The 57,671-nt window shown below is 61.6% G+C and carries 52 protein-coding genes (1 of these 52 only partly in view); 25 read left to right on the plus strand and 27 right to left on the minus strand.

Annotation, left to right across the window (positions count from 1 at the left end):
* Window positions 1-208 precede the first annotated feature (208 nt).
* Together GOQ25_RS13775 and GOQ25_RS13780 are read left to right on the plus strand one after the other, a co-directional pair.
* The gene (locus tag GOQ25_RS13775; protein WP_160351055.1) at window positions 209-718 is read left to right on the plus strand and encodes a winged helix DNA-binding protein; all 510 of its coding nucleotides are present in this window, start codon (window positions 209-211) and stop codon (window positions 716-718) included.
* Window positions 719-802: 84 nt separating this feature from the next.
* Entirely contained in the window at window positions 803-4,426 is a 3,624-nt protein-coding gene (locus GOQ25_RS13780; protein WP_160351056.1) for a hydantoinase B/oxoprolinase family protein, read from the plus strand.
* Between the two features lie 199 nt (window positions 4,427-4,625).
* On the opposite strand, the gene GOQ25_RS13785 is transcribed toward GOQ25_RS13780, so the two are convergent.
* From GOQ25_RS13785 to GOQ25_RS13805, 5 genes are all read right to left on the minus strand, one after another.
* A complete protein-coding gene (locus tag GOQ25_RS13785; RefSeq protein WP_160351057.1) occupies window positions 4,626-5,654 on the minus strand; it encodes an alpha/beta fold hydrolase in 1,029 nt (342 codons plus the stop codon).
* 7 nt (window positions 5,655-5,661) lie between these two features.
* Window positions 5,662-6,414 carry an SDR family NAD(P)-dependent oxidoreductase gene (locus GOQ25_RS13790; RefSeq protein WP_202109468.1) on the minus strand — a complete coding sequence of 251 codons (753 nt, stop codon included), beginning with the start codon at window positions 6,412-6,414 and terminating at the stop codon, window positions 5,662-5,664.
* A 22-nt stretch (window positions 6,415-6,436) separates the two neighbouring features.
* A complete protein-coding gene (locus GOQ25_RS13795) occupies window positions 6,437-7,738 on the minus strand; it encodes a TRAP transporter large permease (RefSeq protein WP_160351058.1) in 1,302 nt (433 codons plus the stop codon).
* A gap of 9 nt (window positions 7,739-7,747) precedes the next feature.
* Window positions 7,748-8,263, minus strand: a complete 516-nt coding sequence (locus tag GOQ25_RS13800; RefSeq protein WP_160351059.1) for a TRAP transporter small permease subunit — start codon at window positions 8,261-8,263, stop codon at window positions 7,748-7,750.
* Window positions 8,264-8,354: 91 nt separating this feature from the next.
* Window positions 8,355-9,365, minus strand: a complete 1,011-nt coding sequence (locus GOQ25_RS13805) for a TRAP transporter substrate-binding protein (protein ID WP_160351060.1) — start codon at window positions 9,363-9,365, stop codon at window positions 8,355-8,357.
* 197 nt (window positions 9,366-9,562) lie between these two features.
* Here GOQ25_RS13805 and GOQ25_RS13810 point away from each other — a divergent pair, with 197 nt between their 5' ends.
* The gene (locus GOQ25_RS13810; RefSeq protein ID WP_160351061.1) at window positions 9,563-10,495 is read left to right on the plus strand and encodes a LysR family transcriptional regulator; all 933 of its coding nucleotides are present in this window, start codon (window positions 9,563-9,565) and stop codon (window positions 10,493-10,495) included.
* A gap of 100 nt (window positions 10,496-10,595) precedes the next feature.
* Here the strand turns inward: GOQ25_RS13810 and glmS are convergent, their stop codons facing one another.
* Entirely contained in the window at window positions 10,596-12,428 is a 1,833-nt protein-coding gene (gene glmS / locus GOQ25_RS13815; protein ID WP_160351062.1) for a glutamine--fructose-6-phosphate transaminase (isomerizing), read from the minus strand.
* A 153-nt stretch (window positions 12,429-12,581) separates the two neighbouring features.
* On the opposite strand from glmS, the gene GOQ25_RS13820 reads away from it, so the two are divergent.
* Window positions 12,582-13,067 (plus strand): Lrp/AsnC family transcriptional regulator, encoded by a 486-nt coding sequence (locus GOQ25_RS13820; RefSeq protein ID WP_160351063.1) that lies wholly within the window; start codon window positions 12,582-12,584, stop codon window positions 13,065-13,067.
* Window positions 13,068-13,077: 10 nt separating this feature from the next.
* Here the strand turns inward: GOQ25_RS13820 and GOQ25_RS13825 are convergent, their stop codons facing one another.
* From GOQ25_RS13825 to GOQ25_RS13840, 4 genes are all read right to left on the minus strand, one after another.
* Window positions 13,078-14,139: a glycosyltransferase family 4 protein gene (locus GOQ25_RS13825; RefSeq protein ID WP_160351124.1), complete on the minus strand. Its 1,062-nt coding sequence runs from the start codon at window positions 14,137-14,139 to the stop codon at window positions 13,078-13,080.
* Entirely contained in the window at window positions 14,139-15,539 is a 1,401-nt protein-coding gene (locus GOQ25_RS13830; protein ID WP_370519953.1) for an MFS transporter, read from the minus strand. Before GOQ25_RS13830 ends, GOQ25_RS13825 begins: the two co-directional genes overlap by 1 nt.
* The gene (gene glmU, locus GOQ25_RS13835) at window positions 15,536-16,906 is read right to left on the minus strand and encodes a bifunctional UDP-N-acetylglucosamine diphosphorylase/glucosamine-1-phosphate N-acetyltransferase GlmU (protein ID WP_160351064.1); all 1,371 of its coding nucleotides are present in this window, start codon (window positions 16,904-16,906) and stop codon (window positions 15,536-15,538) included. The genes GOQ25_RS13830 and glmU overlap by 4 nt, the downstream gene beginning before the upstream one ends.
* A gap of 63 nt (window positions 16,907-16,969) precedes the next feature.
* Entirely contained in the window at window positions 16,970-17,662 is a 693-nt protein-coding gene (locus GOQ25_RS13840) for a PhaM family polyhydroxyalkanoate granule multifunctional regulatory protein (RefSeq protein WP_160351065.1), read from the minus strand.
* Between the two features lie 245 nt (window positions 17,663-17,907).
* Here GOQ25_RS13840 and GOQ25_RS13845 point away from each other — a divergent pair, with 245 nt between their 5' ends.
* Complete coding sequence (locus tag GOQ25_RS13845; RefSeq protein WP_160351066.1) at window positions 17,908-18,141, plus strand: DUF3717 domain-containing protein; 234 nt, start codon at window positions 17,908-17,910, stop codon at window positions 18,139-18,141.
* Window positions 18,142-18,187: 46 nt separating this feature from the next.
* Here GOQ25_RS13845 and GOQ25_RS13850 read toward each other — a convergent pair whose 3' ends face one another.
* From GOQ25_RS13850 to GOQ25_RS13870, 5 genes are all read right to left on the minus strand, one after another.
* Window positions 18,188-18,796, minus strand: coding sequence for an SCO family protein (locus GOQ25_RS13850; RefSeq protein WP_160351067.1), 609 nt, complete (start codon window positions 18,794-18,796; stop codon window positions 18,188-18,190).
* 17 nt (window positions 18,797-18,813) lie between these two features.
* A complete protein-coding gene (gene cyoE, locus GOQ25_RS13855) occupies window positions 18,814-19,707 on the minus strand; it encodes a heme o synthase (RefSeq protein ID WP_160351068.1) in 894 nt (297 codons plus the stop codon).
* A gap of 10 nt (window positions 19,708-19,717) precedes the next feature.
* Complete coding sequence (locus tag GOQ25_RS13860; RefSeq protein ID WP_160351069.1) at window positions 19,718-20,743, minus strand: heme A synthase; 1,026 nt, start codon at window positions 20,741-20,743, stop codon at window positions 19,718-19,720.
* 13 nt (window positions 20,744-20,756) lie between these two features.
* Entirely contained in the window at window positions 20,757-21,461 is a 705-nt protein-coding gene (locus GOQ25_RS13865; protein ID WP_160351070.1) for a hypothetical protein, read from the minus strand.
* Window positions 21,462-21,542: 81 nt separating this feature from the next.
* Window positions 21,543-22,307 carry an SURF1 family protein gene (locus tag GOQ25_RS13870; RefSeq protein WP_160351071.1) on the minus strand — a complete coding sequence of 255 codons (765 nt, stop codon included), beginning with the start codon at window positions 22,305-22,307 and terminating at the stop codon, window positions 21,543-21,545.
* 35 nt (window positions 22,308-22,342) lie between these two features.
* On the opposite strand from GOQ25_RS13870, the gene GOQ25_RS13875 reads away from it, so the two are divergent.
* A complete protein-coding gene (locus tag GOQ25_RS13875; RefSeq protein ID WP_160351072.1) occupies window positions 22,343-22,543 on the plus strand; it encodes a twin transmembrane helix small protein in 201 nt (66 codons plus the stop codon).
* Between the two features lie 100 nt (window positions 22,544-22,643).
* On the opposite strand, the gene GOQ25_RS13880 is transcribed toward GOQ25_RS13875, so the two are convergent.
* The 5 genes from GOQ25_RS13880 to coxB form a co-directional block, all read right to left on the minus strand.
* Entirely contained in the window at window positions 22,644-23,519 is an 876-nt protein-coding gene (locus GOQ25_RS13880) for a cytochrome c oxidase subunit 3 (RefSeq protein ID WP_160351073.1), read from the minus strand.
* A 10-nt stretch (window positions 23,520-23,529) separates the two neighbouring features.
* The gene (locus GOQ25_RS13885) at window positions 23,530-23,754 is read right to left on the minus strand and encodes a DUF2970 domain-containing protein (protein WP_160351074.1); all 225 of its coding nucleotides are present in this window, start codon (window positions 23,752-23,754) and stop codon (window positions 23,530-23,532) included.
* A gap of 8 nt (window positions 23,755-23,762) precedes the next feature.
* Window positions 23,763-23,876, minus strand: a complete 114-nt coding sequence (locus GOQ25_RS19550) for a cytochrome oxidase small assembly protein (RefSeq protein ID WP_236844245.1) — start codon at window positions 23,874-23,876, stop codon at window positions 23,763-23,765.
* A gap of 18 nt (window positions 23,877-23,894) precedes the next feature.
* Window positions 23,895-25,517, minus strand: coding sequence for a cytochrome c oxidase subunit I (gene ctaD, locus GOQ25_RS13890; RefSeq protein WP_160351075.1), 1,623 nt, complete (start codon window positions 25,515-25,517; stop codon window positions 23,895-23,897).
* An 89-nt stretch (window positions 25,518-25,606) separates the two neighbouring features.
* Window positions 25,607-26,767 carry a cytochrome c oxidase subunit II gene (gene coxB / locus GOQ25_RS13895; protein ID WP_160351076.1) on the minus strand — a complete coding sequence of 387 codons (1,161 nt, stop codon included), beginning with the start codon at window positions 26,765-26,767 and terminating at the stop codon, window positions 25,607-25,609.
* A gap of 236 nt (window positions 26,768-27,003) precedes the next feature.
* Here coxB and GOQ25_RS13900 point away from each other — a divergent pair, with 236 nt between their 5' ends.
* On the plus strand, window positions 27,004-27,831 hold the full coding sequence (locus GOQ25_RS13900; RefSeq protein WP_160351077.1) for an NUDIX hydrolase family protein: 828 nt from the start codon (window positions 27,004-27,006) through the stop codon (window positions 27,829-27,831).
* A 1-nt stretch (window position 27,832) separates the two neighbouring features.
* Here the strand turns inward: GOQ25_RS13900 and GOQ25_RS13905 are convergent, their stop codons facing one another.
* Complete coding sequence (locus GOQ25_RS13905) at window positions 27,833-30,403, minus strand: cation:proton antiporter (RefSeq protein ID WP_160351078.1); 2,571 nt, start codon at window positions 30,401-30,403, stop codon at window positions 27,833-27,835.
* 183 nt (window positions 30,404-30,586) lie between these two features.
* Here GOQ25_RS13905 and GOQ25_RS13910 point away from each other — a divergent pair, with 183 nt between their 5' ends.
* On the plus strand, window positions 30,587-31,402 hold the full coding sequence (locus tag GOQ25_RS13910; protein ID WP_160351079.1) for a phosphodiesterase: 816 nt from the start codon (window positions 30,587-30,589) through the stop codon (window positions 31,400-31,402).
* Between the two features lie 363 nt (window positions 31,403-31,765).
* Here the strand turns inward: GOQ25_RS13910 and rpoH are convergent, their stop codons facing one another.
* The 3 genes from rpoH to fghA all read right to left on the minus strand — a co-directional run bounded on the left by rpoH (window position 31,766) and on the right by fghA (window position 34,437).
* Complete coding sequence (gene rpoH, locus GOQ25_RS13915; protein ID WP_160351080.1) at window positions 31,766-32,650, minus strand: RNA polymerase sigma factor RpoH; 885 nt, start codon at window positions 32,648-32,650, stop codon at window positions 31,766-31,768.
* 163 nt (window positions 32,651-32,813) lie between these two features.
* Window positions 32,814-33,503, minus strand: coding sequence for a hypothetical protein (locus GOQ25_RS13920; protein ID WP_160351126.1), 690 nt, complete (start codon window positions 33,501-33,503; stop codon window positions 32,814-32,816).
* Between the two features lie 79 nt (window positions 33,504-33,582).
* Window positions 33,583-34,437, minus strand: a complete 855-nt coding sequence (fghA, locus tag GOQ25_RS13925; RefSeq protein WP_202109470.1) for an S-formylglutathione hydrolase — start codon at window positions 34,435-34,437, stop codon at window positions 33,583-33,585.
* A gap of 179 nt (window positions 34,438-34,616) precedes the next feature.
* Between fghA and GOQ25_RS13930 the strand changes: the two genes are divergently transcribed.
* The 3 genes from GOQ25_RS13930 to GOQ25_RS13940 all read left to right on the plus strand — a co-directional run bounded on the left by GOQ25_RS13930 (window position 34,617) and on the right by GOQ25_RS13940 (window position 41,925).
* Window positions 34,617-35,330: a hypothetical protein gene (locus GOQ25_RS13930; protein WP_160351081.1), complete on the plus strand. Its 714-nt coding sequence runs from the start codon at window positions 34,617-34,619 to the stop codon at window positions 35,328-35,330.
* Window positions 35,331-35,704: 374 nt separating this feature from the next.
* A complete protein-coding gene (locus GOQ25_RS13935; protein WP_160351082.1) occupies window positions 35,705-40,441 on the plus strand; it encodes a glutamate synthase-related protein in 4,737 nt (1,578 codons plus the stop codon).
* Window positions 40,442-40,458: 17 nt separating this feature from the next.
* Complete coding sequence (locus GOQ25_RS13940; protein WP_160351083.1) at window positions 40,459-41,925, plus strand: glutamate synthase subunit beta; 1,467 nt, start codon at window positions 40,459-40,461, stop codon at window positions 41,923-41,925.
* Between the two features lie 17 nt (window positions 41,926-41,942).
* On the opposite strand, the gene GOQ25_RS13945 is transcribed toward GOQ25_RS13940, so the two are convergent.
* From GOQ25_RS13945 to GOQ25_RS13955, 3 genes are all read right to left on the minus strand, one after another.
* Window positions 41,943-42,698, minus strand: a complete 756-nt coding sequence (locus tag GOQ25_RS13945; protein WP_160351084.1) for an aspartate/glutamate racemase family protein — start codon at window positions 42,696-42,698, stop codon at window positions 41,943-41,945.
* 99 nt (window positions 42,699-42,797) lie between these two features.
* The gene (locus tag GOQ25_RS13950; RefSeq protein WP_160351085.1) at window positions 42,798-44,240 is read right to left on the minus strand and encodes an amidohydrolase family protein; all 1,443 of its coding nucleotides are present in this window, start codon (window positions 44,238-44,240) and stop codon (window positions 42,798-42,800) included.
* 22 nt (window positions 44,241-44,262) lie between these two features.
* Window positions 44,263-45,246 (minus strand): tripartite tricarboxylate transporter substrate binding protein, encoded by a 984-nt coding sequence (locus GOQ25_RS13955; protein ID WP_160351086.1) that lies wholly within the window; start codon window positions 45,244-45,246, stop codon window positions 44,263-44,265.
* Window positions 45,247-45,372: 126 nt separating this feature from the next.
* Between GOQ25_RS13955 and GOQ25_RS13960 the strand changes: the two genes are divergently transcribed.
* From GOQ25_RS13960 to hisD, 14 genes are all read left to right on the plus strand, one after another.
* Window positions 45,373-46,314, plus strand: a complete 942-nt coding sequence (locus GOQ25_RS13960; RefSeq protein WP_160351087.1) for a LysR family transcriptional regulator — start codon at window positions 45,373-45,375, stop codon at window positions 46,312-46,314.
* A gap of 213 nt (window positions 46,315-46,527) precedes the next feature.
* Entirely contained in the window at window positions 46,528-47,487 is a 960-nt protein-coding gene (locus GOQ25_RS13965; RefSeq protein WP_160351088.1) for an N-carbamoyl-D-amino-acid hydrolase, read from the plus strand.
* Between the two features lie 68 nt (window positions 47,488-47,555).
* On the plus strand, window positions 47,556-48,542 hold the full coding sequence (locus GOQ25_RS13970; RefSeq protein ID WP_160351089.1) for a tripartite tricarboxylate transporter substrate binding protein: 987 nt from the start codon (window positions 47,556-47,558) through the stop codon (window positions 48,540-48,542).
* Between the two features lie 181 nt (window positions 48,543-48,723).
* Window positions 48,724-49,560 carry an ABC transporter ATP-binding protein gene (locus GOQ25_RS13975; protein ID WP_160351090.1) on the plus strand — a complete coding sequence of 279 codons (837 nt, stop codon included), beginning with the start codon at window positions 48,724-48,726 and terminating at the stop codon, window positions 49,558-49,560.
* Window positions 49,557-50,345, plus strand: coding sequence for a lipid asymmetry maintenance ABC transporter permease subunit MlaE (mlaE, locus tag GOQ25_RS13980; RefSeq protein WP_160351091.1), 789 nt, complete (start codon window positions 49,557-49,559; stop codon window positions 50,343-50,345). Before GOQ25_RS13975 ends, mlaE begins: the two co-directional genes overlap by 4 nt.
* Window positions 50,346-50,359: 14 nt before the next feature.
* Window positions 50,360-50,863 carry an outer membrane lipid asymmetry maintenance protein MlaD gene (mlaD, locus tag GOQ25_RS13985; RefSeq protein WP_160351092.1) on the plus strand — a complete coding sequence of 168 codons (504 nt, stop codon included), beginning with the start codon at window positions 50,360-50,362 and terminating at the stop codon, window positions 50,861-50,863.
* An 85-nt stretch (window positions 50,864-50,948) separates the two neighbouring features.
* Window positions 50,949-51,773 (plus strand): VacJ family lipoprotein, encoded by an 825-nt coding sequence (locus GOQ25_RS13990; protein WP_160351093.1) that lies wholly within the window; start codon window positions 50,949-50,951, stop codon window positions 51,771-51,773.
* Between the two features lie 29 nt (window positions 51,774-51,802).
* Window positions 51,803-52,435, plus strand: a complete 633-nt coding sequence (locus GOQ25_RS13995) for a phospholipid-binding protein MlaC (RefSeq protein ID WP_160351094.1) — start codon at window positions 51,803-51,805, stop codon at window positions 52,433-52,435.
* 93 nt (window positions 52,436-52,528) lie between these two features.
* Window positions 52,529-53,338 (plus strand): ABC transporter ATP-binding protein, encoded by an 810-nt coding sequence (locus GOQ25_RS14000; RefSeq protein ID WP_160351095.1) that lies wholly within the window; start codon window positions 52,529-52,531, stop codon window positions 53,336-53,338.
* Window positions 53,335-54,147, plus strand: coding sequence for an ABC transporter permease (locus GOQ25_RS14005; protein WP_160351096.1), 813 nt, complete (start codon window positions 53,335-53,337; stop codon window positions 54,145-54,147). The genes GOQ25_RS14000 and GOQ25_RS14005 overlap by 4 nt, the downstream gene beginning before the upstream one ends.
* Window positions 54,148-54,152: 5 nt before the next feature.
* Window positions 54,153-54,398, plus strand: coding sequence for a BolA family protein (locus GOQ25_RS14010; RefSeq protein WP_160351097.1), 246 nt, complete (start codon window positions 54,153-54,155; stop codon window positions 54,396-54,398).
* The gene (gene murA, locus GOQ25_RS14015; protein WP_160351098.1) at window positions 54,398-55,666 is read left to right on the plus strand and encodes a UDP-N-acetylglucosamine 1-carboxyvinyltransferase; all 1,269 of its coding nucleotides are present in this window, start codon (window positions 54,398-54,400) and stop codon (window positions 55,664-55,666) included. The genes GOQ25_RS14010 and murA overlap by 1 nt, the downstream gene beginning before the upstream one ends.
* Entirely contained in the window at window positions 55,663-56,343 is a 681-nt protein-coding gene (hisG, locus tag GOQ25_RS14020) for an ATP phosphoribosyltransferase (RefSeq protein ID WP_160351099.1), read from the plus strand. Before murA ends, hisG begins: the two co-directional genes overlap by 4 nt.
* Window positions 56,344-56,436: 93 nt before the next feature.
* Window positions 56,437-57,671, plus strand: partial view of a histidinol dehydrogenase gene (hisD, locus tag GOQ25_RS14025; RefSeq protein WP_160351100.1) — the 5' portion only. 70 nt of this gene lie beyond the right edge of the window; 1,235 of the gene's 1,305 nt are visible here — the first part of the coding sequence; its start codon is at window positions 56,437-56,439; its stop codon lies beyond the right edge, outside the window.

The following is a 57,671-nucleotide window of genomic DNA, read 5'->3' on the forward strand; positions in this document are numbered from 1 at the left end:
AATCGGGGGTGAAGGTCGCAAGGCCTTTACCCCCGATTTCGTTTCTGGAAGCGAAAGACACTTCGCGCAGTCAAGCCTGCGGGTTGGCAAAGACGACGCGTCTGCTCGAGCGACAAAGCTCGACCAAACCGTTCATTCACTTTTTATTGATGAATTATCGACAAATTGATAGTATTCGTACACCTGTAGTTCGTCCTTCCTCTTACTCATGCCGCCGCCCCTCATCGCTTCGTCGGCCCATCTTGCCGACGGCAGTGCCCCCGATCTTTCCGAAGTCGAATTCGGCCTCATGATCGCCAGCCATGCGTTCGACCGCTGGATCGTTCGCTGCATGGCCGCGGCCGGATTGCCGGACCTGACGCCAACCGACGTCATGGTGTTCCACCACGTCTACCATCGCCAGCGGGCGAAGAAGCTCGCCGATATCTGCTTCACGCTGAATATCGAAGACACCCATATCGTCAACTATGCGCTCAAGAAACTCGACCGCATGGGCATGGTGCGTGGCGAGCGCAACGGCAAGGAAGTCTTCTATAGCGTGACGCCCGAAGGCGCGGCCATCATCAAACGGTATGGGGAGATCCGCGAGCAGTGCCTGACCACGGGCTTGACCGCGCCAAATGGCGGCGAACTCGAATTCAGCCGCCAACTGGCGCATACGCTGCGCGCGCTATCCGGCTTGTACGACCAGGCGGCGCGAGCGGCGACCTCTCTTTGATTCAAACACGCGGGTATTGCCCCGCCAGCAACAACCGACCGGTGCGACATACGCCCCGGCGGCCTCTAGTAGTCGAGGTTATTTATGAAATGGCAATTCTGGATTGATCGTGGGGGTACGTTTACCGACATCGTGGCGCGACGCCCCGATGGGACCACCACCACCGCGAAAATGCTGTCGGAAAACCCCGAGCAGTATCGCGATGCGGCCGTTGCCGGGATCCGTAAACTGCTGGGCATCGCGCCCGGACAGCCCGTACCCGCCGATCAAGTCGAATGCGTGAAGATGGGCACCACGGTCGCGACCAATGCGCTGTTGGAGCGTAAAGGCGAGCGTACCGTTCTGGTGACCACCAAGGGTTTCCGCGACGGGCTGCGCATCGCGTATCAGAACCGTCCGCGCCTCTTTGATCGCAACATCGTCTTGCCCGAATTGCTGTACGAGTCCGTGGTCGAAGCCGATGAGCGCATGGACGCCAAAGGCGAAGTGGTACGTCCATTGGACGAAGCCGCTCTGCGCGAGAATCTGCAGCGTGTCTATGACGATGGCGTGCGTTCGGTCGCCGTCGTGTTCTTGCACGCTTGGTACGCGCCTGCACATGAAAAACGCGCCGCCGACATCGCGCGCGAGATCGGGTTCACGCAGGTATCGGCCTCGCACGAAGTCAGTCCGTTGATCAAGTATGTCTCGCGTGGCGACACCACGGTGGTCGATGCGTATCTGTCGCCCATCTTGAAGCGCTATGTCGATCAGGTGGCGAGCGAATTGCCCGGCATCCGCCTGATGTTCATGCAATCCAGCGGTGGCTTGACCGATGCGCATCGCTTCCGCGGCAAGGACGCCATTCTGTCCGGCCCGGCGGGCGGCATTGTAGGCATGGTGCGCACCAGCGAGCTGGCTGGCTTTAATCGCATCATCGGATTCGATATGGGTGGCACGTCCACCGATGTGTCGCACTATGCGGGTGAATTCGAGCGCGAGTTCGATACGCAAGTCGCTGGCGTGCGCATGCGTGCGCCGATGATGAGCATCCATACCGTTGCCGCGGGTGGTGGATCGATTCTGCATTTCGATGGGGCGCGTCTGCGCGTGGGCCCGGATTCGGCTGGCGCCAACCCCGGCCCGGCGTGCTATCGCCGTGGCGGCCCGTTGGCCGTGACGGACTGCAACGTCTTGCTTGGCAAGATTCAGCCAGATTACTTCCCGCGTGTCTTTGGCCCGCAGGCCGATCAGCCGCTGGATGCCGACGTCGTACGCGAACGCTTTACCGCGATGTCTGACGAAATCCGCACGGCTACGGGCCGCGAGATGACGCCTGAGCAACTGGCTGAAGGCTTCCTCGAAATCGCCGTGGGCAATATGGCCGAAGCCATCAAGCGCATCTCTGTGCAGCGCGGCCACGATGTCACCGAATACGCGTTGACCGTGTTCGGTGGCGCGGGCGGTCAACACGCTTGCTTGGTTGCCGACGCGTTGGGCATGACGACGGTTTTCGCGCACCCCTTGGGCGGCGTGCTGTCGGCCTATGGTATGGGCTTGGCCGATCAGACGGATATGCGTCAAAAGAGCGTGGAGAAAGTGCTCGACGCTGCGTTGATGTCTGAACTGCAAACCGAGCTCGACGAGCTGGCCGCACAAGCTCAAGGCGAGCTGGAACGTCAGCATGTGCCGCAAGATCAGATCCGTGTATTGCGTCGTCTGCACCTGAAATACCGGGGCACCGACACCGCGCTGGAAGTCGCGTTCGCGGACATCGAGCAAGTTCAAAAGGACTTCGAGGCCGCGTATCGTCAGCGCTACTCGTTCCTGATGCCCGGTCGTGAACTCGTGGTCGAGACCATTTCCGTCGAGGCGACTGGCGGTGGTGAACCGGCGACGGAGCAACCAGAAACGCGCACCCGCGACACCGCACTCGCCGCGCGCGAAACCGTGCAGATGTACGGGCAGGGCGCATGGCGCGACACGCCGCTGTATGTACGCGCGGATCTGATTCCGGGTGATGTCATCCCAGGACCCGCGATCATCTCCGAGCCGAACCAGACGACCATCGTTGAACCTGGCTGGCAGGCAGAACTGACGCAGCTCGATCACATCGTGCTCAAGCGTGTCGTGGCACGCCCGGAACGTCGTGCCGTGGGCACTCAGGCCGATCCGGTCATGCTGGAGGTGTTTAACAACCTCTTCATGTCCATCGCCGAGCAGATGGGCTATCGCCTGCAGAATACCGCTTACTCGGTCAACATCAAGGAACGCCTGGACTTCTCTTGCGCGATCTTTGACGCCGAAGGCAATCTGATTGCCAACGCACCGCACATGCCGGTGCACCTGGGATCGATGGGCGAGTCGATCAAAACCATCATGAACGCCAACGCTGGCCGCATGCAGCCGGGCGACGCGTATGTGGTGAATGATCCCTATCACGGTGGCACCCACTTGCCCGATGTCACCGTCATTACGCCGGTGTTCGATCGCGAAGGCAAAGAGATCCTGTTCTTTGTCGGATCGCGTGGCCACCACGCCGATATCGGCGGCACCACGCCGGGCTCGATGCCGCCGGACTCCAAGACTGTGGAAGACGAAGGCGTGTTGTTCACCAATTTCCAATTGGTGCGTAATGGTGAGTTCCGCGATGCCGCGGCACGCGAGATCCTGGCCTCGGGCCGCTGGCCCGCGCGTAACCCGGATCAGAACATCGCCGACCTGCACGCGCAGATTGCTGCCAACGAGAAGGGCGTGCAGGAACTGCTGCGCATGTGCGATCACTTCGGTCTGGATGTCGTGCGCGCCTATATGGGCCACGTGCAAGACAATGCCGAAGAAGCCGTGCGTCGCGTGATCTCGGTGTTGAAGGACGGCAAGTTCGAGTACCCCTTGGATAACGGCGCGGTCATTCGCGTCGCCGTCAGCGTGAACCGCGAAGCGCGTACGGCCGTGGTCGATTTCACGGGCACGTCCGCACAGCTGGATAACAACTTCAACGCGCCTGGCGCGATTGCGGTTGCCGCCGTGCTGTATGTGTTCCGCACCATGGTCGATGACGACATCCCGTTGAACGCGGGGTGCTTGAAGCCCATCGAGATCATCATCCCCGAGGGTTCGATGCTGCGCCCGAATCCGCCGGCCTCGGTCGTAGCGGGTAACGTCGAAACGTCGATGTGTATCGTCAACGCGCTGTATGGCGCGCTGGGCGTGCTGGCCGCCAGTCAGGGCACGATGAACAACTTCACCTTCGGGAACGCGCGTTATCAGTACTACGAGACCATCTCGGGCGGTACGGGCGCGGGTCCGATGCGCATCGATGCCGCGGGTCCCCATGACGAAGGTTTCGCCGGTACGTCGGTGGTTCAGGCTCATATGACGAACTCTCGTCTGACCGACCCTGAAGTGCTGGAGCTGCGCTTCCCCGTGCGTCTCGAGTCGTACGAGATCCGTCACGGTTCGGGCGGCGCGGGCCGTTATCGCGGCGGCGACGGTGGCATTCGCCGCATGCGCTTCCTCGAGGACATGACGGCGGCCATTCTGTCGAACAATCGCGTGTATGCGCCGTTCGGCTTGGCTGGCGGTAGCCCGGCGATGGTCGGCCGCAACTACATCGAGCGTGCGGACGGAACGGTCGAAGAGCTGGCAGCGCAGGATAGTGCGCAGCTGCGTGCTGGTGATGTGTTTGTCGTGGAAACGCCGGGAGGTGGTGGATACGGCGCGGTATAAGCGTTGCGCCAGAATGTCCGACTGACGCTGATGGCGGGGTCGGACATCCCCCACGTGATGCCCCGTGCATAAGATTCAGGGCCTGTATCCCTAATCGTAGGGATACAGGCCCTGAACGTTATGAGGGCAGCAACTCTGCCCGGTGATAGGCACAGCGTTCACGGTAGCGTCGATACCGATTGCGCGAGCTGCGCCCCGCTCACACAGCCGCAAGCAATTCGCGGATACGATCCTGCACAAAATCCGCGTCGCGAGGATTCTGCTTGGGATTATTCACACGATGGCCCCAATCGGTCTCGATGACTTGCATCCTGGCATCGGGAATCATGCTCGCCTCGGCCTCGATATCGGGCACGGTGAAATACAAATCCGTACGGCTCGGCATGATCAAGCTCTTGGCCTGGATCGAACCGAGCGCGCGGGGCAGATCTTTACCGTATAGGGGATTGTCGCTGATGTCTGTGCGTTGCCATGTGTGCAGCATGGCCAGCAGGTCATTGGCATCATGACGACCGAAAAAACGTTCCCAGTCGTTGACGATGAACTCCTCCGGGTTGGCGTATCCGATGCCTTTATACAGCTCGTGCCGATAAAAGGCCTGCGACAGTCCCCATCCCGCATACACGCGTGCCATCGCCTTCAGACCGCGTTCGGCACGGCCAACGAATTGCTCGCCATTCCATGTCGGATCGCCTGTCAGCGCGGCTTTGACACCTTCGAGGAACACAACGTTGTGACGCGTGGTACGCGCCGTACCGCAAATCGCTGCCAGACGCACCACTTTCTCGGGATAGGCCGCGGCCCATTGATACGCTTGCTGCGCACCCATGGAAAAGCCCACGGCCAAGGCCAATCGTTGCACGCCTAGCTGCTCGAACAACAACTCGTGCTGAAGCACCACGTTATCCAGCACCGACACGGCCGGAAAATACGCCGCGTCGGTATTACTCGGCGAGCTGGACAAGCCATTGCCGAGCATGTTCGGAATGACCACGTAATAGTGGTCGGTATCCAGCGCGCGCCCCGGGCCGACCATCCACTCGATATCGGTATGGCGCGTTGCATACGAGGTGGGATAAACGATCGCGTTATCGCCTCGCGCATTGAGCCGACCGGCAGTCTTGAACGCGATGCGCGCATCCGGTAGAACCTCGCCTGATTGCAGACGAAAGTCGCCTGCCCGGAAGATTTCATAATCGCCGGACGTCGTATCCAATCGCAGCCCCATACGTACCCTACTGTGCCGTCAGACCGCTATCGATCGAAAAGATCTGACCGGTGGTACGCGCCGATTCGTCAGCGCCGAGGTACACCGCCGTGTGCGCGATGTCTTCGGGTTCCAGCAGACCCAGCAAGTGCTGGCCTTTCAGAACGCCCAGGGCAGGGATCGTATCGACCAGTTTGCGCGAGCGCTCGGTCAGCGTCGTGCCAGGAGCAATACCGTTGACCCGGATGTTCTTCGGCGCGTAGTCGACCGCCATGGTGCGCGTGAGCGCAATCACGCCGCCTTTCGCCGTGGAGTATGCCGAACGCGAGGGCGAGCCCACCAAGCCATAGAACGACACGATGTTGATCACCGATCCGCCACCGGCAGCGACGATTTCCGGCACGGCATAACGGCAGCACAGCCACGTCCCGAACAGATCGAGATTGATCGTCTTCCAGAAGGTGTCGTTGTCGACCTCGGTCACCGGGCCATCCTGCGGCAGCGAACCGCCGGCGTTGTTGACCAGGATATCCAGCTTGCCAAACGTACGAACCGTTTCCGCCACCGCGTGAGCGACTTGCTTTTCGTCGGTCACGTCCGTTTCGATAAACAGCGCACGGCCACCGGCTGCGTTGATTGCGTCGGCGGTTTTGCGGCCGTTTTCCGCGTTTTTCTCAATGACGGCGACGGCCGCGCCTTGTTGCGCGTATTGTTGCACGATCGCCTGACCGATACCACTACCCGCGCCAGTGACGAAGGCAACTTTGTCTTGTAATCTCATGATCAATACTTCCAGAATCGGTTTACATGGAGCGCGTGAGCCACAGCGCGATCTCGGGGAAGATCGTGATCAGGACTCCGCTTAAAAGCATAATGAGGAAGAACGGAAATGCCGCGCGGGCCACATAGCCCAGGCTCTTGTCGGTCAAGCCCTGCAGGATAAAGAGGTTGAAACCCACCGGCGGCGTAATAGTCGCCATCTCCACTGCGATCACCAGGAACACGCCGAACCACACGGGATCAAAGCCCGCCTGCACGACCAAGGGCAACGTGATTGGCAAGGTCATGACCGTAATGGAAACGCCTTCCAAAAACAGCCCCAGCAGCGTGAAGAACAGCGCGAGCACCAGGATCAGCACGTACGGGTTCAACTCCAGCGACGCAATGCCATTGGCAATGCTGGCCGGAACGTTCAGATATCCCATCGCGGTCGAGAGAAAGTTCGCCGCAATGATGATGGCGCACAGCATGGACGAAATGTTGACCGTGGAGGCAAGCGACTCGCGCATCAGGCGAATGCTGAACTGGCCCGACAGCAGGATGTAGAGCAAGCTCACCGCAACGGAAGCCGCGCCCGCTTCCGAAGGGGACACCACACCGCTATACAAGCCACCCATGATGAGCGCGACGAGCGCGACAATCGGGGAAATGTCATAAAGCCCGCGAATTCGGTCGCGCCAAGAATACTTCGGTGCCGGCGGCACGGCATTCTTGCCGGTTGACGAGACGATCATGACGTATATGACATAGAACGCCGCCGTCATCAGCCCCGGCAGCACGCCCGCCATGAACAACTTCGAGATCGAGACTTCGCCCACGACCCCAAAAATAATCAGCACGACAGAGGGCGGGATAAGCAGTCCCAGGCTGCCCGCGCCGGCCAGCGATCCGATTGCAAGCTTCTCGGAATAACCGCGTTCCTTCAGGTTCTTGATGGTGATCTTGCCGACAGTCGCCGTGGTCGCACTACTAGAGCCGCTGATGGCGGCAAACAGCGTGCAACCCAACACGTTAACGTGCAGCAGACGGCCAGGCAGCATCGACACCAACGGTGCGAGGCCCCGGAACAAGCGTTCGGATATATCGGTGCGATACATCAGCTCGCCCATCCAGATGAACATGGGCAATGCCGCCAACTCCCAACGCGTGGAGCTGGACCACACGATGGTCTGCAGGCTAAATCCGATGCGCGTGAGCGAGAAATCGGCCACGAAATACAGGGCGGTCGCCGATACCAGGATCAGCCCCATGAAGATCCACATCCCGAGCCCGAGATATAGCACCAGCAACAGCAGCATGATGCCGCCGGTTAGCAATTCATTCATCTGCGGCTCCTACAGCACTTCTGCATGACTGGGTTCCTCAATCGAGGCATCGCCGCTGATCATTCGCAATAGATAGGCGATAAGCTGCAAGCCGAAAATGATCAGGCCGACCATGATGATCGTATTGGGAATCCAAAGCGGCACCGCGATTACCGAATTGCTCAGTGTTCCGCGTGCGAGAAAACGCGTGATGGCCAGGTAAAAGTAGTAGCACAGGAAGCCGACAGCCAACAGGCTGAGAAAGGCGCCCAACGCTTCGACGGCCCGGCGCGCACGTCCGCGCAGCTTCGAGAGCAGAATATCCACGCGGATGAGCGCACCTTGTCTGAGCGCCTGTCCCAAGCCCAAGAAAACCATGGCCGCCAGCTCGTATCCCACGAGTTCATCGAGCACATGGGTGGACATACCAACGGTACGCAGCGCGATTTCGAGTACCGTGTGCGCGACCATTAGAACCAATAACACGGACGCGAGCCCAGCGGCGAGCGCGGAGGCTCGATCCGCGATCGTCAGGATGAATTTCATCGGAGTCGCTTGAAGGAAAGAAAAATCGGGATGCCCGTGCTGCCCATGCACCGGGATATCCCGTGCATGGACACACAACATCAATGAGGCGTTACTTCGCTGCGGCTTTCCGCGCGTTGAAGTCGTTGAGGATCTTCTGGCCGCGCTCGCCCGTTTCCTTCAACCAGCTTTCCTGAATCGTCTTGCTGGTGTCGCGCAATGCGCTCATGAAGGCGGGATCGATTTCCGTGGCGATCGTCACGTTGTTCTTGCGCATGAGTTCGTAGGTCGCCACTTCGCGTGCCTTCAACTCGTTCCAACCGAAGTCCTCGGTATCTTTCGCGGCCTGCATGACGGCCTTGCGATCGGCTTCCGACAGATCGTCGAACGCGTCTTTGTTGATCGCGGCGATCTGCAAGGACATGGCGTAGTTGATGGCGGTGTAATGGGGAAGCTGTTCCCAGAACTTCAGCACCGCGCCGCCTTCGGCCGCCGTCAACACACCGTCGAGCGCGTTGGTCGCCAGCATGGGCATCACATCGCCGATCGGGGTTTGCAACGGGGCCGCGCCGATGGCACGCAGCGCTACGATTCCGTTCGGATCGTACGTGCGAATACGCAGGTTGGCCAGATCGGCTTGGTTGTTGATCGGCTTACGCGTCCACAGACCCGACGGAGCCCATGGGATCACGTAGAGCAGGTATTGATTACGCTCGAGCAGCGCCTTCTCGTAATAAGGACGCGCCACATCGTAGAGAATACGAGCTTCTTCATACGTCGACACGACAAACGGCATGCTGGTCAGCTTGAACAGCGGATCCAGGCCGCCCCAGAACGAGCTGGACGAGTCGGCGATCTGAACCGCGCCGGTTTCCACGGCATCCAGCGCGTCGGCCGACTTATAGCCCAGCGATCCGCCGAGGTGAACGTTGACCGTCACGCGCCCGTCGGTCAGCTCGTTGACCTTCTTCGCAAACATTTGGTCCATCTGACCGGAAAGCGAAGAGGCTTGGTAGTCGTTGGTCAGATCCCACTTTACCTTGGCCGCCGACACCGTTTGGGAGGCGAACAACATGCTGCAGGCGACGCCGCAGAACGCGGCCAGACGAGATATCTTTTTCATAGCATTCCCCTAATCGGAAGGCGCATTTTCACATTGCGTCGAGATGTCAACAAACTTTTTTTTTCGATCTGTGCGATAAGAAAAAGTTAATGAAACCTGTAATGACGTAGCAATGACGGGCGTCAACGATAACTAAAAGTTGGAATAAACTACCCCCGGAAATGCTTGATGCCTCACTTCGGGGCGGGAAAAACGCCGTGAATGTACGATTCCTGGAGACCTTTATTTGGGTGGCGCAGCTGCGCAGCTTCAAAGCCGCAGCGGCGAAATGCAATCTGACGCAAGCCGCCATCTCGGGACGCATCGCCGCGCTGGAGGAGGAGTTCAACCAGCCGCTGTTCGAGCGCAAGGCCCGCTCGGTACAGTTGACCCACGCGGGACGCATGCTGCTGCCCTACGCTCAGCAAATGGTGGAGGCATCCAAATCCATGCTTCATCTCATGCGCGACGCACTACCGCTGCGGCGCCGTCTGCGTTTGGGGGTCATTGAATCCATCACCCATTCCTGGTTTCCCGAACTGGTACGCGGACTCGAACGCGAACTGCCCGAGGCGCAGATCGAGCTCACTACCGAGTCCGCGCGTCGACTGCATCAGCTCATGCGTAATGGCGAAGTCGATATCGCCTTGCAAGCGGACCCTATTGTCGAAGAGAACATGTACAACCGCGAAATAGGCGCGATGAAGATGGGCTGGATTTGCCTGGCCGAGTCGGATGTTCCACAGCGCATGAGCTTGAGCGAACTGACGAGCTGGCCGATCATCACGTTCCCGCGGGACTCTCAACCCTATATGTCGCTGTTGCACATTATGGAGAAGAACGGTGTGTGGCCGCATCACATGCACTTCGTGTCTTCGATTGGCGCGAGCCGCAAATTGCTGGAACAGAATATCGGTATCGCGACCTTGCCCATCGCGTGCGCGAGGCCTTTCATCGAGAGCGGCGATTATCGTCTGATCCAATGCGACCATCCCTTGGCCGACATGCCGCTCATCGCCAGCTGGCGCCCGGATCACGCGGTGAAACTAGGCGCGGCCATTGTCGCGATTGCGCGCGAGGCCATGCAGCTGCACGCGACCGGGCGGGAGGATTTGGTCGTGCTTCCTGAACATGATGTGCGTCTGGCTTGATCCTCCGTCATTGGCTTGGATAAAGACAGAGGCATTGCACTTCGTTCGTTCATAATGGCGCCTGATGTCTTCCATTCAGGCGCCACGGCTTCGCGTGTGCTTACTCCACCGTCACACTCTTCGCCAGATTCCGCGGTTTATCCACATCCGTCCCACGTGCACACGCCGTGTGATACGACAGCAACTGCAGCGGTATCGTATGCAGAATCGGCGACAGCATGCCATAGTGCTCCGGCATGCGAATCACGTGCATACCATCGCTATTAGTGATGCGACTATCCGCATCGGCAAACACGTATAGCTCGCCGCCACGGGCGCGCACTTCCTGCATATTGGATTTCAGCTTTTCCAACAGCGCATCGCGCGGAGCGATCGTCACCACCGGCATATGCTCGGTCACAAGCGCCAGCGGGCCATGTTTGAGCTCCCCAGCGGGATAGGCTTCCGCGTGAATGTAGCTGATCTCTTTCAGCTTTAACGCACCCTCCAACGCAATGGGATAGTGCATGCCACGGCCCAGGAATAGGGCATTCTCTTTGGTGGCGAAACGATCCGCCCATGCCATGATTTGCGGCTCCAGCGCGAGGACAGAACCAATGGCGACCGGCAGGTGACGCAAGGCTTTGAGGTGTTCGGCTTCTTGTTCAGAGGTCAAACGATCGCGCACTTGAGCCAAGGCCAGCGTCAGCAGGAACAAACCCGTTAACTGCGTCGTGAAGGCTTTGGTGGAGGCCACGCCAATTTCCACGCCCGCGCGCGTGATGTAAGCAAGCTTGCATTCGCGCACCATGGCGCTGGTGGATACGTTGCACACGGTCAGCGTGTTTTCCATGCCCAGCGATCGTGCGTGCTTTAACGCCGCGAGCGTGTCGGCGGTTTCACCGGACTGCGAGATGGTCACCACCAGGGCACGCGGATTCGGTACGCTGTCGCGATAGCGATACTCGCTGGCGATTTCGACTGCGACAGGAATCTGCGCAATGGATTCAATCCAATATTTCGCCGTCAAACCCGCGTAGTAGCTGGTGCCGCAAGCCAGGATCAGCACGGAGTCGATGTTCTTGAAAATCTTGTACGCCTCATCGCCAAACAGCTCCGGCGTAATGGCTTCGATGGCCTGCAGCGTATCGCCCACCGCGCGCGGCTGCTCGAAGATTTCCTTCTGCATGTAATGGCGATAGGGGCCTAACTCGGCGGCACCCGTGTGCACATGCACAGTGTGGGTCTGGCGTTCGACTGGCTTGCCTTCGGTATCCGTGATCCATACACGCGAGAGCTGCAGATCCACTACGTCGCCGTCTTCGAGATAAATGATGCGATCGGTGGTGCCGGCCAGTGCCAAGGCGTCAGAAGCGAGGAAGTTCTCGTTTTCGCCCACGCCCACGACCAAGGGCGAACCCTGGCGCGCGCCCACGACACGATGCGGCTCATCGCGGCAGAACACGGCAATGGCGTATGCGCCTTCGAGACGGCGCACGGCTTGTTGCACGGCCTCGAAGAGGTCGCCGTTGTACAGGTGGTTGACCAAGTGCGCGATGACTTCGGTGTCGGTCTGGCTTTCGAACACATAGCCGGCGGCCTGCAATTCGGCGCGAAGTTCATCGTGGTTTTCAATGATGCCGTTGTGGACCAGCGCGATACGAGGCTCGTCGTTACCCAGCTGCGAGAAGTGCGGATGGGCATTGTGCGTGGCGGGTGCGCCATGGGTGGCCCAACGGGTGTGCGCAATGCCGGTGAAACCCGACAGCTTGTCCTCGGCGATCTGGTCGCCCAGCTCGGCCACGCGCTTGGTGCTGCGCGTGCGCCGCAACGCGCCGTCCATATACAAGGCAACGCCGCAGGAATCATAGCCGCGGTATTCCAGCCGCTTCAGGCCCTCGACCAGGATGGGGGTGATGTCACGTTGAGCGACTGCGCCGACAATTCCGCACATAGAAAACCTCGTTTTCGGTAAGTATGTGGCGCATTGTGCGCTGGTTGGGATGAAATTTGATTTCTTAATTTTGATGAATATGAAAGCTTATTTTCTTACATAAGTATGATTAAATATTCTTTCTTTTAGCGATTTCCGATGAAATAAAAGTACGTGAATCAATCCCCTTTGGTCGAATTAGACGACCTCGACCGCCGCATCCTCGTCCAGCTCCAGCAAGACTGCGCGCTGACCAACCAAGAACTGGCCGGCCGCGTCCATGCATCGCCGCCTACGTGCCTGCGCCGCGTGCGACGGCTCGTGGAAACGGGGGTAATCACGCGCCAGGTTGCCATCTTGGCGCCAGAGAAGATAGGCAGCAGTTTGACGGCGATCGTCGAGATCACACTGGATATACAGGCCGCGGAGAACCTCGCTGCCTTTGAAACAGCAATGCTGAACGAGCCCGCGGTGCTGCAGTGCTATCGCGTATCCACCGGCCCGGATTTCGTTGTCATTGCTCAAGTGCCCGATATGCCTGCTTATCACGCACTCGTGCATCGCGCGTTCACGGCACAGGCAAACGTGCGCAATGTGCGCACGTTTTTCTCGGTGCATCGGGCGAAATTTGAAACCCGCGTGGATATTTCAGCGGTTTAACTGTTGCGCATCAACGCTGCGCCAGCAGACGTTCGAACAGCGCCAGATAACGCCGCCCCATCTCTGTCACATCATGCTCGCTACGAACATAGTCGTACGCACGCTGCGTGCACGCGTCGCGGAACGCAGCATCGTCCAGACAACGCGCCATGCCACTCGCTAACGCTTGCACATCGCCAACCGGACACAACACGCCACGACCATCGGCCAGACTTTCTTTTAGGCCACCAGCGTCCGTAGACACGACCGGTACGCGTTGCAGAAAAGCGTCCAGCACACTGCTGCCGAGCGCTTCTTCGATGGAGCTCATCACGAACACGTCAAAGATGCTGTAGAAGTCTTCCACACCCTTGCGAAAACCCGCGAACAGGTAGACGTCTTGCAACCCTAAGGCTTGGACTTCCGCGCGCGCCTGCGCCTCGCGATCGCCCCCCGCGCCAAAGTGCACGAACACAAAATCGCGACGCGCGCGCGCCAATTCGCCCACCGCGCGTATCAACGTGAGCGGATCTTTATCGTGAATCAGGGCCGCCGAGGTAGCCAATACCTTTTTGCCCTGCAGCCCCAGTTCGGCCACTAAACGTTCGACATTCGCATGGTCGATGGCGTGGGGCTCAACAGCACTGCGGATGATCACGGGCTGCAAGCCTAAACGTCTGGGCTCGGCCGCGGCCATCTCGCTGATCGCGACAAAGCCATCCACGCGGCGCCATTTCGCGCCGGTCTTCCACTGGTCACCGGGTGAAACTTCGAATGATGTACGACGCGAAAACACCACCGGACGGCCGTGCAAGGCTTTGGTTAACACTGCCCAGGTAACGGTGTTCGCCGTCTGGGCGTGGATGATGTCGTAGTGCCGACCCGCCCGCGCCAGATACGCGAGCTGCGCCGGCACGTTACGCACGCCATGCGTGACAAAGCCTTCTTCCTTGCAACGCGCCTCTAGCGGCGCACCTGCGCGGCATAACACTTCTACATCATGCCCCGCCGCACGAAACGCGCGCATGCAGTAGAGCGTTTGACGCTCACCGCCGCGCCAGCCTTTTTCGAAATTCAGTTGCAGGATTTTCATCATTCGACGCGAAGCTTGTTCGCCCGCACAGAGTTCACCACGATGGCGCCCGCCGCGCACAACATGGCAAGCACGAGCGCAACGGTAGAACCATTCGCGCCGCCCACGCTGAACGCAATCGCCACCAGGGCCGTACCGAAACTCTGACCGAACACGCGAGTCGTCGCCTGCATCCCGCCAGCGGCCCCGCTGCGTTGGCGCGGCGCCGATGACAACATCGCGCGATTGTTAGGAGTCTGAAAAAATCCGAAACCCATTCCGGTCAGACCCATCGCGACCATGATCACGCCGTTATGCGCGCTCAATGGCAAGATGGCCAGCGCCGCTAATCCCAAAGTCATCGCGCCCGCACCGACACCGCTCAACATCGCAGCGGAATAGCGGTCGGATAAACGACCCGCAAACGGCGCGACGATGGCCGTGCCGATTGGCCACGCCCCCATCAACAAACCCACCTCTAGATAGGGACGTCCCAGCACCTGCTGAAAGTAAAACGGTAGCGACACAAAGGCCGCCATCTGCGCGGCAAATGTACATACCGACGCTCCCACGGCGAACGCAACAGGCCGGATACGCAACAAGTCCACGGGCACAAGTGGCGCGGTCTGATGGCTCGCGCGCCGCACCAGTATGCCCCCCGCGATGACAGACAGCGTGATCAGCGCGACGCCACGCCAGGGACTTTGCCCCAGCATATCAACGCCGGTGATAAAAACGCCCAACGTCACCATGCAAAGCAAGGCGCTGCTCCAATCCAGACGTCCGACGCTACGGGGCACCTCGGGCAAATAACGCAAGCCAAACATGACGCCCACACTGATGGGAATATTGATCGCGAAGATCCACCGCCAATGCGCCACATCGAGGATGATCGATCCTACCGTCGGCCCAAGCACCGACATGATCGCGACAGTCGTTGCGTTAATGCTGATACCTCGGCCCAGCATACGCAACGGGTAGATATTGCGCACCAGACCGCCAAACATGCACATCAGCGATGCCGCGCCTATGCCTTGCACCACGCGCGCCGCCGTCAGATGCCAAAGCGTCTGCGACAACGCGCCACACAACGACGCGATCGCAAACAACGCCAAGCCCACCGTAAACATCCGGCGAAAGCCCACGCGCTCTGCCACCGCGGATAGCGGCAACAACAGCATCACCACCGCGAGGTTATACGCGTTGACGACCCAAACTGCCTGCGAGGGCTGTGCATGCAAGTCTGCCGCGATGGTGGGCAATGCCACGTTGGCGATCGAGGTGTCGAGCACCGACATGCTGATGCCCACCAGGACGGTTGCCGCCGCATAGTGGCGGCGCGGCGTGGGCAAACCGTCGGGCAAGGCCTGACGTTCCTTGGCGCCGCGCGACTGCGCGCAGTTTGGCGTGTTCGAACTCACGATTTCTTCTGCGGACGCTGCCAACCCTCGATAGTGGTTTGACGGGCGCGCGATAGCGTGAGCTTGCCTGCTGGCGCGTCCTCGGTCAGCGTGGTTCCCGCCCCCAAGGTGGCGCCGCGTCCCACGCGTACGGGTGCTACGAGTTGCGTATCCGAACCGATAAACGCATCGTCTTCGATCGTCGTACGGAATTTGTTCACGCCATCGTAGTTGCAGGTGATGGTGCCTGCACCGACGTTGACGCGCGCGCCCACATCGGCATCACCGATATAGGCGAGATGATTCGCCTTGCTATCGACGTCGAGCACACTGTTTTTGATTTCGACAAAATTACCGACATGGGTACGATCGCCGAGCTTGGCGCCGGGACGCAGGCGCGCATAGGGACCAATGCGGGCGTCCCCGCCCACCACCGCCTGTTGCAGGTGACTGAACGCTTCGATCTGCGTACCGGGGCCGACCGAGACATCGCGCAGCACACAATGTGGTCCGACGCGCACGCCGTCTGCCAACTCCACCTTGCCTTCGAACACGCACCCCACATCGATCACGACATCGCGTCCGCAGGCGAGGGAACCTCGCACATCGAAACGGGCGGGGTCCATGAGCGTGACGCCGGCCTCTAACAGGCGACGCGCTTGTTCATACTGATAGCGGCGCTCCAGCTCGGCCTGTTGCACGCGACTGTTTACGCCCAGCGTTTCCCAACCCGCGGCCGGGTGTGCGGCGCCCACTGCCACGCCGTCGGCGACGGCCAGGCCCACCACATCGGTCAGGTAATACTCGCCTTGCGCATTGTTGTTGTCGATGCGGCTGAGCCAGTCTTTCAGTTTGGCCGTCGGGGCCACCAGAATACCGGTATTGACCTCGCAAATCGCGCGCTCTTCGTCGTTGGCGTCCTTATGCTCGACAATACGCGCGACTTGGCCTTGCGCATCGCGCACGATACGGCCATAGCCTGTGGCGTCGTCGAGGATCTCCGTCAACACGGCTGCGCCGTCACCGCGCGCCTCGAGCAGTCGATTTAGCGTTTCCGGCTGCACCAGCGGCACATCGCCGTATAGCACCAAGGTCACATCGTTATTGCCATCTTCGCCCAAAAGCGGGACAGCTTGCTGCACGGCATGGCCCGTGCCTTGCTGCGGTTGTTGCAGGGCAAAGCTCAGTCCCTCGCGGCCTTCGAACGCGCTGCGTACGCGCTCGGCACCATGCCCCACCACGACGACGATGCGGCCGGGATTCAGCGCTGTGGCGCTGTCGACCACGTGTTCGAGCATGGGTTTACCGGCCAGCGGGTGCAAGACCTTGGGCAGATCGGACTGCATGCGTTTACCGAGACCGGCAGCGAGGATAACGACGTTAAGCATAAGTGGATCAGAATTAATCGAGGCGCGTACAGCAGGCGCGCGCCCCGCCCCCGACGGGGAAGATTAGGATTTACGAGTGTTGGTTGCGCGCTTGGCCGCGGTTTTACGCGGGGCGCGCTTGCGCGGCGCGGCGTCGGAAGCAGCCGATGGCGCGTCAGCGCCCGCTGCGGGTGCCCCGGCCTGCGGCGTGGGCGGCATGCTGGCGGCGGTCGCGGTAGCGATCTGGTTGAACTGCTGCTGCAGCAAATTCCACCACGCTTGCGACGCTGACTGCGCAGCCTGGGCCATCGGATCGGCTGCGCTGGCGCCTTCACTGCCGGTCGGCGTCTCCGGCGGCTGGGGTTCGGGCTCAGATTTGGGCGCAGCGAAAGGCGGGGCCGCGTCTTTGCCAGGCTTGAGTCCCAGCACGACTTCCAGCGGAGACGGCCCGTCCGCATTCGCACCGGCGGCCACGCAAGAACGCAGCGTCGCAATCGTTGAACGCTGCACCTCCATACCCTGGATCGCGCTGCTCAACATGGACAAGTTCATCCGCAGCCAGCTTTCGACGGAGCGCAGCTCGTTGATGCGACGCTCCAGGTCTTCGAGATTCATGGGCGGCGCCATCGGCAAGGACTGCGCCAACCCACCCGGGCCGGTCAATCCGGCCCATGCGTTGCGCATCATTTCCATGCTGGCCAAAAACGGGTTACCGGCGAGGTCTCCCTCCTGCCCGAGGCCAGGCAGCACGAACGGATTCGATTTGGACGTAGTCATACAGTCTCCGATAGCAGGCAGTAGGAGGCGGCTGTCATCCGCGGCGCGACAGCGCCCCGAGGCAGCAGGGGCAGGCCAGTTGCCGCTCGCCAGAAAGATGATCCGTCACCGTGTGCAGATGCCGATATTACGCTCGATTGCAGCAAGCTGCCAAAGGCGGTGCGCGGAAGTATCGCCCTGTTGCGAACGTGACGCTTTGCAAGCTGCAGCGCGTCAGGCCCGAGCGATTCTGGGACAATAGACGCATGAATTCTCCCATCTCTCTACCCGAACTGGAACAGGCCATCAATTACTGGCGTGAAAGAGAGCCCTCGCGCGGGGAGGAATCGCGCTTGTGCCGCGAAGCGGCAGCCCTGGCCACGCCCTACGCCTTGATGATCGTGGGCCACCGGCGCGAGCTGCCGCCCGATGAACTGACGCCCGAAGCGCGCGCGGCCTACGAAGCTTGGCGCAATACCCGACCGGCCACGGCAAACTAGAGGGGCGTTCTGCCGGCCGCCCGCCGCGACAAGCGAGCGTCCGCGCTTATTTCGAGTCCAACAACAGCTTGATATCGTGCGCCATCGCGTCGGCGCCCAGGCTATTGCCAAGCAAGACCCGCGATTCGCCTTTCGGATCAAAGAGATAGAAGGCGGCGGTATGGTCCATGGTGTAGTTGTCCCCCTCGGTGGGGATCTTGGCGTAATACGCTTTGAATGATGCCGCCGCCGCGCGAATCTCGGCGGGCGTACCCGTCAAGCCGAGAAAACGTGGGTCGAAGCTCGTCACGTATTGCTTTAGGATCTCCGGGGTGTCACGCTCGGGATCCACGGTCACCATCAGCACCTGCACGCGATCGGCGTCCGGGCCCAGCTTCTGCATGACTTGCGAGAGCTCAGCCAAGGCCGTGGGGCATACGTCCGGACACTGGGTGAAGCCGAAAAACACCACCACCACTTTGCCGGCCAAGCCCTCGATCGTGCGCTTTTCGCCGTTTTGATCGGTCAGGGCCATCGCGCGGCCCAGGTGAGTCCCGGTGATGTCGCTACCCTGGAATTTTGCTTCGGGCTCGCTGCAACCGGCCAGCACGCCGGCGGCAAGCATAAGGGCCGCGCCGCGCAATAACGTGCGGCGTAGGGCGGAAAACACGGACATGAATGGGATCTCCCAGGTCAAAGCAACAAGCCGGCCCAGTGGTCCACCAATAAGGCGGCGAACAACAACGACAGATATAGGATCGAGAACCGGAACAGGCGACGCGCCAACTCGTCGCTGTACTGACGGTACAACCGCCACGCGTAGCTGACAAACATCGCACCCAGCACCAGCGCGCACACCATATAGAACCAGCCGCTCATGCGCACGATAAACGGCAAGACCGTCGAGGCCACCAGCGCCAAGCTATACAGCAGGATCTGCAGTCGCGTGTATTCCTCGCCATGCGTGACTGGCAACATGGGCAGCCCCGATTTCACATAATCGTGGCGGCGATACAGCGCCAGCGCCCAGAAATGCGGGGGCGTCCAAATAAAGATAATTAAGACCAGTGCCCATGCCTGGGCGGGCACGGCATCGGCCACCGCCGCCCAGCCCAGCGCGGGCGGCATCGCGCCCGATAGCCCGCCAATCACGATGTTTTGGGGCGTGCGTGGCTTGAGAATGATGGTGTAGATGATCGCGTAGCCCACGAACGTGGCGAAAGTCAGCCACATCGTCAACGGGTTCACCAGGTGATACAACACCAGCATGCCGGCGCCGCCCAGCAACCCGGACAGCAAAATCACTTGGGTCGCCGAAATCGTGCCGCGCGCGGTGGCGCGGCGGGCGGTGCGCAACATGCGCGCATCCACCTCCTGCTCGATCAGGCAGTTGATTGCAAAGGCGGCGGCCGCCAATAACCAGATACCTACGGTCCCGAAGACCACGCGGCCCAGATCGGGCATCCCCGGCACGGCCAGGAACATACCGATGACGGCGCAGAACACAGCCAGCTGCGTCACGCGCGGCTTGGTCAGCACGAGATACTGGCGCAACAGGCCCGATTGAGGAGCGGCAAGACTAGACATGGGAGCTATTTTAAACGCCCGGCGCCAATCCGGCCGACGGCACCCGGCCCGCGTTGGCCAGACGCACGAGGATGACCACGCTCACCAGCGTCAGGCCCGCCGCGCCGCCGTTATGTAACACCGCAATCAACAACGGCCACTGGAAGAAAATCGTCGTCAGACCCGTCAACAACTGTGCGCCCAACAACGCCAGCATCAGCGTGGCCGGACCTCGCAATCCCGACACGGCTCGCAATCGCCACGCCAACGCGCCCAAATAAATCAGCACGATAAAGGCGAAATTGCGGTGCACCCAGTGGATCGCCGTCAGCGCATGCTGGGAAATCATTTCACCCGAAGGCAGTTCGCCCAAGCCCCGGATCACCGAGAACCCGCCCGCGAAATCCATCTCGGGCACCCATTCCCCGTGACAGGTCGGGAAATCCAGGCAAGCCAGCGCAGCATAGTTAGTGCTTACCCACCCGCCCAACGCGATTTGCACCGCCAACAGCGCCAGTCCGACAATCAGCCACGGTCGCCAGCGCTTCGCGCTGACCGGCACGGGATCATGCACCCGCTCGCGCGCGGATAGCCACGTCATCAAGGCCAATAGCGACAACCCCAGCACCAAATGCAGCGTCACCACGGCGGGCATGAGTTTGTGCGTGACCGTCCATGCGCCGAACGCCCCCTGCACGCACACCGCGATCAAAGTCACCACCGCCAGCACGGGGGAGCGACCCAATTCACGCCGGTAGCGCCACGCCATCCACACAATCGCGATGATCAACATCCCTAAAAATGCGCCGACATAGCGATGAATCATCTCGATCCACGCCTTGGACAGCGTCACCGGGCCATAAGGCATGGCTTGCGCGGCTTGATGGATGTCACTGAGCGCGCCGATGGGCGTGACATTGCCATAACACCCCGGCCAATCGGGGCAGCCCAGACCCGAATCCGTCAGGCGTACAAACGCGCCGAACATGATCAGATCGAGGGTCAGGAACCAGGTGAAAAACACCAGTTTGCGATAACGTTCTTTGATGGATTGCATAGCGACGCGGGTGTTAACCAATGCGCGAGTTATACACAAGCTTGCTGATGTCCTTGCGTACTCTCACCCCATCGGCCTCGGGCGGAAATTGCAGCATCAGATTGCCTAGCGGGTCGATGACCCAGATAGGACCTGATAATGCTTGCGCGGCGGCGAGGGCGGAGGGATCGGCGGGAGAAACAGCTTGGGACAATGAAACAGAGCGTACAGGTGAATCGGCCGACGGGCTCGCCGGGCGGGGTGGTGCCTCTGCGGGCAGCAGAAAACGCGCCAGTTGTTCAGGCTTGGCCCGCAGCATGATCGTGCCCTGGTAGGCTTGCAAGACCTTCTCAGGCACCTGGCCGTCATCGGTGATGAACCAGACACGCGCCAGCCGGTCGACATTCTTGCCTTGGCTGGCATGCGAATTACGGGTGATGAACAACTGGCGGGCGCAGGATTCGGGACACGCGGCCTCGCCTGCGCTGACTAGCAGCCATTTGCCCTTCAAACTATTCAGGTCAAAGGGCGCGCCCTCTAGTGTAGTCAATTGCAGCGCATCTGGGCCCGGCATGGGGCGCTGCGGCTCGACCAGGGTGCCATAGTTACTGGACTGATCCGGCCACCATTGCGGGTTGCTATAGACGAGAAAAGCCGCCACGACGGGCGCAAGGCAACACAGCAATACCAATACCAGCGGCGTGAGCGATCGCTTCTTCGCGGGGCCGGTGAGATTCATTTGCGCCACGTGTATCTTCCTATGGGAGCCAGCATCGACAGAGTCGTTGATCGGGCGAAAGTTCCAAAATCCTGGGCGCCCTCATGGCCGCCGCCAGGTGCGCCAAGCCAGCACCAAGGCCGCGATCGCGGCAATTGCCGCGAATGAAAACCACTGCAGGGCATAGCCGCGATTCTGGTGATAGTCGACGGACGGCTGGGGCCAATCGCGCACCAGCGCGTCCTCGCCCTCGGTCTGCATCAGAACCACGGGCAGCAGCCGCAATCCCGTGGCCTTGGAGTAGTCGGCCAATTCCAGATTCTGCAACTGTGGGATGCCGTCCGCGGCAGGCAAGGTCGCCGGCAACTGACCCTGTTTGTCTGAGCCCAATGACCATAATTCAAACAAGCGCGGCACGTGGGGATACATCTCGCCCACGATGGTCTGGACGCCGTCTGGCGTCGGTGGCAGATCGGGAAGCTGACGCACGCCCGCATTCGCACCCAAGGTCCGAGGCAGCCATCCGCGCAGCACCAGCACCGCGACTTCATCGCGCCCGGCAAGCAGCATCGGCGTGGCGAGCCAGTAGCCGGGTTTGCCGTGCTGGTTACGGTTATCCAGCAAGATGGTGAATTGATTCAGCCATTGTCCCGCGACCCGCGCCGGCCGCCAGGCGGTAAGCTCCGTATCGGGCGTGCTTGCTCTAAGCACCACGGGCGCCTGCGCCCGGCCTGCCTCAATGCGCTCGGCCGTGGCCAGACGTTCGTCCGCGCGACGCAGCTGCCATGCCCCCAACGAAACACACAGCGCGACGACCAGGCCCAGCAGTACCAAAGTTAACAAGATACGCCGTACTGAATGAGCCATGTCTGCAATAATTCCGTTTTACCCCGGAGGCCAAAATGCGCATTGTTGTCGTCTTGGCATTCATCGGTATTCTGGCCAGTCTGGCGTCTGCGCTGTTTTACTTGATGAAGGATAAGGGCACCACCAATCGTACGGTCAACGCATTGACGGTACGCATCGGGTTATCGGTAGTCCTGTTTTTGTTTGTGCTGTTCGCCCACTACATGGGCTGGATAGAGAGTACCGGTTTTCGCTGATCACTGCCGGGCTGCGCCCGTCTGCGTGGCTGCGCCTGGCGCAGCCCGCGGAGTGTGCCCGTAGGCGCCACCCCGATGCCACGGTGACGCCCGTGTTCGCTTAGAACCAGTAGACAAACAAATACAGGCCCAGCCACACCACGTCCACGAAGTGCCAGTACCACGCCGCGCCCTCAAAGCCGAAGTGATGCTGAGGGGTGAAGTGGCCGCGCATCAGACGGATCATGATCACCGTCAGCATGGTCGCGCCAATGATCACGTGAAAGCCGTGAAAGCCAGTCAGCATGTAAAACAGCGACCCATACGCGCCAGAGCTGAATTTCAGGTTCAGGTCGTAAATAGCGTGACGGTACTCATACGCCTGGCACACCACGAAGATAAAACCAAGCGCCACCGTGGCGAACAACCAGAAGATCGCCTTGCGACGATGGTCCTCACGCAGCGCATGGTGCGCGATGGTCAGCGTGACACCCGAGGTCAGCAGCAACGCGGTATTGATGGTCGGCAGCCAGAACGGGCCCACGGTCTGGAACGGCTCGACCACCCCGGCCGGCCCGAAGTTCGGCCACGCCGCCTGAAAATCCGGCCACAGCATCAAGCGGTGATCCAGGTCACCCAGCCATGGCGTCGTGATCGTACGCACATACCAGAGCGCGCCGAAAAACGCCGCAAAGAACATGACCTCGGAAAAGATGAACCAGCTCATGCTCCATCGATACGACACATCGATGCGTCTGCTGTTCAGGCCGGTTTCCGATTCCTGTATCGCATCGCCAAACCAGTAATAGAGCGAGGTGATCAGACCCAGAAAGCCCACCAGCACGACCCACTTGCCCCAGCCGACCTGGTTAATCCAAGCCGCCGCGCCCAAGCCCATCGCCAACAGACAGACCGCTGTGCGCACGGGGTGCGCGGAATCCGCGGGTACGTAGTAGTAAGGCGCCTCTTTCACATGAACCGAGTGGCTTGCACTCATGGTCGTCTCCTTAGCTCAAACTCGCCACGGCCCATCGCACGATCGCGATTAGCACCAATACAAAAATCACGCCTGCCAAGATGCCCGCGATGATCAGATGCACGGGGTTAAGCTTGGCCGCATCCTCTTGATAACCCGACCCGCGACGCACGCCGAACATTCCCCACAACACGGCTTTGAGCGTTTGAAAAAAGCTCAGCTTGCGTCGCGAAGCATCACGGATGTCTTGGGTCATCGCAGCACCTATTTGGTAAACACCACGGAGCCGCGAAAGAACGTCCAGGCGAACAACGCCACCACCAGCGCCACCAAGATCAGCGCAACTTTCTTATTACGACGGCGTTGCTCCGGAGTCATGACTATCACCTCTTGTGCTTACTTCACCTCGGGCGGCGTCTCGAAGGTATGGAAGGGCGCCGGCGACGGCACCGTCCATTCCAGACCCTCGGCACCTTCCCACGGCTTGGCCGGCGCGATCGCACCCTTGCCGCGATAGCACTGCACCATGATGTAGAGGAAGAGCAACTGCGAGATGCCAAACCAGAACGCGCCAATCGTCGCGATCTGGTGGAAGGTCGTGAACTGCGCCGCATAATCCACATAACGGCGCGGCATGCCAGCCAGACCCAGAAAGTGCATCGGGAAGAAGGTCACGTTAAACGAAATCAGCGTCGACCAGAAATGCAGCTTGCCCAGCTTTTCGTTGTACATGCGGCCGGTCCACTTCGGCACCCAGTAATAGGCGCCCGCGAACAACGCGAAGAGCGAACCCGCCACCAGCACGTAGTGGAAGTGCGCCACCACGTAATAGGTATCGTGGACTTGAATATCGATAGGCGCCACCGACAGAATCAGGCCCGTGAAGCCGCCGATCGTGAACACGAAGATAAACCCGATCGAGAACAACATCGGCGTTTCGAACGTCATCGAACCGCGCCACATCGTGGCCACCCAGTTAAACACCTTCACCCCGGTGGGGATGGAGATCAGCATGGTGGCGTACATGAAATACAGCTGACCGGTGATCGGCATGCCGGTGGTGAACATGTGGTGCGCCCACACGATAAAGGACAGCACCGCGATGGCCGAGGTCGCATACACCATCGAGGCATAGCCGAACAACTTCTTGCGCGAGAACGCGGGCACGATGGCCGACACGATCCCGAACGCCGGCAAGATCATGATGTAAACCTCGGGGTGCCCGAAGAACCAGAACACGTGCTGATACAGCACGGGGTCGCCGCCCGCGGCGGCATTAAAGAACCCGGTGCCGAAATGGCGATCCGTCAGTAGCATCGTGATCGCCGCGGCCAGCACCGGCATCACCGCGATCAAGAGGAAAGCCGTGATCAACCACGTCCAGCAAAACAGCGGCATCTTCATCAACGTCATGCCCGGGGCACGCATGTTGAGGATCGTGACGATCACGTTGATCGCGCCCATGATGGACGAGGCGCCCATGATGTGCACCGCGAAGATGGCCAGATCCATGCCGGGACCCATCTGCGTGGACAGCGGCGCATATAAGGTCCAGCCTGCCGCCGTCGCGCCACCGGGCACGAAGAACGACGCCGTCAGCATGATGCCCGCCACTGGCAGCAACCAGAAGCTGAAGTTATTCATCCGCGCGAACGCCATATCCGAGGCGCCGATCTGCAGCGGAATCATCCAGTTCGCAAAGCCCACAAAGGCCGGCATGATCGCGCCGAACACCATGATGAGTCCGTGCATCGTGGTGAACTGGTTAAAGAGTTCCGGCTGAAAGAACTGAATACCCGGTTCGAACAATTCCGTGCGCAAGAGCAGGGCGAGCGTGCCACCCTCGAGCAACATGACGAACGAGAAGATGAGATACATCGTCCCGATGTCTTTGTGGTTGGTCGCAAACAGCCAACGTCGCCATCCTGTCGGAATGGCGTGGTGATGGTCATCGTGGTCATCGTGGCCGTGGCTGTGCCCGTGGCCCGGCGCGACGTGGTCTACAGTGACGCTGCTCATGATCGACTCCTTCCTACTCTTTGCCGGACTCGTGCGAGAGTCCGGTGATGTCTCGTAACGGGTTCTGCGCTTCAAGGACGGGCTAGCGATCAGCGCTTAGCGACCGAGTCCTTGGGCTGAACCACGGGGTCTTCGCCCTTGCCTGCGTTGCTCCAGGCGTTGCGGGTATAGGTGACGACAGCGGCGATTTCGACGTCATTCAACTGACCGCCGAACGCGGCCATCGCCGTTCCGGGCCGGCCGTGCAGCACGACATCGAGTTGTGCGTCTTTGGGACCTAAGACGGTTTTGTCGCCATCCAGGGCCGGAAAGGAGCCGGGTACGCCTTTACCGTTAGCCTGGTGACAGGCTACACAGTTGGCGGCGTAGACCTTTTCGCCTCGCGCGATGAGTTCTTCCGCGGTCCATTCCTTGTTGGGATCGTCCGCGTTGGCCGCCATTTTCTTTTTCTGCTCTTCGGCCCACGCGTCGAACTTATCTTGCGGCAGCACTTCGACCACGATAGGCATAAAGGCGTGATCCTTGCCGCACAGCTCCGCGCACTGACCGCGATAAATGCCGGGCTTCTCCGCGCGGAACCAGGTATCGCGCAAAAAGCCGGGGATCGCATCCTGCTTCACACCAAAGTCGGGGACCATCCACGAGTGAATCACGTCGGCGGCCGTCACCACGACACGAATCTTCTTGTCGACAGGCACGACCAGATGGTTATCGGTCTCCATCAGGTAATACAGACCCTTGGGCTCGCGATTCTCGATCTGCGCGCGAGGCGTCGACAGGGTAGCCAGGAACTTCACGCCACTCGCTGGTCCATCGAGGTACTCGTAGCCCCATTTCCATTGGTAGCCCGTGACCTTGACCGTCATGTCCGAGCTTGAAGTGTCCTTCATGGCAACCACCGTCCGCGTAGCGGGCAGGGCCATGGCAATCACGATAATGAAAGGGATAACCGTCCAGGCGACTTCAACGCCCAGATGCTCATGAAAAGTGGAGGCCTGGTGTCCGCGCGATTTGCGGTGCGCCCAGATCGAATAGAACATGACGCCAAAGACGCCAATGAAAATCAGGCCGCATATCGTCAGCAGCAGCCAGTGAAGCCACATCACATCCTGCGCGATCTGCGTCACGCCTTCGGGAAGGTTGAGCTGATCAACCTTGGGTCCGCCGGGCATATTTTCTACTTTCGCGCCGACGGCACAGCTAAACAGCAAACCACAAACGCTTAGTACCCCTCTCCACCACTTCTTCATGCTTACTCCGAAACATGTTGCGGGCTCTTCCGGGCCGGGATGCTGCAGCGGACGGAATGCTCGCAATTATTAAGACGGCAGGTGCGACTTGGACCCAGAGACGGCGGCCGGCCTGAATCCCTAACCTCGGAATTATAGCGGACGCCCCTTCCGGTGTTATCTCACGCTCCAGCATCATACACAACAACATCGATCCGGCGCGCGCCGGCGTTGGCCGTGTGCACTAAAATCCACCCATGTTATATGCCCCGATTGACAACGACGCCCATTGGTCCGCGCGCTACACGCGGTTAGCCGAGCGCGTACAAGAGCCGCCGCCAGAATTAGCGCGCCCGCTCTATATTGCCGACCATTGCTGTGGGTGGGCCACGCACGCCGCCTGCGATGCGCTCAGCCAGCTGGCTGGCGTACAAGTGCAACCCGATGCGCTGCGCATTGGAACAGGGCTGCCCGTGGGCGCCGAGCTGGACGCATTGCTCGCTCGGGTTGCACAGACGCTGCGCGAAGCCGACTGCCTGCGCGGCTGGCGTAATGAGCTCATGGATGTATTCGCCATGGACACCCGGCTCGGCATGATCGAACGCGCCGCCATGCGGCCCCTGGGTCTATTGACCCGCGCCGTGCATCTGAATGCCTGGACGCCGGACGGTAAATTGTGGGTCGCGCGTCGTGCGTTGAGTAAATCCACCGATCCCGGCATGTGGGACACGCTGGTTGGCGGTTTAGCCAGCAGTCAGGAAGATCTGGAACACGCACTATTGCGCGAATGCGCGGAAGAAGCCGGCCTCTCGCCCGACAGTCTCGCGGCCCGTACGCCGTTGCGCACGGTATTGCGCATGCACCGTCGCCTGCCGGAGGGTTATCAGGTCGAGGACATTCTCACCAGCACCTGCGTGTTGCCGGCCGGCACATGCCCGGTGAACCAGGATGGCGAGGTCATGGAAATTGAACAGATCAGCGTGGCCGAGGCTCTGCGTCGCATCGACGAGGGCGACTTCACGGTAGAAGCCGCGCTCGTCATCCTGGAAGACATCACCCGCCGCCACGCGCACGGCGAGATTTAAGCTAGCTGACGTTGGACGGGGCTGCCGGGCCGATGTCCGCGGGGGGATCGGCGGGCTTTTCGGACGGGGTGGTCGTACCGGTTTGCGAATACTGTTTCCAGACCTCGATCGCGCGCAGCCGCTGTTTGGCCACCAGCTGCACCCGTTCGCGCAAATCGGCATCGCGCGCAAGCAAGGCCTCGAAGTCGCGCAGGGACAGCATCAAGAGCTTGCTATATCCCAGTGAATGCACGTCCGGCGTGATCTGCTGTTCGCCCAGCAGCGCCAGTTCGCCAAAGAATTCGCCACTGCCTAGTTCGATCGTCGTGCCATCGGGCAAATGCACGGACACCGCACCCGAGGCGACAAAGCACATCTCCAGCCCGTGACGTCCGCGCGTGAGTACCGGTTGGTCCGGCAGCGCGAGGCGGGGTTTGAGCAACCGGCCGATCGCATGCAGGGAATCGGCGCTTAAACCTTCGAACAAAGGCACACGCTTGATGAGTTCGGCGGCGCTGAGCTCCATATCCAGCGGCGGGTGCTTGTCGATATGACGCCAGCGTCCTTTGAGCTGACTCATGAGATCCGCATAAACCTCGCCGCTGATGAGGAACTGCTCGAGCATGTCGTGATAGCGGATGCGTTCCAGCTCGCGCGCCGTGCGACCCAGGTAGCTTTCCTGCAGCCACAATGCGTAGGAGGGATATTGCAGATTCAGCGATTGCAAGGCATGGACAATCATGTCGAGGCGGCGCTGATGCACAGCCACGATTTGTTGGGCGGCCGCATCGCCGAGCAAGGGCGCGATCTGCTGCTGCGCGAAGATAATCAATCGCTGTGCCACGGACCGCTTGGTCAAGAGGCTCGCAAACCGTTTACCGAGCTCGTAGGCCAGCCATCCTTGAAAGCCAAACATGTAGTGCATGCGCAGCGCGATACGGAATGCGCGTGAATAGCGAACGTCGGCCGCCATGCCCTTTTCAAAACCTTCCAGGCCACCGTTACGCACCACGTCTTCTAATCGTTCCGATCGCGCCAATAGCGACTCGGCGAGACGCCAATCCACGATCTGCGCCTTCAGGATATCGAAGAACATTTCCTGCTCGCGCTGCGCGAGAATGACCAGCCCGACTTGGACCCGCTGCTCGTGCGACATCTGGCCCACTTGGCCATCGTGCACACTGGCCAGGCTGGCATCGAACACCGAGTGTATGCGGTCGCGGGCTTCCGGACTGATGTGGTCGGTGTCCGCGATTTCGTCGGCCTTGCCCTGCAGGTCCCCCAGCGCCACCATCAAGGCCTGATTGCGTATCGTGCGCTCGGCACTCGAGAGCTGATTGATCCCCAGCATTCGAATCAGCGGGCGCAACGTCATGCCGTTGATGAACAGCGTGGCCAGCACAAAGCCCGTGGTCACCACGGCAATAAAGTGTCTCTCGGCCTCGGGAACGGCGCTTTGCTCGGTCACGGCCAAGGCCAGCGCCAGCGACACGGCGCCGCGCAAGCCTCCCCAGGTCATGACGGTTTTGTATGGCGTGCTGACCTTGGTGCCAAAGGGCGTCAAACCCAGTAGTGGCAGCAGCCCGAATACGACCAACGCACGGGCGAACAGGGTCGCCACAAACACCACGACAATCAGCAGCAACTCTTGCGGGTCCGTGGCGGCCATGAGCTTGGGCACCAGCATCGCCGCGAAAATAAAGATCAGCGAGTTCGCCCAGAAGCCGAATTGTTCCCAGGAACTGGCCAGGTGCTCGAAGGTCACCGGCGACATGCGCGTGCGGCCGGTAGACCCCACGACCAGGCCCGCGATCACCGTGGCGACCACGCCCGACACGCCGAGATAATGCTCGGAAATAAAGAACGAGAGATAGGCGAGGGTCAGCGTCAGCGTGATTTCTGCTGTAGGAAAGCCGCGCAACCAGGCAAACAGAAAGCACGCAGCCCGGCCCATGACAAAGCCGGCCACGCCTCCCCCGATAAAGTGCGTGATGAAATCGGTAAACACGCCCCCGGCGCTCAAGGTGCCCGTACCGCCCAGGACGGCCAGCAGCACCGAGTACAACGCAATCGACGCCGCGTCGTTGAACAGGGCCTCGCCCTCGACCAATGTTGTCAGCCGCTTGGGCGCGCCCACCTCGCGGAAAATACCGACCACGGCCACCGGATCGGTGGTGGCCACGATGGCGCCAAGCAACAAACACGCGACCATCCCATACGACGACACGGCATTGACGGTCCAGCCGACCACCAGCGTACACACCACCACTGCCACGATCGCCATCATCAAAATAGGACCAATATCGTCCATCAGGCGACGCACGTTCATCGCCAGTGCCGTCTCGAACAGCAGCACGGGCAGAAACACCATCAGGAAAGTTTCGGACGAAATTTCGAACCGCTCGATGGTGTCGAACAGGTCGCCCAGCACCGGAGGCGCCCAGCCATGCAGGTGCAGGCCCACACCCAGCAAACACCCCACGATTGCCAGCAGGACGGAATAGGGCAGCTTGACGCGGCCCGCTAAGGGCGGCATGAAACAGACCAGCGTAAGCAGGCCCGCAAGTCCAAAAACAATGAATCCAATATCCATGGAGGAAGTGTCGAGACGCTGAGAGTTCAGCCAGGCTCACAGAATAGCGCTTTTTCGTCGCGATGCTTGCAGGCGTGCAGTGCCGGATTCAGCACGTTTGGTTACGCTGCTGCCGGAGAAACAACCCATTTCGGCGGCTTTTTCGGTAAGGTACTGAGCTTTAATAAACTGCATGGAGGCCCTTTGAAGGCTTCACATTCCAGCTCTGTCCGTGCCGAGGCGCCCAAGCTGTTGGTACAACTCACCGATTTGCACTTGATGGCCGAGCCGGAAAGCGAAATGTGCCATGTCAACACCGATGCCAGTCTGCGCGCGGTGATCGATCTGGTGCGCGCGAACGGGCATCGCCCGGACCTGGTGCTGGCCACCGGCGATCTGTCGCAAGATGGTTCGCCGTGTGCCTACGAACGTCTACAACACGTATTGACGGAAACGAACTGGCCCGTGCGTTGTCTACCCGGCAACCATGATGATCCCCTGGTGATGCGCGAGGTGCTGGGCCCCTGGACCGACCCCGTGGTCGATATCGGCGCTTGGCGCGTCGTGATGCTGGATTCCACGATCCCGGGCTCGAACGCGGGGTATCTGAGCGACGAACAGCTGGATTTATTGGAAACCGCGGCCGGCGATCAAGATCGTCATGTGCTTGTGGCCCTGCACCACAATCCTATCCAAGTCGCCAGCGGCTTTACCGACACGATGATGTTGGAAAACGCGTCTACGCTGTTTCAGCGCCTGGCCGCGCTGCCGCGCACGCGCGTGCTGCTGTGGGGTCATGTGCATCAGGCGCTGGATCGCCGACGCCATCATCTACGCTTGCTGGCGACGCCCTCGACCTGTTTTCAATTTACTGTGCGCGATGGCAAACATGCGATCGATCCGTCGCCGCCCGGCTACCGCTGGTTGAAGCTTTATCAGGATGGCTCGTTTGCCACGGGCGTGCGGCGTATCGGCGTGCCAGCGTGGCAGGCGGTGCAGACGAAATCACAGGCGGCGTGACGGACCCAAGGACCGCGCCGGCAAAAAAATAGGGCACCGATATGCGAGGTGCCCTGCAAGCATCCGTTTCTTAGGGGAGGGGAAGAGGAGAAGCCGAAACGGATGCAAGACTACATGTGCCGTGAACGGCGATTGTCGTCTACAGTGGTTAGTCACGTTTACGGCGATTTAGTTTCCCGATTGGGGCCTTTACGGGGCTGGAAATTGCATCAAAATGTAACCGACTCCGGTCCTGGGCGTGCCTTGGGAACACCGCAGTAAGCATAGGCCGTATGTAAACGACACGGCCCCCCGAGGTGGACATTCATCCACACCCAGGAGGCCGTTTTACGTGTACTGGCTTACCAGCCGGTAGAAATGGCGTCAGGCAGACAACGCGCCGCGCATCTTCTTCAGTGCCGCGGCTTCGATCTGGCGAATACGCTCGGCCGATACGCCGAACTCTTGGGCCAGATCCTGCAACGTGGCGCCGCCCTCGTCCTGCAGCCAGCGCGCCTCGATGATACGGCGCGCGCGCGGATCAAGCGCCTCCAACGCGTTGGCCAAGCCCGTGCCTTGTAGCTGATCGTATTCACGACGATCCAGCACGCGAGTGGGTTCGGCTTGCCCTTCGTCAGAGAGGTACGAAATGGGCGCGTAAGCGTCCTCGTCGTCATCCTGCTTTTCCAGCGACAGATCACGGCCGGACAGGCGGACTTCCATTTCGCTGACGTCTTCGCGGCGTACGTTCAGCGCTTGCGCGATATGGTCGACTTGCTCGCGATCGAGCGTTTGGCCATCGGGGCGCATGCTGCGCAGGTTAAAGAACAGCTTGCGCTGTGCTTTGGTGGTAGCGACCTTCACCATGCGCCAGTTGCGGATGATGAATTCGTGAATTTCGGCTTTGATCCAATGGACGGCGAACGACACCAGGCGTACACCACGCTCGGGATCGAAACGCTTGACGGCCTTCATCAGGCCGACGTTGCCTTCTTGGATTAGGTCGGCGTGCGGCAGGCCGTAGCCCAGATACTGACGGGCAACCGACACCACCAGGCGCAGGTGCGACAACACGAGTTCTCGAGCCGCCTCGAGATCGTCGTTATCGCGCAGGCGGCGACCTAATTCGGTTTCGCGTTCGGCCGTCAGGACCGGCAGACGGTTGACGGCGGAAATATAGGCCTCGATGGTGCCTAGCGAGCCCGGATTGGCAACGGCCAACGCCAGGGCGTTGCCAGTAAGGGCCAACGAGCTACCGGGTTGATTCATGGTTGCGTCCTCCAGGTGGGAATTGACAGCGGGATTCTTTGATATTAGCACTCTCTCCATGTGAGTGCTAATTGGACTGGCAGCCCGCGTAAAAGTTCAGACTGGTCTGAGATTTTGTGACGCTAGGACCGTATTCAGACTGGCAGCACCCTCTGTGCCTGGGCTACCAGCCACGCTGCTTCAACGCCTCGGCGGTCACCGTGTCGCCCGGGCGTATGACTACCGCCCCGCGCGGGTCCATATAGACCTGATAGCGCGCACCGTCGAACATCGGCATATAGGCGGCGCTACCGTATTGCACGTCGACAAAGGGCAGCCAGTTGGGGAACACCTGCCTGAGCACTGCTAGATCCGGCACCGGCCAGTCTGACAAATCGTGCACGCTACGCGGCGCCTCTTGTTCCTGCCGGATATCGGTGTAGCGCCCGGCCAGACGCTCGAATCGGTACAAGGGCGGCGCGCCCGCCAGCAGGGCGGGCAGGCGCCAGCGGATCACCTTGGCGTCGATCTGCCACTGGTCGCCCGTCAGGACATAGTCGCGGTCCGCGCTGCCCGAAAGCGCCGTGGTCACGACAAACGCTCCGGGCGCCTGCTCACGCATCGACACGCTGGCGACCGGCACGTCTGTGGTCAGCCGTAGAAACTGCACCAGCGTCAGCGCCAGGAAAGCCGACACGGCGGCGAGCAGAATCAGCAGGAGGCCGAACAGCCGCCGAACAGGGCGCAGGCGGAACATCCGCCGCCCTCGGGCATCGCGTGGACCGCCTCGGCCGAATAACAGCAGGCCGCCGGGGATCAGCACCACCAGGGCGACTAAGGCCATCCAGATAAAAGGAGCGAAACCGTTGATCACCGGGTCATCCATTCAGACACCGGGGCGGCCGCCCCGGCGCGTTGCGGGATATTCAATTCACAATAGCCCGCAAGCCGCCTCAACGCAAACCCAGTCGCTCGGCGTGAAACTGCAGATGGTCGGCCATGAAGGTCGAGATAAAGTAATAGCCGTGGTCGTAGTCCGCGTGGCGCCGCAGCGTCAGCGGCTGATTCGCCTGGCGGCAGGCATCCTCGAAGGCCTCGGGGTAAAGTTGCTCGGCCAAAAAGCCATCGGCCAGGCCTTGATCGATCAGAATCCCCTCCGGGAAGGGGCGCTGCGCCCGGGCCATGAGTTCGCTGGCGTCATAGGCCTTCCAGGCCTCGGTATCCGTGCCAAGATAGCCCTCGAATGCCTTTTTCCCCCAGGGGCAGCGCGTGGGTGCAGCGATGGGCGCGAAGGCCGAAACGGAGCGGAATTTATCTGGGTGCCGCAGGGCCAGCACCAGGGCGCCATGGCCGCCCATGGAATGGCCGAAGATCCCCGTACGCGCCGGGTCGCCAGGCAGCTGCCCGGTGGCGATGGCGTACAGCTCTTTGGTCACATAGCTTTCCATGCGGTAGTGCGGCCGCCAGGCGGACGTTGTCGCATCGAGATAAAAGCCCGCGCCGGTACCGAAATCCCAGTCCGCGTCCTCGCCCGGCACGCCCGCGCCACGCGGGCTCGTGTCGGGGGCGACCAGCATCATCCCCAATTCGGCGGCCAGCCGTTGCGCGCCGCCTTTGATCATGAAGGTTTCCTCGGTGCAGGTCAGGCCTGCCAGATAAAACAGCACGGGCACGGGGCCCCGTTCTGCGTGGGGCGGAAGGAAAACAGAGAATCGCATCGGCAGGCCGATTTCGCTCGAAGCATGCCGGTAAAAACGTTGCCAACCGCCGAAACAGCGGTGCTGGGAAATGAGTTCCAAGTCTGCCATGGCGTGTGATCCTATATGACTGGTTGCGTGACGCCCGATGTTAACCCGCGCGGTCGGGTCGGGCGCCCGCCCGCGGTGCCGCGTGACGCCCGTCGATATTGCCTCTCGACGGGTGTGGCACTATTTATATATAGTGATCTACACCACCGTTCTGTCCGGCTTCGCGGCCCTATCATGCTATGGCTCGACTGCCCCGTTTGTACGCCCCCGGCCTACCCCAGCTGATTCAGGCGAATTTTGTGCACCCTCTGGCGACGCCCTCGCAGCCGACGCCGCAGGAGGTGTTGAACCAATTGGCCACCTGGCTGGGGGAAGCCGCGCAACGCCATCGTGTCGCCGTTCATGGGTGGGTACTGGCGATCGACCGCATCCTGCTGCTGGCGACTCCCACTGACGAGGATGGCCTGCCGCGTCTGATGCAGACGCTGGGGCGGAATCTGGCGGCGCGCTTGCGCAGCGGTCGTGTGTTTGCGGGACGCTACCGATCCGCATTGCTGGAGCCAGGCGTGTGGGTATTGCCCGCGCTGGTATGGCTGGAAACCTACCCGGTACGTAGCGGCGCCTCGCCAGATGCCGAGGCCTGGCCCTGGTCTTCCGCCGGTAACCACACCGGCCACACGTTGGCGGCGACACCTGCGACGCAGTGGCAGTCGGACCACGCGGATTACTGGGCTTGCGGCAATACACCGTTTGACCGACAAGCAAATTACCGTCGCCGGCTGCATGACGGACTGTCGCGCGAGCAAAGCCAGCGGATCGACCAGGCCGTGATGGGCCAATGGGCGCTCGGCGGCCCTGAGTTCATCGCCAACCTCGCCCATACAGCCAGCCGGCGCGTATCTCCCGGGCAGCGTGGCAGACCCCGTAAGAAGCCGGTAGACGCGGCGCAATAGCTGCTCACTTTGACAATTTTCCGGTCTCCCGTGGAAGGCCGGGGCTAGTGTCTGCGCGAACGTGCAGTGCAGCACCGATGTCGCCAGAGCCGTGTCTGCCTGCCGATCTGTTGAAAATCACCAAATTAAAACGGGGACGCATTGTACTATTTCTGTGCAAACACGACGCCTGTCTCTACCCTGTGGATAATCCACCTTTTACAAGCACTTGATTTATAGAGAGTTTTTATATGTCCCTAATTTTATTTAGCACTTTAATGAACTATATAAATAAGGGACATACCATCAAATTTTAGTTGCACGCAACGCCATAGCGCAGTATCGTCGGGACCTTGCACTGCAACATCCCACGCAGACCCTCTGCGGAGCGCGCTATGTCATTGACTTCAAGAAACTCTTCCTGTCGCCCCGAAGCGACGCCTATCGATGCGACCCGCATCGGTCTGCCGCCTGCCCAAGGCCTGTACAACCCCAAGAATGAGCATGACGCCTGTGGTGTCGGTTTTGTCGCGCATATCAAGGGGCGCAAGAGCCACGCGATCATCCAGCAAGGTCTGAAGATCCTGGAGAACCTGGATCACCGGGGTGCCGTGGGCGCTGACAAGTTGATGGGCGATGGCGCGGGCATTCTGATTCAGATCCCCGATGCGCTCTATCGCGACGACATGAGCCAGCGCGGCATCACGCTGCCGCCTCCGGGCGAGTACGGCGTGGCCATGGTCTTCCTGCCCAAGGAAACCGCCTCGCGTCTGGCATGCGAGCAAGAACTGGAACGCGCGGTCCGTGCCGAAGGTCAGACCGTACTGGGCTGGCGCGATGTGCCGGTGGATGTCGAGATGCCCATGTCGCCCACCGTGCGCTCGGTCGAGCCGGTGATCCGTCAGCTGTTCATCGGCCGCGGCGCCGACGTCATGGTGCCGGATGCCCTGGAACGCAAGCTGTACGTGATCCGCAAGACGGCCAGCCACGCCATCCAAGGCATGCGCCTGGCGCACGGCAAGGAATATTTCGTACCGTCGGCATCGGTGCGCACGGTGGTCTATAAGGGCCTGCTGCTGGCTGACCAGGTCGGCCGCTACTACCGCGATCTGGCCGACCCGCGCGCGGTGTCGGCGCTGGCGCTGGTGCACCAACGCTTCTCGACCAACACGTTCCCGGCCTGGCCGCTGGCTCACCCGTATCGCATGATCGCCCACAATGGCGAAATCAATACGGTCAAGGGCAACTTCAACTGGCTGCGCGCGCGCGAAGGCATGATGCAGTCGGCCGTGTTGGGCGACGACCTGAAAAAGCTGTACCCCATTGTCTACGAAGGCCAATCGGATACGGCCACGTTCGACAACTGCCTGGAACTGCTGGTGAACTCCGGCTATCCGCTGTCGCACGCGATGATGATGATGATCCCGGAAGCCTGGGAGCAAAACACGCAGATGGACGCAAGCCGCCGCGCGTTCTACGAGTACCACGCCGCGATGATGGAGCCGTGGGACGGCCCGGCCGCCGTGGCCTTTACCGATGGCCGTCAGATCGGCGCCACGCTGGACCGCAACGGTCTGCGTCCCGCGCGCTATCTGATCACGGACGACGACATGGTCATCATGGCGTCCGAAGCCGGCACGCTGCCCATCCCCGAGCACCGCATCGTCAAGAAATGGCGTCTGCAGCCGGGCAAGATGTTCCTGATCGATCTGGAACAAGGCCGCATCATCGACGATACGGAAATCAAGCTGCAGCTGGCTAACAGCCGCCCGTACCGTCAGTGGATTCAACGCCTGCAACTGAAGCTGGAATCGCTGCCCGCGCCGCGTCAGGCCGCCCAGGCGCCCGAGTCGTCGGTGTCGTTGCTGGATCGCCAGCAGGCGTTTGGCTGGACGCAGGAAGACTACAAGTTCATCCTCGAACCGATGGCCACCCTCGGCGAGGAAGTGGTCGGCTCGATGGGTAACGATGCGCCGCTGGCGGTGCTGTCGAACCGCGCCAAGCCTTTCTATAACTATTTCCGTCAGTTGTTCGCGCAAGTCACCAACCCGCCGATCGATCCGATCCGCGAACAGATGGTGATGTCGCTGGTGTCCTTTATCGGTCCGAAGCCGAACCTGCTGGACATCAACAACGTCAACCCGCCGCTGCGTCTGGAAGTGTCTCAGCCGGTGCTGGATTTCGCCGCGATGGCGCAGATCCGTGACATCGAGCAGGTCACGGGCAAGAAATTCCGCAGCTATGAACTGGACATCACGTATCCGGTGGCTTGGGGTGCCGAAGGCATCGAAGCCCGCGTGGCAGCGCTGTGCGCGCGTGCCGTGGATGCGGTGCAAAGCGGCTACAACATCCTGATCGTGTCCGATCGTCTGGTCGATAGCGAACGCGTGGCGATCCCAGCACTGCTGGCGACCTCCGCCGTGCATCAACACCTGATCCGTACCGGTCTGCGCACCGCAACGGGCCTGGTGGTGGAAACCGGTTCGGCACGCGAAGTGCACCATTTCGCGTTGCTGGGCGGTTATGGCGCGGAAGCCATCCACCCCTACCTGGCGTTGGAATCGCTGGGTCGCCTGGCCGATCCGGAAAAGGCGGTCAAGAACTACATCAAGGCGGTGGGCAAGGGCTTGAACAAGGTCATGTCCAAGATGGGCATCTCGACCTACATGTCCTACACCGGCGCGCAGATTTTCGAAGCCGTGGGTCTGCAACGCAATCTGGTTGATCAGTACTTCACCGGTACGGCATCGACCATCGAAGGCATCGGCATTTTCGAAGTCGCCGAAGAAGCCTTGCGTCAGCATCGCGCGGCCTTCAGCGCCGACCCGGTGCTGGCCAACGATCTGGATGCCGGTGGCGACTACGCCTACCGTGTGCGTGGCGAAGAGCATATGTGGACGCCCGATTCCATCGCCAAGCTGCAGCATGCTTCGCGCGCCAACAACTATCGCACGTACAAGGAGTACGCGCAGATCATCAACGATCAGACGCGTCGCCACATGACGCTGCGCGGTCTGTTCTCGTTCCGCTTCGATCCGACGCGCGCGATTCCGCTGGATGAGGTCGAACCGGCCAAGGAAATCGTCAAGCGTTTTGCGACCGGCGCGATGTCGCTGGGGTCGATCTCGACCGAGGCGCACTCGGTGTTGGCCGTGGCGATGAACCGCATCGGCGGCAAGTCGAATACCGGCGAAGGCGGCGAAGACGAACTGCGCTACCGCGCCGAACTGCGCGAAGGCAAGAGCAACGTCAAGGACGGCGATACGCTGGCCTCGATCTTGGGCGGTGATCGTATTGAAGCCGATGTGCCGCTGAAGGCCGGCGACTCGCTGCGTTCGCGCATCAAGCAGGTGGCCTCGGGTCGCTTTGGCGTCTCGGCCGAATACCTGAGCAGCGCCGATCAGATCCAGATCAAGATGGCGCAAGGCGCCAAGCCCGGCGAAGGCGGTCAGCTGCCGGGCCACAAGGTCACCGACTACATCGCCAAGCTGCGTTATTCCGTGCCGGGCGTGGGTCTGATCTCGCCCCCGCCGCACCACGACATCTACTCGATCGAGGACTTGGCTCAGCTGATTCACGATCTGAAGAACGTCAATAACCGTGCCTCGATTTCGGTCAAGCTGGTGTCCGAAGTCGGCGTGGGTACCGTGGCGGCAGGTGTCGCCAAGGCCAAGGCCGATCACGTCGTGATCGCCGGTCATGACGGCGGCACTGGTGCATCGCCCGTGTCCTCGATAAAGCACGTGGGTACGCCGTGGGAACTGGGTCTGGCCGAAACGCAGCAAACGCTGGTGCTCAACCGCCTGCGCAGCCGTATCCGTGTGCAGGCCGACGGTCAGATGAAGACCGGCCGCGATGTGGTGATCGCCGCATTGCTGGGCGCCGATGAATTCGGCTTCGCGACCGCGCCGCTGGTCGTCGAAGGCTGCATCATGATGCGCAAGTGCCATCTGAATACCTGCCCGGTGGGCGTGGCCACGCAAGATCCGGTGCTGCGTCGCAAGTTCCAGGGCAAGCCCGAGCATGTGGTGAACTTCTTCTTCTTTATCGCGGAAGAAGTGCGCGAAATCATGGCTCAGCTGGGCATTCGCAAGTTCGACGAACTGGTGGGTCGCGCCGATCTGCTCGATACGCGTGCCGGCATCGAACACTGGAAGGCGCAAGGTCTGGATTTCAGCCGCGTGTTCCATCAGCCGCAGATCGACACCGAGAAGCGTCATACCGAGATCCAGGATCATGGTCTCGAACACGCGCTGGATCACTTGTTGATCGAGCGCAGCAAGCCCGCGCTGGAACGTGGCGAGAAGGTCTCGTTCATCACGCCCGTGCGTAACCGCAACCGCACCATTGGCGCCATGCTATCGGGCGCGGTGGCATCGCGCTATGGTCACGAAGGTCTGCCGGACGACACGATCCATATCCAGTGCAACGGCACCGCCGGTCAAAGCTTTGGCGCGTTCCTCGCGCACGGCATCACGCTGGATCTGGTGGGCGAGGGTAACGACTACGTGGGTAAAGGCTTGTCGGGCGGCCGCATCATCGTGCGTTCGCCCAACGACTTCCGCGGCTTTGGCCCCGACCACATCATCGTGGGCAACACGGTGCTGTACGGCGCGTTGGCTGGCGAGGCGTTCTTTAACGGCGTGGCCGGCGAGCGTTTCGCGGTGCGTAACTCGGGTGCCGCCACCGTCGTGGAAGGCACGGGTGATCACGGCTGCGAATACATGACCGGCGGCACGGTGGTGGTGCTGGGCGACACGGGCCGCAACTTCGCTGCCGGTATGTCGGGCGGTGTGGCCTATGTCTGGGATCCGGATCGCAGCTTCAAGCATCGCTGCAACATGGCGATGGTGGAACTCGAACCCGTGCTGTCGCACGAGGAGCAAGAGTCGGCAGACGATCGTTCCGGCTGGCATAGCGCGCAACGCGGTGGCGAACGCGCGACCGACGAAGCGATCCTGCGCAAGCTGATCGAGGACCATTTCCGCTACACCGGCAGCTTCCGCGCCCGCGAGATTCTGGGCGACTGGCAAGCCGCGCGCGGCAAGTTCATCAAAGTGATGCCGACGGAATACCGTCGCGCTCTGGGCGAAATGTGGCGTGCAGCCAACCCCGAACAATTGGCTGCATAAGGGCCGAAGGATTAACCATGGGAAAGATAACGGGCTTTATGGAATATCAACGGCTGCACGAAGCCGTTGAAGCACCGCAAAAGCGTCTGAAGAACTGGCGCGAATTTGTGATGCGCCTGGACGATGGCTCGGCCAAGATTCAGGCCGCGCGCTGCATGGATTGCGGCATCCCGTTCTGTCATAACGGATGCCCGGTCAACAACCTCATTCCTGACTGGAATGATCTGGTCTACAACCAGGACTGGCGCCGCGCGATCGACTCGCTGCACTCGACCAATAACTTCCCGGAGTTCACCGGACGCATCTGTCCGGCGCCCTGTGAAGCCGCCTGCACGTTGAATATCAACAATGACGCGGTAGGCATCAAGTCGATCGAGCACGCCATCATCGACAAGGCCTGGGAAGAAGGCTGGGTCGTGCCGCAGGTGCCGGCTCGCAAGACCGGCAAGAAAGTCGCGGTCGTGGGCTCGGGCCCGTCGGGGCTGGCTTGTGCGCAGCAGCTGGCGCGCGTGGGGCACTCGGTGACGGTCTTCGAAAAGAGCGACCGTATCGGCGGACTGCTGCGCTACGGCATCCCTGACTTCAAGCTGGAGAAGTCACAGATCGATCGCCGTATCGCCCAGATGGAAGCCGAGGGCGTGGAGTTTGCCCCGTCGACCTACATCGGCAATCAGGATGATCCGGTGGCTGATGGCTTGACGGTGCGCACGCCGCAATCGCTGCTGGAAGAGTTTGACGCCGTCGTGATGACGGGCGGCTCGGAAACGCCACGCGATCTGCCCGTGCCGGGCCGCGAGCTCGATGGCGTTTATTTCGCGATGGATTTCCTGCGTCAGCAGAACAAAGCCGTCGCGGGCGATCGCCTGACCAAGCAGACGCTGGCCAAGGGCAAGCACGTGGTCGTGATCGGCGGCGGCGATACCGGCTCGGACTGCGTGGGCACCAGCAACCGCCATGGCGCGCTGTCGGTTACGCAATTCGAACTGATGCCGCAGCCCCCGGAAAGCGAGAACAAACCGCTGGTGTGGCCGTACTGGCCGCTGAAGCTGCGCACCTCGTCCTCGCACGAAGAAGGCTGCGAGCGCGACTGGGCGGTGACGACCAAGGCGCTGGTGGGCAGCAATGGCAAGGTCGAGAAACTGGTCGGCGCGCGCGTCGAGTGGTTCACCGACGAAGCCACGGGCCAGATGAAGATGCGCGAGATCGAAGGCTCGGAGTTCGAGATCAAAGCCGACCTGGTGCTGTTGGCCATGGGCTTTGTCGCGCCGGTGCAAAATGTCCTGGACGCCTTCGGCGTGGATCGTGACGCACGCGGCAATGTGCGCGCCAATACCGAGGACTATCGCACCAGCGTGGACAAGGTGTTCGCGGCGGGCGATATGCGCCGCGGTCAGTCGCTGGTGGTGTGGGCGATCCGCGAGGGACGCCAGTGCGCCCGCTCGGTGGATGCGTACTTGATGGGAGATAGCGACCTGCCCCGATAAGCATCGAGGCAGACGCTTCAGGCGGCGGCCAGTTCCTGCGGGAGCTGGCCGTTTGCTTTGATCGCGCCGGGTAAACCGCCGTGTTCCTGATAGAACGCGATGACGGCCAGCGCCAGCGCATCGATGGAGTCGGTCACCACCACGCCCAGGCCCGAACGCAAGGCATGCGGAATCGCCAGGGGCAGTTCCGTGCATCCCAGCACCACTGCCTGCGCGCCACGCGCGCGCAGCCGTTGCACGCAGTCGAGCGCGGGTTCGAGCGAGGCTTCCCGCTGATTGGCCTTGACCGCCCGGATCGACGCCATGCAGAGCGATTCCACTTCGTCATCGGCGGGCAGAATGCACTCGTAGCCATAGCGCTCCAGCGTGCGCTGATACAGGCCTAGCGCTAAGGTGGCGGCCGTGCCCATCAAACCAATACGCCCGCTCGTCAGACCCTGACGGCGCAGATCTGCAACGACAGCCTCGATGATGTGCAAGACCGGGCAATTCGCTGCCTGGGCGAGTTCGTCGTACCAGAGGTGCGCCGTATTGCACGGGATCGCGATCAAGTCTGCGCCAGAGTCATTCAAGAACTCGATGCCCGCGCGCATATAGGGCAGGGGATCTTCGCCCCCGGCCACGCGCGCCATACTGCGATCCGGAATACGCGGATCGTTCAGCAACAGCGTGGGGATATGTTCCTGATCGCGGCCGACTGGCGTCAGCGCGGCCAGACGCAACGCGAATGCGGCACCGGCCATCGGCCCCATGCCGCCTAATACGCCCAACATACGAGTGTGCTCCTATGCATGCACCCGCCTCGCACAGCGAGGCGGTTATCGAAAATGGGTTGAAGAAATCGCAGTGATGGGCAAACGCGTCGCCGGCTTTCAGGCGGACGCCCGGGGACGTAGAACTTGTCCCGGCGTCTCGCCGCTGGCTTGGCGACCATCCCAGACGGGACGCCCGTTGACCCACACGCGGTCGATGCCCTCGCTGATCTGCACGGGCTTTTCGAAAGTCGCCAGATCGTTCACGCGCTCGGGATTGAGCAGTACGAGGTCGGCATGATACCCCTCGCGCAACAGGCCGCGCTCGGCCAGGCCATACTGCTGCGCGGCCAGACCCGTCATGCGATGAATCGCGGCAGCCAGGGTCAGCACGCCCTCTTCACGCACCAGGCGACGCAGCACCTGCGGGAACGTGCCCCATTGGCGCGGATGCGGGTGCGGATCAAACGGCAGTCCGTCAGAGCCCACCATGGTGAGCGGGTGTTCGAAGATGCGACGCACATCTTGCGGGTCCATCAGGAAATAGATCGCGCCGGCGGGCGCCAGACGCGCCAGCATGGCTTCGTCATCCAGGCCAAGTTCGGCTTTTACATCGGCATAATCGCGCCCGGTGGCGGCGGGATAGCCCTTGGACCAGGTAATCATCGTACGGCTCGCGATACGCACGCGATCCAGACGCAGCATGGTCGAAGTCGCCGGATAGGGATGGCAATCCAAGCACACCGGCTGACTTTTAGCGGCGGCCGTGATCATGTCCAAAGTCTCGCGGCTGCGACCATGATTCTTGCTGCCCGCCAGTTTGTGATGCGAGAACACCACGCGCGCATTGACCGCGCGTCCGATGGTGAGCGCTTCTTCCATTGCCGGGACGATGTGATCGGCTTCGTCACGCAAATGCGTGGCGTAGATCGCCTCGCGGCCAGACAGCGCCGCGCACACATCGATGATTTCATCGGTGGGTGCGGCGGCGGCCGGCGGATAAAACGTGCCGGTCGACACCCCGAACGCACCGGCTTGCATCGCAGCGTCCAACAGTTCGCGCATGGCCTGCCGTTCGTCCGCCGTGGCGGCGCGCCCGACGTCCTCGCCCATGACCGCGACGCGCAACGTGGTGTGCCCCACCAGCGGGATCACATTGGTCGCGGCCGGCGTCTCGCGCAAGGCGTCGAGCCATTGCGCAAACGTGGCAAAGCGGAACAGCTCGGCCGGGCCCAGCAGATCCAACGGTTGCGGGACGGCCTCGCAGGACAGCGGGGCGAGGCTGATGCCGCAATTGCCGGTGACCACGCTGGTGACGCCTTGCGATACCTTGGGCGTCATGTCCGGATGCGCGAGCAAATAGCCATCATCATGCGTATGCGAGTCGATAAACCCCGGGGCCAGTACGCGGCCCCCGGCGTCGAGCACCGGCACATCGGGCGGGCAATCAAAGTTGCCCACCGCCGCAATACGGTCGCCGAGAATCGCGACGTGGCCGTGCACCGGGTCGGCGCCGCTGCCGTCAACCAGCAGCGCATTGGTAATGATCAGATCAGCTTGCATGAATGATGGCGACGCTCTTGGGTTAGTCCAGCTTTTCGATGTTGGCGCTGTCGATCAGCGTGCGCCATTTGGCGGTTTCCGCGTCGATGAGACGCTTGAATTCCTCCGGCGTGCCGCCAGCGGGCTCTGCGCCCAGCTTGGCCAGCGATTGCTGAACGTCGGGATTGCCCAGCGCCTTGTTCAGGTCGGCGTTCAGTTGCGCGATGACTTCGGCAGGCGTGCCAGCCGGTGCGACGGCGCCGCCCCAGGCGATGGTCTCGTAGCCCTTCAGACCGCTTTCATCCAACGTGGGCACTTCGGGCAGCAAGGGCAGACGCTTGAGGCTGCTCACGCCCAGCGCACGGACTTTGCCGCTTTGAATGAGCGGCACGGCTTCCGAGGTGTTGGCGAAGGTGAAGTCCAGTCGCCCGCCCAGCAAATCCTGCATGGCGGCGGGACCGCCGTTATAGGGGATGAACGCCACATCGATCTCGGCCAGGCTCTTGAACAGCTCGCCGCCCATGTGGCCGGTGGTGCCCACGCCCGATGCGCCATAGGACAGGCGACCCGGTTCGGCTTTGGCGCGATCAATCAGATCTTGCACCGACTTGTACTGCGAATCCGCCGGCACGATCAGCACGTTGTAGATGTTGAACATCTGGCCGACCGGAACCAGATCCTTTTCCACATCGTAGGGCAAGGCTTTGAACAGCGAACGGTTCACGGCCAGCGTGTTGATGTTGCCGTAGCCGATGGTGTAGCCGTCAGGCGTGGCGCGCTTGATGAGGGACACGCCGATATTGCCGGCTGCGCCAGGGCGGTTTTCGATCACGAGCTTGGCGCCCGTGTCTTTCGCCATCTGCGTGGTGATCAGGCGCGACAACACGTCGGGCGAGCCGCCGGCGGCCGACGGCACGACAAAGGTGATGGGTTTTTCCGGGAATGCCGCCCACGCGCTGGAGGCGGCGGTGGCAAAGGTGGTGGCGAGCGCGAGCGCGCTCAGGCAACGGCCAATGGTTCGAGACATGTTATTCCCCTGTGTACGGTGTGGTTTGACTGCCTGATTAGCCTATCACCCGCATCGGCCACGTCCCCTATCGAAAAATATCCCAGACCTATAATCCGCCGTTATCACCTCTAGACGGGAGTCAGGATGTCGGACGACGCGTTCACTGAATCGGCGGTTGCCTCGCCGGCCCCAACACGCCCGTTGAATCTGCGTCAGATCGAAGTGTTTCGCGCCATCATGATGGCCGGCTCGATCAGCGGAGCGGGACGTTTGCTCCACGTGTCGCAGCCTGCGGTGAGCCGCGTCCTGGCGCTCACGGAGTCGCGGCTGGGCTATGCGTTGTTCGAGCGCGCGAAAAGCCGCCTCACGCCCACCCCCGAAGCCGTTCGGCTGTACGCCGAGGTCGAGCAGGTCTACGGCGGCATACAGCGCGTGAACGACCTGGCCATCGCGCTGGGCGAATCTGGCGCCGGGGTGCTGCGCGTGGTGTGTTCGGCCAGCTACGGGCAGCGCCTGGTGCCGCGTACGCTACAGGCGATGCGCGGACGCACGGAAAAAAGCCGGGTGGATTACCGCAGCGTGACGTTCGATGAGCTGGCTGGTTACTTTCTGACGGGCCGCGCCGATGTCGGGCTGTCGATGAGCCCGCCGGCGCACCCGCATCTGCATTCGGTCAAGCTCGGCCGCGTGCCCATCGTCTGCATCGCGCCGCCATACCACCCCCTGGCGCAACGCGAATTCGTGCAGCCCAAGGATTTCCGGTCGGCGCAGTGGGTGGGCTATCCGGCAGGCACCCCCCTCGATATGGCGTTGGCGCCATTTTTCGGTGAAACACCGCCGCGCCCCGCCGCGGTCGAAGTGCACTCGCCCGTGACTGCCTGCGCCTTTGTGCTGCAAGGACTGGGGCCGGCGCTGGTCGACCGCTGGTGCATTACGCCGGAGCTCGCGGATCACGTGGTCATCAAGCCCATCGAGCCCGCCGCGCATGTCGAGGTCTGGGCGACGCACTCCACCCTGTCGCCGCTGCCGCTGCTCGGCCGACGTTTTCTCGAGGCCGCGCAGCGCGTCATCGAAGCGGGCGCGTAGCGCCTGCCGGGGTTATTGAATTTTGTCGCTGTCTCATAACTGCGAGCTATCGCGTGGGATGCCTTATCGCCCGAAAACGCAGTAACGGCGCGGGTTTCCACGCCATGGGCCCGCAACCTCGCCTACACACCGCGCTATTGTCTATGCCCCGGGCTCGCAGGCATGCTTGCCGTTTTACACGCCGCGACGCGGCCTGCAGGGGAGAGCATAACGATGAGCAACACGGGGAAAAACAAGCGCACGCTCGGTTTGGCGGTGGCGCAAATGGGGCCGGTGCATCTGGCTGACACGCGCGAAAGCGTGGTGGCGCGCCTGGTCGATATGCTGCGTCAGGCACACGCGCGCGGCGCGACGTTCGTCGTGTTCCCCGAACTTGCGCTGACGACGTTTTTCCCGCGCTATTGGATGAGCGAGGCCGAGGCGCAGGAACGTTTCTTCGAACGCGAGATGCCGGGCCCGGCCACACAAACGCTGTTTGACGAAGCCCGCCGCTTGAACATGGGGTTTTATCTCGGCTATGCCGAGCTCACGCCCGAAGGCGTGCCCTACAACACTGCGATCCTGGTGGACCGTGCGGGTAATATCGTCGGCAAGTATCGCAAGATCCATCTGCCGGGCCATGACGATCACAAGGTCGATGCGCCGTTCCAACATCTGGAGAAGAAATTCTTCAATGTCGGCGACGAACCGTTCGGTGTCTGGGACACGATGGGCACGCGGGTTGGCATGTGTCTGTGCAACGATCGCCGCTGGCCCGAGACATGGCGCATGATGTCACTGCAAAGCGCCGAAGTCGTCGTGCTGGGCTACAACACGCCGTCGCAGAACATCCACTGGCCCGAGCCCGTGCATCTACGCATGCATCACCATCTAATCACGCTACAGGCCAGCGCCTATCAGAACTGCGTCTGGGCGGCCGCGGCGGCGAAATGCGGGTCGGAAGACGGTCACCACATGATCGGCGGCTCGGTCATCGTCGCCCCGACCGGCGAGATCGCCGCGCAAAGCGTCACCGAGGACGACGAGGTCATCACCGTCCAAGTGGATCTGGATCAGGCCGAGACCTTCCGTCGCAATGTGTTCGACTTTGCACGCCACCGTCGTCCGGAGCACTATCATCTGATCACGGAACGCGTCGGCCCCGGCGAACCCTTGCCTCGCAAGCCCGTCTGACTATCGGGGGAAAGGGCATAATAGCGGCCTCGCGCAGTGGCATTACCAGATAAACGAGGAGTACGCGCATGAAACCCTTACGCCCCCTGTTGGCCGGCCTGTTGGCCATTACCACCTTGGCAAGCGCTTCGATCGCGCGCGCGCAAGACGTGGGCGACTGGCCCTCCAAACCGATTACCTTCATCGTTCCCTACGCCCCGGGCGGCTTTGCGGACACCCGCATGCGCCTGATCGCGCGCAAGCTCGGTGACGCGCTCAACCAGACCGTCGTGGTGGAAAACAAGGCGGGCGCGGGCGGCGTGATCGGCACCAACCTGATCGCCAAAGCCGCGCCGGACGGCTACACCATTGGCGCGGGCAACTTGGCCCCCATGGCCGTGAACCCGACGCTGATGGACAAGATCCCCTACCAGGCCGACAAAGATCTGGCGCCCGTGATCCTGGTCGAAAACAGCCCACTGGTATTGAGCGTGAACAACTCTCTGCCAGTGAAGAACCTGAAAGAACTGATCGAACTGGCCAAGAAAGAACCGGGCAAGCTGACGTTCGGCTCATCCGGTGTGGGCGGGGCTCACCACCTGTCTGGCGAAATGTTCCGCGAACAGGCCGACATCGATATCGTGCACGTGCCCTACAAGGGCGGCAGCCCCGCCGCCGCTGACCTGATGGGAGGCCACATCGCGATGATGTTCGAAATGGGCTATTCGGCGCTGCCGGCTATCCAGAGCACGAAGGTCCATCCGATCGCCGTGACCTCGAAAGAGCGTTTGAAGGTTTTGCCCGATGTGCCGACTATGGACGAAGCCGGCCTGCCCGGATTCGAGTCGTATAACTGGCAGGGCATTGTGGCCCCGGCTGGCACGCCCGAGCCCATCATCGCCAAGCTCAATACGGAGCTGAACAAGATCCTGCAAGACGCGGAAGTGCAGCGCGCCATCGCCGATACCGGCAGTCAGGCCGGCGGCGGCAGCCCCGAGGATTTCGGCAAGTTCATCGCCGCCGAGACCCAGAAGTGGGCGGATGTGATCAAGAAAGGCAACATTACTCTGCAGTAAGCGGCATAATCGCCCCCTGGCACGCTCGCAAGGGCAAGTTACAATGGGCGACGTCCATCGCCCTGCCGCGACCTACGCGGCGGGGCGATGAGCCTGTTTGACTGTTGGCTTGACCCGGCGCAGTTACCCTATTGGTCCACCCCTTTGTCGGCTGGCTTGTCCTGGCCTACGTCTATTGCCCATGTCCGTTCATACGTCCAGCAGTTCCGAACCCGCTTTATCCCTAGACGCCGTGGCGCTGGGATATGGCGACTTCACGGTATTGCGGGACATCACGATGACGGTTCAACCGGGCCAGGTGGTGGCCGTGATGGGCGGTTCGGGTTCGGGAAAAACGACGTTGCTGCGTGCCGCCACGGGACAGCTGCCCCCGCAACGCGGACGGGTGCGCGTGTTCGGGACGGATTTGAGCCAAATCGACCGCGACCAGTTGCAGGCCCTGCGCCAGCGCATGGGGGTCTTGTTTCAGCAAGGCGCGCTGTTTACTGACCTGAACGTCTTTGAAAATGTCGCGTTCCCGCTGCGCGAACACACGAAGATGGCTGAGGCCGAAATTCGCGCCCGCGTGCTGGAAAAGCTCGATGCGGTCGGCCTGCGTGCCGCGGCGCATTTGCGCGTGGCGGAAATTTCAGGCGGCATGGCCCGGCGCGTGGCACTGGCGCGCGCCGTGGTGTTGGAACCCGAATTGATTTTGTACGACGAGCCCTTTGCAGGCCTGGACCCGATTTCGCTAGGGATCACGGCGCGCCTGATCCGCGACCTGTCCGACCGGCTGCATTGCGCATCCGTGCTGATTACGCACGACGTGGAAGAATCCTTTGCCATTGCCGATCGCGTCTATCTGGTCGGCCAGGGTGAACTCGTCATGTCTGGCACGCCGCAATCGCTGAGGGACTCCTCCGATCCCTATGTCCAGCAATTCCTGCGCGGCGAGCCCGACGGGCCCGTCGCGTTTCAGTATCCCGAAACACCGGCCTTTCGCGCGTGGCTGGCCAAGCAAGAGGGCCGCGCATCATGATCGGACCGATTACCGCGATCAGCGCGCTGGGCCGCTGGGTGCGCCATCGCATCAGCGACATCGGCGTCTTTACCCGTTTCTTTTTTCAACTGCTGATACGCAGCGGGATCGTCTTTAAACGCCCGCGGCTGGTGTCGCAGCAAGTGCATTTCATCGGCAATTACTCCCTGCTGATTATCGTGGTGTCGGGGCTGTTTGTCGGCTTCGTGCTGGGATTGCAGGGCTACTACACCCTGAATCGCTACGGCTCGGAAGAGGCACTGGGCTTGCTGGTGGCGCTGTCGCTGGTGCGCGAGCTGGGCCCGGTGGTCACGGCTTTGCTGTTTGCCGGGCGGGCAGGCACCTCGCTCACGGCCGAGATCGGTTTGATGAAGGCGGGTGAGCAGCTCTCGGCCATGGAAGTGATGGCCGTCGATCCGATGCGCCGCGTGCTGGTGCCGCGTTTCTGGGGCGGGGTCATTGCGATGCCCATTCTGGCGGCCGTGTTTTCCATGGTCGGCATTCTGGGTGGCTGGGTTGTGGGCGTGCTGCTCATTGGCGTGGACCCCGGCGCCTTCTGGTCGCAAATGCAAAGCGGCGTGGACGTCTGGAACGATGTGGCCAACGGCGTGCTGAAAAGCATTGTGTTTGGCGTGGCCGTCACGCTGGTGGCCCTCTACCAGGGCTGGCAGGCGCGCGCCACGCCCGAGGGCGTCGCACGCGCAACCACCCGCACTGTCGTCGTCGGCTCGCTGGCGGTGCTGGGTCTGGACTTCTTGCTTACCGCCCTGATGTTTGGCGAATAATACGGATTAGTACCATGTCACGCGAAAAAACTGATTTCTGGGTAGGGCTCTTTATTCTGCTGGGGGCGGTGGCGGTGATTTTCCTGGCCTTGCGCGCGGGTAATCTGAGCAGCTTCTCTTTTGCGCCCACCTACACCCTGACGGCCGATTTCGACAACATCGGCGGCTTGAAGGAGCGCGCGGCCGTGAAAAGCGCGGGCGTCGTGGTTGGCCGGGTGAAAGCCATCAGTTTCGACGACCAGACGTTCAAAGCGGTCGTCACCCTCAATATGGAAGAACAGTTTCTGTTCCCCAAGGACACCTCCGCGTCGATCCTGACCTCCGGCCTCTTGGGCGAGCAGTACATTGGTCTGACCGCAGGCGGTGACGAACAAAACCTGACCGACGGCGGCAAAATCCGTTATACACAGAGCGCCGTCGTGCTGGAAAACCTGATCAGCCAGTTTCTCTACAAAACCGCGGAAAATCAGGGCTCGCAAGCCGGCCAGAATGACCCGGCGCCCGCGCCGGCGAACTGACACTGTGCCGCCCCGCTAGGCAGAACAAGCGCAATTGTGTAGCCTCGTGGCAAGTTAATCCGAATTGAACTTTGGCAGTCCCATTATGACCATGCCCACTTACGCCCGTTTAGCCTCCGTCGCCGCCGTCTGCGCCTTGACAGCCGGCTGCGCCACGCAAGGCACGCCCAATCCTCAGGACCCCTGGGAAGGCTTTAACCGCGGCGTCTACAAATTCAACGATACGGTCGACCGCGCCGTGTTCAAGCCGGTGGCGCAGGCCTACACCTATGTGACGCCACAACCGGTACGCAGTTGTATCCACAACATGTTCAGCAACGTGGGTGATCTGTGGGCGGCGACCAACAGCTTTCTGCAAGGCCGTGGGCATGATTTCGTGAACACGCTGGGGCGGTTCCTGTTCAACACCACCATGGGAATTGGCGGCTGTATCGACGTGGCCTCGGCCAATGGCGCACGCAAGATTCCGAACGACTTCGGCACCACGTTGGGCGTCTGGGGCATCGGCAGTGGCCCGTACCTGGTGTTGCCGTTCTGGGGTCCGAGCACCGTGCGCGACAGCGCCGGCCTGGTGGGCGACTGGTATGGTCGTGAGTACACTTACACCAGTCCCAGCGCGATCGATGATGTGCCCCTGCGCAATAGCCTGTGGGGCCTGAATATCGTCGATACCCGCGCGAACCTGCTCGATACGACCAACACGGTTGATCGCGTCGCGCTCGATCCGTATAGCTTTGTCCGGGACGCCTATTTGCAGCGTCGCGCCGCCATGGTGCGCGGCACGGCGAGCGGCGAGGACAATGTACCCGACTACAGCCTCGAGGACGACGAGGACGACACCGAGGCGAAGGCCCCCGCGTCGGCCACCCCCGCCACAGGCGCACCCGCGGCCACGCCGGCTGCCCGCTGATCGCGGCGTCTCACCCGTAAGGAGCATTTATGCGAATTTCTATTTTTACCCAAGTGCAGCGCCTGTTCCTGGCCGCCATGCTCAGCCTGATGGCCGCGGCGAGCGCGCACGCCAAACCCGACGCCCACGGTGCGCCGGATCAATTCGTGCTGCAAGCCGCCACTGAAGCGCTGGACGCGCTCAAATCGGACACGAAAGTGAAGTCGGGCGATCTGGCCCACATCAACAAGGTCGTGGACACCTATATCCTGCCGTACGTGGACTTTCGCAAGACCACGCAGCTGGCCGCCGGCCGCTACTGGCGTCAGGCCACGCCTGAGCAGCGCAATGCGCTGGCCGATGCCTTTCGGGGCACGTTGATCCGTACCTATAGCGGCGCTCTGACCGATGTCACGCCCTCCACCACCATCAAGCTGTTGCCTTTCCGTGGCGACCCCAATGCGGATGACGTGGTGGTGCGCAGCCTGATCACCCAGTCCAACGGTCAGCCCGTGGGCGTGGACTATCGTCTGGAAAAAGATCCGCAGCAAGGCTGGCGCATCTATGACCTGAATGTCGAAGGCATCTGGCTCATCCAGAACTATCGCAATCAGTTCGCCCAGCAGATCGATCAATCCGGCATCGACGGCCTGATCAAGGCGCTGAACCAGCGCAATCAATAACCCCAGGCGGCGCAGGGCGCTTAGGGCTGGGTGCGGGAGCGCCATTTATAATGGACGATTCCCCGCTCTAGCCCCGAGCTTTGCGCCGTAGCCATGTCTGCTGTCTGTCTAGAACACGTCTCCAAAATCTATCCGCCGCGACCCGTCGGCTGGAAAAAACTGCTTGGACGCACAGCCGGCCCGGGATTTCAGGCGTTAAACGACGTCAGTTTGCGGATCGAGCCGGGCGAGTTTTTCGGGCTGCTCGGCCCTAACGGCGCGGGCAAAACCACGCTGATCTCCATACTCGCGGGGCTGGCGAAAGCCACCAGCGGGCGCGCAAGCGTCTGTGGCTATGATGTCACGACCGACTATAAGGCCGCCCGTCGCGCGCTGGGCGTGGTGCCGCAGGAACTCGTCTACGACCCGTTCTTCACGGTGCGCGAGACGCTGCGCATTCAGTCGGGCTACTTTGGCTTGCGCAATAACGACGATTGGATCGACGAGATTCTGTTCAATCTGGGGCTGGCGGACAAGGCCAATAGCAATATGCGGGCGCTGTCGGGCGGCATGAAACGCCGCGTGCTGGTCGCGCAAGCGCTGGTGCACCGCCCACCGGTCATCGTGCTCGATGAACCGACGGCGGGCGTGGACGTGGATCTGCGCCGCACGCTCTGGGAATTCATCTCGCGTCTGAACAAGGCCGGCCACACCATCATGCTGACCACGCACTACCTCGAAGAAGCCGAAGCGCTCTGCGGACGCATCGCCATGCTCAAGCGCGGGCGCATCGTCGCGCTCGACACCACGCAGGCGCTGCTGGCGCGCGTGGGCGGCGTGGACCTCGAGGATGCATTTGTGCGCATCATGCAGGATGACTCGCCCGCCGGCGCCGAGCTGGAACCCGAGGAGGCCCTGTCGTGACGCCTCCCATCACACCCACGGACAAGCCGCTCGTGCAGCCGCGCCTGGATGCCGGATCGGGCTTTCCCACGCTGTTGCGCAAGGAACTGCTGCGGTTCTGGAAGGTCGCCTTCCAGACCATCGCCGCGCCGGTCGTCACGGCGCTGCTGTATCTGCTGGTGTTCGCCCAAGTGCTGGAAGGGCGGTTGATGGTGTACGGCAGCATCCCGTATACGCATTTTCTCATCCCCGGCTTGATGATGATGAGCATGCTGCAAAACGCCTTCGCCAACCCGTCATCGTCGCTGATTCAAAGCCGCATCACCGGCAATCTGGTGTTTGTGCTGCTGCCGCCGCTGTCGCATCGCGAAATCTTCTCGGCCTATCTGATCGCCGCTATCGCGCGCGGGCTGGCCGTGGGGCTGTGCGTCTGGCTGGTCGCGCTGTGTTTTGTCTCTCTGCCAGTGGCGCACCCGGGCTGGGTCGTCGTATTCGCCGTGCTGGCCTGCGGCATCATGGGCACGCTAGGCATCATCGCAGGTCTGTGGTCGGAAAAATTCGACCAGCTGGCCGTCTTCCAAAACTTTCTCATCATGCCGGCCACGTTCTTGTCCGGCGTGTTCTACTCCATCCATACACTGCCGCCGTTCTGGCAATCGGTGTCGCACTGGAACCCCATTTTCTATACGATCGATGGCTTTCGCTACGGATTCTTCTCCGCATCGGACGTGTCGCCCTGGCATAGCCTGGCGGTCGTGACGGGGGTGTTCGCGGTATTGGCGTTCTACGCTTTGCGACTGCTGGCCAGCGGCTACAAACTCAGGACGTAACACCCATGCTGCCTACCCCCGAGCAGGTTCGCCAATATATTGCCGACGGTTTGTCTTGCGAGCACCTGGACGTGCAGGGCGACGGTTCGCATTTCGACGCGGTCATTGTCAGCCGCGAATTTGAAGGCAAACGTTTGATCGCGCGCCATCAGCTCGTCTACGCCGCCCTGGGCGATCGCATGAAAGCCGAAATTCACGCGCTGTCCATGCGGACCATGACGCCCGAAGAATACGCCAAGGCGGGTCAGTAATGGACAAACTACGCATTACCGGTGGCGCCGCCCTGCGCGGCGAAGTCACGGTGTCGGGCGCGAAAAACGCGGCCCTGCCGATTCTGTGCGCGGGCCTTTTGACCGCCGATACGGTCTCGCTGCACAACGTTCCCGATTTGAACGATACCTCCACCATGCTGCGCCTGCTGGGTCGCATGGGCGTCATGGCCTCGCGCGGCGCCGACGGCGTGGTCACGCTGCAAGCCGATCAGGTCGATAACCTCGAAGCGCCTTACGAGCTGGTCAAGACCATGCGCGCCTCGATTCTGGTGCTCGGGCCGCTGGTGGCGCGATTCGGCGAGGCACGTGTCAGCCTGCCCGGCGGTTGCAGCATCGGCCAACGCCCGGTCGATCAGCACATCAAGGGACTGGCGGCATTGGGCGCGGACATCAAGATCGAGCATGGCTTTGTCGTAGCCCGCGCGCCCCGTCTGAAGGGCGCGACGATCCGCACCGATATGGTCACCGTCACCGGCACGGAAAACCTGCTGATGGCCGCCGTCCTGGCCGAAGGCCAGACGATTCTCGAAAACGCCGCACGCGAACCCGAAGTCGTCGATCTGGCCGAACTGCTCATCAAGATGGGCGCGCGCATTCGTGGCCACGGCACCGACCGCATCGTGATTGATGGCGTCGATAGCCTGCATGGCGCCGAGCATCGCGTCTGCCCGGACCGTATCGAGGCCGGTACGTTCCTGTGCGCCGTGGGCGCCGCCGGCGGCGATATCGTGCTGCGCAATGTCGATCCTGGCGTAATGGGCGCCACCCTGGACAAACTGACCGAAGCCGGCGTGAAGCTCGAAATCGGCGAGGACTGGATTCGCGGTTCCATGCAAGGCCGCCCGCGCGCCGTCGGTGCCCGCACGCATGAATATCCCGGCTTTGCCACCGATATGCAGGCGCAGCTGATGGCGTTGGACACGGTCGCCGAAGGCACCGCGGTCATCGTCGAGACGATTTTCGAGAACCGCTTCATGCACGTGCAGGAACTCGGCCGCATGGGCGCCGATATCGATATCGACGGCCACACCGCCGTCGTGCATGGCGTGCCGCGCCTCTCGGGCGCCACCGTCATGGCGACCGATCTGCGCGCCTCGGCCAGCCTGGTCATCGCGGGCCTGGCGGCCGTGGGCGAAACCACCATCGATCGGATCTATCACCTGGACCGCGGCTACGACCGCATGGAAGTCAAACTACGCGCCCTGGGCGCGGATATACAGCGCCTGACCGGCAAGGAATCCCTATGAGCCCCGTCGCCAACGCGCCCATCACCCTGGCCCTGTCCAAGGGCCGCATTTTCGAAGAAACGCTGCCGCTGCTGGCCGAAGCCGGCATCGAGGTACCCGAGAACCCCGAGAGCTCGCGCAAGCTGATTCTGCCGACCAGCGATCCCGGCCTGCGGCTGATCATCGTGCGCGCCTCGGACGTACCCACCTACGTGCAATACGGTGCAGCCGATCTGGGCATCGCGGGCAAGGACGTGCTGATCGAGCACGCGGCCCAGCAGCCGGGCGGGCTGTATCAGCCGATCGACCTGAATATCGCCAAGTGCCGCCTGTGCGTGGCCGTGCGCAATGGCTTCGACTACGCCGCCGCCGTCCACCAGGGCGCGCGCCTGCGTGTCGCCACCAAATACGTCCAATCGGCACGCGAGCATTTTGCGTCCAAGGGCGTGTACGTGGACATCATCAAGCTCTACGGCTCGATGGAACTCGCCCCACTGGTGGGCCTGGCCGACTGTATCGTGGACTTGGTGTCCTCGGGCGGCACGCTGCGCGCGAACGATCTGGTCGCCGTCGAGGACATCATGGATATCTCGTCGCGGCTGATCGTCAACCAAGCGTCCCTGAAGACGCGTGGCGCCCGTTTGCAACCCTTGCTCGACGCGTTCCAACGGGCCGCCGACGCGAGCGCTGCTGCCTGAGAACGCTGCGCCCGCTACACTATGTCTTTATACGCTACGGCGGGCGACTCAAACAGGCGCGCGCCGATGGCTTTTTAGCTTCACCGTGACGCCATGGCTCTGATTAACCGCCTCGATTCCCGTCAGCCGGATTTTGCCGCCGCGCTGTCTAAACTGCTGGCTTTTGAAGCCACCGAAGACGAATCCATCGACCGCGCCGCGGCCGCGATTCTGGCCGATGTGCGCCAGCGTGGCGACACGGCCCTGCTGGAATATACGCAGCGTTTCGATCGCGTCGCGGTCACCTCCGCCGAAGCGCTGGAAATTCCCAAGGCCGACTGGCATGCGGCGCTGGCTGCCTTGCCTACCGCGCAGCGCAACGCGCTGGAAACCGCGGCCGATCGCGTGCGCGCCTATCACGAGCATCAACGCGGTGAAACCTGGACGTATACCGACGCCGAAGGCACCTTGCTCGGACAACAGATCACGCCGCTGGACCGGGCAGGGTTGTACGTGCCGGGAGGCAAAGCCGCCTATCCCTCGTCCGTGCTGATGAACGCCATTCCCGCGAAGGTGGCGGGCGTGGGCGAACTCATCATGGTCACGCCCACGCCCGATGGCGTGCGTAACCCCATCGTGCTGGCCGCCGCCGCCATCGCCGGCGTGGACCGTGCGTTTGCCATTGGCGGTGCGCAAGCCGTCGGCGCGCTGGCCTACGGCACGGCGACTATTCCCGCCGTCGACAAAATCGTCGGTCCCGGCAACGCCTACGTCGCCGCCGCCAAACGCCGCGTGTTCGGCACCGTGGGCATCGACATGATCGCCGGCCCCAGCGAAATCCTGGTCATCTGCGACGGCAAAACGCCCGCCGACTGGATCGCGATGGATCTGTTCTCGCAAGCCGAGCACGACGAGATGGCTCAATCCATCCTGCTGTGCCCGGACGCCGCCTTCATTGACGAAGTCCAAGCCGCGATCGAGCGCCTGCTGCCGACCATGCCGCGCGAGGACATCCTGCGCGTGAGCCTGGCCAATCGCGGCGCACTGATCCTGGTGCGCGATCTGGAAGAAGCCTGCGCCATCGCCAACAATATCGCGCCCGAGCACTTGGAAATTTCCACCGAGCAGCCCGAGCACTGGACCGCGCGTATCCGCCATGCCGGCGCGATCTTCATGGGTCGTTTCAGCTCCGAATCGCTGGGCGACTATTGCGCCGGACCCAACCACGTGCTGCCGACCTCGCGCACGGCGCGTTTCTCGTCGCCGCTGGGGGTCTATGATTTCCAGAAGCGTTCCAGCCTGATCCAGGTGTCCCAACAGGGCGCCCAGACCCTGGGCCGTATCGCCGC

The sequence above is a fragment of the Bordetella sp. 15P40C-2 genome (assembly GCF_009763235.1).
In the GTDB taxonomy this organism is placed as follows: Bacteria; Pseudomonadota; Gammaproteobacteria; order Burkholderiales; family Burkholderiaceae_B; genus Bordetella_A.

What these genes read in the sequence shown, in the direction of transcription:
- glmU (WP_160351064.1), bottom strand. Translation starts at nt 16,906, where the DNA reads ATGCTTAACGTCGTTATCCTCGCTGCCGGTCTCGGTAAACGCATGCAG.
- rpoH (WP_160351080.1), bottom strand. Translation starts at nt 32,650, where the DNA reads ATGAATCAACCCGGTAGCTCGTTGGCCCTTACTGGCAACGCCCTGGCG.
- GOQ25_RS13795 (WP_160351058.1), bottom strand. Translation starts at nt 7,738, where the DNA reads ATGAATGAATTGCTAACCGGCGGCATCATGCTGCTGTTGCTGGTGCTA.
- GOQ25_RS13790 (WP_202109468.1), bottom strand. Translation starts at nt 6,414, where the DNA reads ATGAGATTACAAGACAAAGTTGCCTTCGTCACTGGCGCGGGTAGTGGT.
- GOQ25_RS19550 (WP_236844245.1), bottom strand. Translation starts at nt 23,876, where the DNA reads ATGACTCCGGAGCAACGCCGTCGTAATAAGAAAGTTGCGCTGATCTTG.
- GOQ25_RS13940 (WP_160351083.1), top strand. Translation starts at nt 40,459, where the DNA reads ATGGGAAAGATAACGGGCTTTATGGAATATCAACGGCTGCACGAAGCC.
- GOQ25_RS13970 (WP_160351089.1), top strand. Translation starts at nt 47,556, where the DNA reads ATGAAACCCTTACGCCCCCTGTTGGCCGGCCTGTTGGCCATTACCACC.
- GOQ25_RS13975 (WP_160351090.1), top strand. Translation starts at nt 48,724, where the DNA reads ATGTCCGTTCATACGTCCAGCAGTTCCGAACCCGCTTTATCCCTAGAC.
- murA (WP_160351098.1), top strand. Translation starts at nt 54,398, where the DNA reads ATGGACAAACTACGCATTACCGGTGGCGCCGCCCTGCGCGGCGAAGTC.
- mlaE (WP_160351091.1), top strand. Translation starts at nt 49,557, where the DNA reads ATGATCGGACCGATTACCGCGATCAGCGCGCTGGGCCGCTGGGTGCGC.
- GOQ25_RS13870 (WP_160351071.1), bottom strand. Translation starts at nt 22,307, where the DNA reads ATGGCTCATTCAGTACGGCGTATCTTGTTAACTTTGGTACTGCTGGGC.
- GOQ25_RS13785 (WP_160351057.1), bottom strand. Translation starts at nt 5,654, where the DNA reads ATGGGGCTGCGATTGGATACGACGTCCGGCGATTATGAAATCTTCCGG.
- GOQ25_RS13945 (WP_160351084.1), bottom strand. Translation starts at nt 42,698, where the DNA reads ATGTTGGGCGTATTAGGCGGCATGGGGCCGATGGCCGGTGCCGCATTC.
- cyoE (WP_160351068.1), bottom strand. Translation starts at nt 19,707, where the DNA reads ATGTCTAGTCTTGCCGCTCCTCAATCGGGCCTGTTGCGCCAGTATCTC.
- GOQ25_RS13850 (WP_160351067.1), bottom strand. Translation starts at nt 18,796, where the DNA reads ATGTCCGTGTTTTCCGCCCTACGCCGCACGTTATTGCGCGGCGCGGCC.
- GOQ25_RS13900 (WP_160351077.1), top strand. Translation starts at nt 27,004, where the DNA reads ATGTTATATGCCCCGATTGACAACGACGCCCATTGGTCCGCGCGCTAC.
- GOQ25_RS13805 (WP_160351060.1), bottom strand. Translation starts at nt 9,365, where the DNA reads ATGAAAAAGATATCTCGTCTGGCCGCGTTCTGCGGCGTCGCCTGCAGC.
- GOQ25_RS13990 (WP_160351093.1), top strand. Translation starts at nt 50,949, where the DNA reads ATGACCATGCCCACTTACGCCCGTTTAGCCTCCGTCGCCGCCGTCTGC.
- GOQ25_RS13840 (WP_160351065.1), bottom strand. Translation starts at nt 17,662, where the DNA reads ATGACTACGTCCAAATCGAATCCGTTCGTGCTGCCTGGCCTCGGGCAG.
- GOQ25_RS13780 (WP_160351056.1), top strand. Translation starts at nt 803, where the DNA reads ATGAAATGGCAATTCTGGATTGATCGTGGGGGTACGTTTACCGACATC.
- GOQ25_RS13950 (WP_160351085.1), bottom strand. Translation starts at nt 44,240, where the DNA reads ATGCAAGCTGATCTGATCATTACCAATGCGCTGCTGGTTGACGGCAGC.
- mlaD (WP_160351092.1), top strand. Translation starts at nt 50,360, where the DNA reads ATGTCACGCGAAAAAACTGATTTCTGGGTAGGGCTCTTTATTCTGCTG.
- GOQ25_RS13905 (WP_160351078.1), bottom strand. Translation starts at nt 30,403, where the DNA reads ATGGATATTGGATTCATTGTTTTTGGACTTGCGGGCCTGCTTACGCTG.
- GOQ25_RS13885 (WP_160351074.1), bottom strand. Translation starts at nt 23,754, where the DNA reads ATGACCCAAGACATCCGTGATGCTTCGCGACGCAAGCTGAGCTTTTTT.
- glmS (WP_160351062.1), bottom strand. Translation starts at nt 12,428, where the DNA reads ATGTGCGGAATTGTCGGCGCAGTCGCTCAACGTGACATCACCCCCATC.
- GOQ25_RS13935 (WP_160351082.1), top strand. Translation starts at nt 35,705, where the DNA reads ATGTCATTGACTTCAAGAAACTCTTCCTGTCGCCCCGAAGCGACGCCT.
- GOQ25_RS13955 (WP_160351086.1), bottom strand. Translation starts at nt 45,246, where the DNA reads ATGTCTCGAACCATTGGCCGTTGCCTGAGCGCGCTCGCGCTCGCCACC.
- GOQ25_RS13875 (WP_160351072.1), top strand. Translation starts at nt 22,343, where the DNA reads ATGCGCATTGTTGTCGTCTTGGCATTCATCGGTATTCTGGCCAGTCTG.
- GOQ25_RS13865 (WP_160351070.1), bottom strand. Translation starts at nt 21,461, where the DNA reads ATGAATCTCACCGGCCCCGCGAAGAAGCGATCGCTCACGCCGCTGGTA.
- fghA (WP_202109470.1), bottom strand. Translation starts at nt 34,437, where the DNA reads ATGGCAGACTTGGAACTCATTTCCCAGCACCGCTGTTTCGGCGGTTGG.
- GOQ25_RS13825 (WP_160351124.1), bottom strand. Translation starts at nt 14,139, where the DNA reads ATGAAAATCCTGCAACTGAATTTCGAAAAAGGCTGGCGCGGCGGTGAG.
- GOQ25_RS14000 (WP_160351095.1), top strand. Translation starts at nt 52,529, where the DNA reads ATGTCTGCTGTCTGTCTAGAACACGTCTCCAAAATCTATCCGCCGCGA.
- GOQ25_RS13800 (WP_160351059.1), bottom strand. Translation starts at nt 8,263, where the DNA reads ATGAAATTCATCCTGACGATCGCGGATCGAGCCTCCGCGCTCGCCGCT.
- GOQ25_RS13965 (WP_160351088.1), top strand. Translation starts at nt 46,528, where the DNA reads ATGAGCAACACGGGGAAAAACAAGCGCACGCTCGGTTTGGCGGTGGCG.
- GOQ25_RS13995 (WP_160351094.1), top strand. Translation starts at nt 51,803, where the DNA reads ATGCGAATTTCTATTTTTACCCAAGTGCAGCGCCTGTTCCTGGCCGCC.
- ctaD (WP_160351075.1), bottom strand. Translation starts at nt 25,517, where the DNA reads ATGAGCAGCGTCACTGTAGACCACGTCGCGCCGGGCCACGGGCACAGC.
- GOQ25_RS13880 (WP_160351073.1), bottom strand. Translation starts at nt 23,519, where the DNA reads ATGAGTGCAAGCCACTCGGTTCATGTGAAAGAGGCGCCTTACTACTAC.
- GOQ25_RS13845 (WP_160351066.1), top strand. Translation starts at nt 17,908, where the DNA reads ATGAATTCTCCCATCTCTCTACCCGAACTGGAACAGGCCATCAATTAC.
- coxB (WP_160351076.1), bottom strand. Translation starts at nt 26,767, where the DNA reads ATGAAGAAGTGGTGGAGAGGGGTACTAAGCGTTTGTGGTTTGCTGTTT.
- GOQ25_RS13860 (WP_160351069.1), bottom strand. Translation starts at nt 20,743, where the DNA reads ATGCAATCCATCAAAGAACGTTATCGCAAACTGGTGTTTTTCACCTGG.
- GOQ25_RS13960 (WP_160351087.1), top strand. Translation starts at nt 45,373, where the DNA reads ATGTCGGACGACGCGTTCACTGAATCGGCGGTTGCCTCGCCGGCCCCA.
- GOQ25_RS14010 (WP_160351097.1), top strand. Translation starts at nt 54,153, where the DNA reads ATGCTGCCTACCCCCGAGCAGGTTCGCCAATATATTGCCGACGGTTTG.
- GOQ25_RS13930 (WP_160351081.1), top strand. Translation starts at nt 34,617, where the DNA reads ATGGCTCGACTGCCCCGTTTGTACGCCCCCGGCCTACCCCAGCTGATT.
- hisG (WP_160351099.1), top strand. Translation starts at nt 55,663, where the DNA reads ATGAGCCCCGTCGCCAACGCGCCCATCACCCTGGCCCTGTCCAAGGGC.
- GOQ25_RS13775 (WP_160351055.1), top strand. Translation starts at nt 209, where the DNA reads ATGCCGCCGCCCCTCATCGCTTCGTCGGCCCATCTTGCCGACGGCAGT.